This is a genomic window from Vreelandella neptunia (genome assembly GCF_034479615.1).
Lineage (GTDB): Bacteria > Pseudomonadota > Gammaproteobacteria > Pseudomonadales > Halomonadaceae > Vreelandella > Vreelandella neptunia.
The window spans coordinates 744658-800834 of record NZ_CP140255.1; the positions used below are offsets into that span (position 1 = coordinate 744658).

Genomic DNA, 56177 nt, shown 5'->3' on the forward strand with positions numbered 1-56177 from the left:
GCCAACGAGGCAAGAATAGAAGAGGAAATCGCAATCGCGATATCCGAATAGAGCTGTCCGGCTTCCTCCTGAATGAATAGCGTGGGGGCAAATACCAGGACTGATGTCAGCGTGCTCGCCATGACCGCCGTCCAGACCCGGCCCACGCCTGCCACTGCGGCATCGAAGGGCTTCAGGCCGCGTCGTCGTGCCTGGTCGATGCTTTCGAGTACGACGATGGTGTTGTCGAGCGTCATGCCAATGGCAAACGCTACCCCGGCCAATGAGATAACGTTCAGCGTTCGTCCGGCGAGTAAGAGGCCGATGAAGGCGGCGATCGTGCAGACCGGAATGGCGATCACCCCGACAAAGGTGCTGCGCGCCGAACGCAGGAAGGCAAACATTATCAGTGTTGCCAGCAGTGTCCCGAGTAAAAGGTTATTCCAGACGTTGGCGACCGAGTCTTCCACGTAGCGCGCATCTTCGTTGATCAGCGTCATTTCAAGACCCAGCGGCGCCAGAATCTCGTCGCTGATCGCCTCGACTTCCGGCAGTACGGCATACTTGGTCTGGACGACATTCGATCCCGTTTCGCGGCGCACCGCCAGGATCAGTGAAGGTAGGCCGTTATAGAATGCCCGGGTACGCATTTCATGGTGACTGAGCCGGATATCGGCCAATTCGGAGAGCCGCATCAAGGCGCCACGGCGCTCGGCAATGATCAACTCGCCCATATCGGTGGGCTCACGGAAGCGGCCGATCGTGCGTGCCATCACACTGCGTTTGCCACTGTCCAGGTCTCCCGCTGAACTGTCGACGTTACGGGTCTGCAGTGCATTGCGCACATCGGTCATGTCGAGCCCGCGTTCGGCCAAACGGTACGGATCGATTTCTATGCGCACCTGCCGTGCTTCCGCGCCCCATATTTCCACAAGCGAAACACCATTGACCCGCTCCATACGGGGGCGCACCTCATCCTCCAGGAAGTTACGCATCATCTCCAGGTCGAGGTTTTCCCCACTTTCCGCACGTGGCCCGATGCGGAAATACATAAAGGGTTCGTCAGAGGAAGAGACTGTCGTCAGGGCGGGGGCATCGACATTTTCAGGGTAGCTGGATACTTGGCTTAGGGCGTTGTTGGTTCGTATCAACGCTTCATTAATGTCGACACCGAAGGGAAACTCCAGTTCGATACTGGCTTGACCGATGTTGGCGGTGGAAACCATTCGTTGGAGATTGGGCAAGGTGCGGAGGTATTGTTCCTGCTCGATAAGGATCTCTTGCTCCACGTCACGTGGAGACGCCCCGGGCCAGCTTGTTTCCACGCTGATGGTGCGTACTTCCAGGTCGGGGATCATCTGAACGGGTACACGTAGTGCAGCAGTGATCCCCAGCAAGCACAGGATCAGAACCGCGACGGCGATGAGGGTGCTGTGGTGAATAACGCGTCCGAAATCCATATTAGCGCTCCACCACTTCGACGGGCTGACCATCGGTCAAGGCCTCGTTGCCTCGGATGACGACCTGATCGCCCTGGCGCAGGGTGTCACCTGTAATGGCAGCCTGTCCGTCCTGTTCATACAGAATGTGCACCCGGTGTCGACGGGCGATTTCTTCATCGTCTGCGTTATCGACGATGTAGACGCTGTGGCTGCCATCCGGTTGGCGCAGCAACGCATCGCGGCTGATGGTCAACGTATCTGTTGCTTGCGAGGTTAACGAAATTTCTGCTCTTGCGGAGGTGCCAGGAAGTAACCGGCTCTGCGGATCGTTTACCAGTAGACGAAGTAGAAAGGTTCTCGCCTCGGGGTCAGTCACGGGAACCCGTGCAATGATCTGCGCTGGCAATGGGGTGTCACCAAGCGTATCGGCAAATACTTGCGCTTGTGTCTGATCATCCAACTGCTCAAATCGCTCTTGGGGCACTTGTACATCCAGGCGCACACGATCAATCGCAACTAACGATAACACCGGCGTTCCCCGTTGCACCCATTCGCCAACTTCGGTGAGTTTTTCGGCGACGACGCCTGGGAAAGGGGCTGGCAAAGTGTGCCGTTCAACCAGTTCTTCCTGCTCTCGTGTGGCTGCTTGAGCGGAGGCTGCCGATGCCCGTGCTAGGTTTAGCCTAGCGACACGCGATGCGACCTCTGTTGCGGGGATGGCCTGATGTTCAGCGAGCCGCTGTGCCTCATTAACCAAGCGCTCGGCCTCACGTACCGAGGCGTTTGCCTCTTCCTCCTGAGCGCGAGCACGCATGAGCGCCTGTTGTGCAAGGGCCGGGTCGAGTTCCAGCAGTACCTGCCCGGTCTCAACATGATCACCCGCTTCAACATGCACGTGAGCCACGAGCCCGTCCGCGCGAGGGGAGAGCCGGGTCTGGCGCTCAGCGGTGAGGGTGCCCGTAAGTGACAACTGCTCGCCTAACGTCGCCAGTTCCGCTGGTGCCACTGAGATAGGTACGGCAGCACGCTCATTGTCACTTATATTATTGTCAGGAGGGGCGCCACAGGCGGTCAGAAGAAAACAGGTTAACCCAGAAAGCCAGAATTTGATGGTCATGGTCATTCTCTCCGGCCATCCTCTGCTAGGAGAAAAGCCATCAGTGGGTTTCGATTACTGTGAATGGAGTAGTGCAGGTGCCACTCTGTCATCACACGCCGATGCGCTCACCGCTAGCGGCAGGACGCGGCTTACGTCGGACGATGCGGTAGACGGTGGCGGGAGGGACATTTACGAGTATGCGACCGACACGCATGGCCTTCAGCCCAAGACGATCGAGCAGCGTTCGGGGTATCGGGCAACGGGGGCCGTAAGTGAACTGATAGAAAGATCCTTCGGGCCGCATTTTGGTAAAAGCACCGTCCAGAATGGCGATCATCTTGCGTGGAGACATTGACAGCATGGGTAACCCACTAACGACAGCACCCGCATGCGCCCCGTCGAAAAACTTAACTTCGTGTAGCCGTGAAGCATCAATACAAAACGTGTGGGCATGCCCGAAGCGATGCTGTAGCCGGGTAACGAATGCCGCGTCATTCTCGATTAATGCTATGTTTTTCTGGTCGATACCACGCTCAATGAGTGCGTGTGTAAAGACACCCGTCCCCGGCCCAAGCTCGATGATCAGGCCCGTATCCATAGATATTTCCGAGGTGATAAGGTTGGCCAACGCTCGACCAGAAGGCATGAGCGCACCAATACTCAGTGGGTTAAAGAGCCAAGCCTTGAAGAATAAAAATGTATCGGACAGGTTTCTAAGTTCCATAGCTTTTCTAAACTCTTCCAAAGGATCGAAGACGGCAGCATCTGCGAAGGCTATCGATTGTTAACAAGGCCCTGCCTACTATTAATACTTCGCTGCTCTCTATATGTGATTATCTCTGCTTACCGAGCCGGACTAACAAAACTTTTCGCTGGGAATGAAAAAGTAAGCCATGGTTGTACCCACAGTGTGTCAAAGATTGGTTATTTTGTAGCAAGGTGCATCAAGGTAGCTAAAGCGCGATAAATCTTGCTGAAGCTACGCAGCTATTTATCCATCGGAGGAGGTTTCTATTGCGAATGGTCGAGGTCAAACTCATCGAACGCTAAGCAGTGGTTTCAGGCGAATGCTGATTGGCGGTCGGGGGCTGAGGCTTACCGATTGGGCGTCCTCCGTCTTGCGAGTGACACGGTGCTGCTACCTGTCTCTTCCAGCAAGTATATTCGGGGGCTACTTTTCTCAGATTTTGCGGTCGAGTCGTTATTGATGGTTAATTCGTCATTTTATACTCAGCACAGAAATTAAGAAGTAGTTTAGGTCAGCAAGAATATAACTAAAAGAGTCCCTACGCCTGCCACTCCTATTATGTTGGTGAACTCTACTATTTCATCCTCTGTATCATTTGGTAGCCAAGCTGTAGTGCTTTTTGATTTTATTTTGGAAAATATTAAGGCCGTAGTGCTAGCTTCAACGCTGAAGACGGCAATGACGCTTTCAATTGATCCTGCATTAAGAAGCATCATGGGTAAAGCTAAAAAAGCGGTTAAAGTTATTGTAATGCGTAAAGCAAAGCACTGTGAATGGCTTAATGTTCTAGGGGATTCCGGGAACCAAACATTTGAGAATGACGTTTTCTCTTTCATGCATAGCGTTACAAAAAAACGCTTGGATAGTGAAAGTATAGATATAACCATTTTATTGCACCTATTCTCCATGAGCCCCGAAAAGCTCAGTCGGGGGAACGTCGATTAGTCTCCTGTTACCTCGCGGATATCATCGAGGAGGTCGTCAAAGTAGGGATTCCAGGTCAGGCGGGCGTGGTATTTTTCCGCGTCTCTCTGACCCCATGCGCCGAACCACAGGGTATCTGGGTCATCGGGTGGCAAGAGACCATCCTGGCCGTTTTCCAGCATGATGTAGCGACCCGCTTGACCGTAATAGGTATTCTCAGGCGCAAACAGCACATTCATGTGGGAAAAGTTGCTGATTCGCCGATCGGGAAGGTGGCTGGTAAGGGCGGTGACGCGGGAATCGTCATGGTGCTGTGGTGGATCGCCGTACCAGACGAATCTCGATTGTGGGTTGGGAAAGCGGTTTTGAAAGGCCGTGAGCGTCGCGTTGGGGTCAAGGACGCTATCATGCTGGCTCATCGTTATGAGTACGGGTTTATCAAAGTGTACGGTGTCGAGATTTTTTTGCACGGTGCTGACCGAGCGATAATAGAGAGAGGCACCGCGCGTAGGAAGCGACTGGTAAGTGACGATATTGTCCTCGTCATCAATGTCGAGCCAGTCCCAAAAATAGGAAATGGCCGGGGCGAGAAATAGGTAGTTGGTATTGGGGTAAAATCCGGGAGAAAATAGCAGTAGTCCGTCGACATTGTCGTCTGTGAACGCATGGGAGGTGACCAGGTTACCGCCGGTTGAGAAGCCGCCAAGCCAAAGTTCATCGACCTCGGCTGCAAGCAGTTTGGCGTGATGGGCAATTATTTTTTCCCAATCATCATTATCAGGCAGCATCAGATCGGCGGGGCGTGTGCCGTGGCCGGGCAGAAGGATTGAGCGAACCAGCCAGCCGTCATTCGCCATGGCGGTGGCGATATCGATGAAATACCACGGGCTTGCGCCCAGTCCATGCACTAACAGGATACCGCGTTTGGCCGGTTTATCAGGGCGGAGTTCGAACGGCGTATTGAGCTGTATTTCAAGGTCGCGGTCGTCACTGATGAAAGCGCGGTTATCCGCAATCCATGCACGTGTTTCGCGCACATATTGATCGAAACTCTCCTGATCATAGCGAGGCAGGTTTTCTGAGGGTTGAAAACCGGCGGAATCCGGCGGCACAGCGCAGGAAGTCAGCAGAAAGAGTGTGAAAAGTAGAACGCTAAGTCGGCTAATCATGGAGCCCTCTCTGTAGGTGCTTGCCTCTGAAAAAGCGTCACAAATTGTGCTCTCCCATATTTAGAATGACCGGGCAGGCGGGCTGTGCAGTGTTTAAACAGCAGCGTTATTTTTCGACGGTTACTGTCATTTCACTGTTTAAGGCAAACCCTGGCAGCACGGCCTCGGCCTCGATTGCGATTAACCATTCCGGTTCGGCAAGGCCGTACACAATCAACCAAGTAGCCGCCGGCGGGGCGATGGGGAAACGATGCTTCAGCGCCTCCATTACTACTTGCTGGTCGTAGCGAGCGGATTCGGCTAAGTAGATCCTCAACATCACTACCCGAAATAGATCTCCACCAAGGCTTGATAGCAATCGTTCGATATTGTCCAGCGCCGCCTCAGTCTGTTCGGGAAGTTCGGGGCCCGCCAGCTCTCCTGTGGTATCCACCCCTACCTGGCTAGACATCAGCACCCGGGTGCCTCCCTGAACTAATACCGCTTGGCTATGACCTTCGGTCAACGTATTGGGCAGATTGGGCGGGTTTAACGGTTTGCGTCTTAAAATTTGCATGACCACCTCCTTAGTAAGTTCATAGGGTTGCTTGTAAGGATGACCACTCAATCGCGCCTGATACTCTGTTGAATGAGCAATGGCCGCTGGTTGTCAGCATGTTTTCAATACATGCAGTCAACGTCGTCGCTAATTTGTGTTCTGGTTAAGAGCTTCTGTGTTCGACGAGCCTATGGTTCCACTATCGGCCAACTTTTCTTTCTCGTTTCTTACTGACACTGCGTTTGCACCAAACACACTGCAATTCGTAAGACCCACAATTTAAAGCACGCCTGCCGTGAGCGCCTTGAGTGTTGCCGCAGCACGTGTGGCACAGTTTAGTTTTCGGAAAATGCTCTCAACATGAGTACCAACGGTGCTGGGGCTGATACCCAGAGCGCGGGCGGTTTCTTTATTACTCGCACCTAGGCTGATCTGGCGCAGAACCTCAAGTTCGCGTGGCGATAGCATCGCGCTGTCAGGCACAGGGCGTGGAGGGGGGTGGCCAGATACGGCAATAATCGCTGCTTCCACAATGTCGGCGTCGAAGCCTCCGGCGTTTGCCTCATTCCGAAGCACCTGCGCAGCTTGTTGCAGGGTGTGCTCACGGCGCCAGGGGCGTGCTTCAATGAGTGTCTGCAGTGCAATAGCCGTGGCCAGCACTCGGTGCGTTGTCCCTAGGGTGTCTCCGGTCACACCACGAAAGTAGCCGCTGCCATCCAAGCGTTCATACGCATAAGACGCCAGTTCTGCTGCAAGTTTTAGGCTTGGGAGTTGGCTCGCTGCTCGCGAAGTCCAGTAGGGCATCAGTCTGATTTGCTCCCACTGATGGCTAGAGAGTTGTTCTGGTGAAGTCTTCCAAAGTTGGTTGGGTAGCGCTGCCCTCCCGATGCCATGCAGCAGTGCGGCATCTCTTAACATGTCTTTTTCCGCTGTTTGCAGGCCCAGGACGTTGGCACATTGGGTGGCCAAATTCGCAACACGACGGGAGTGGCCCGCCAGCCAAGGTAGTTTGAGTTCTACGACGTCCGCCAGCAGTGTCAATTGAGAGGATCTTTCTAATCCTCCTGTCTGAAGATCCCAGTCAGTTACCCTTGGTGGTATAGCATCCATACCATCGAGCCAGTGCGAGCCATGGGCAATGGCAAGTTCGGCCAGGTCTGCTGGATATTTTGTGCCAGCCTCAGCCCGTAGGAGTATCATCGCCTGTTCGCGCCCATGGGTGCGCGAGAGAATCTCAAGGTCGCTCGCCACATTGACCCGATAAGTTACCCGCGGTACGGCGTCTCCGCCGAGACCTTGCGGCGCCCCTCTACTATCGTACCGTTCGAATATGTGGCGTAAACCTGCAATCACCTCTTGAGGCATGCCGAGGGTTGCTGCCACTTCACCGGATATTTCGCAATGAATCACGGCCAGCGGCACGATCATGGCTTGGGTATGTGCGTCCAATGGCGGCAACGTTTGCGCCATCATGGCCGCGCGCGAGGCGATGTCGTCGCCCAGCAGATCGGCAAAGCCACTGGCATTGGCAGTGCAGCCTGACCAACGCAGCAGAGCAGCAGCGTGGGCGTGATTTTGCTCGTTGTCCCCCGCACCTTCTGCGGCTGTAAGTAGGCCCGCTAATTCGGCCGTACGGCGTGAGTGGTCAGTAGCCCGGCCCATGCTGAGGTCGCCAACGAAGGCGAGAGCTAGAACGGCATCGGTTAAGTCCATGAGGGTGTTGAATCGGTGGATGAAGTAATAGAAATGGGAGGCACTATAGCGCTGCTGGGCATTAACAGAGTATCGGTTGTTCGACCGATACCGGCCAATGGGCTAACTCGGAATACTGTTGCCCTGCAAGCACGATTTCCGATGCTTGAGAACGTAGAGAAAGGAGTCCTTTCATGAAACGCAATAGTATCGCAACTGCTCTCTTGACCCTTGGTTTGGTAGCAGGTATCGCCGGCCCAGCGTTGGCAGGTCAACCTTCTGTCGTGATCGCACACGGCGCGTTTGCCGATGGCTCTGATTGGGCCAAAGTGATTGGGTTGCTGCAAGACGAGGGGGTTCACGTGCAGGCCGTACAAAATCCTCTTGAGTCGCTTGCTGGCGACGTAGCCGTAACCACTCGCGCCATTGATAACCAGCCTGGAAACGTCGTTCTGGTTGGCCATTCCTGGGGTGGCATGGTCATCACCGAGGCGGGGGATCACCCTAAAGTTACCAATCTGGTATATGTATCGGCGTTCGCGCCTGATAGCGGGCAGTCGGTCGAGGATCTGACGCGAGATCATCCAGCCCCCCCTGGGTCTGCCAATATCTCCGGGGACAGCCATGGCTGGCTTAGCTTGTCCCCGCAAGGCGTTGCCCAGGACTTCGCCCAGGATGTGCCCGAAGCACAGGCCCGAGTTATGGCCGCTACGCAAGGGCCGATCAAGGCATCTGCTTTTGGCGAAACAGTGTCCACAGCAGCCTGGAGGAACAAGCCTTCGTGGTTCATCGTGAGTGAGGAAGACCGTATGATTTTACCTGAACTGCAACAAATGATGGCTCGCCAAATCAGTGCTGATATTACCCTTCTTCCCACCAGCCATGTACCGCAGCAATCGCGACCGGCCGATGTGGCGAGTGTTATTATGGAAGCAGTTGAGAGCGCCAAATAAGAGGCTCCTAGCGTCAAAAGTAAGAATATACGGGGCCCTATCTACCCTAGCTGGTTTTACCCAGACGCACAGCCCTGAGCTGTGCGTTCATCTTGACGGTGACGCAGCCGTTCGCCAGCACTGTTTTCTCGGCAATCGTTTTCATTAGGATTATTTACTCTATAGAGCGTCATCATCAACCCAGGAGAGGCGTTATGGGCCGAAAGCTCCCAACCGTGCGCCATGGCAATCTCTTGGCAGATGGCCAGCCCCAAGCCTGCTCCATGGTCGCGCCGATGCGCCCCACGCCAGAAGCGTGAGAACAGCAGGGCCAATTGCTCTGGTTCGACGCCTGGGCCACGGTCACGCACAGTTATTATATTTTCCTGGATCTCCATGCTGACGAGAGTCTGCTCGGGGGCGTGCTGAATAGCGTTCTCCAGCAAGTTCTTGAGCAGAGTGAAGCATGCCCCACGATCAGCCTCCCATGTCACCCCTTGATCCGCGGCAAGCACCGTTAAATGCACGTCGGCGGATTCAGCCATACGCTGCAAGTAGGTGGAAGCTTCGTGGGCGATGTCGTGCATTCGAACAACGCTAAAATGGTAGTTGTGCGCCTCGCTCGCTTCGGCCAGAAGTAGCAGTTGTTGCACCTGCCGTGTCATGTACTCGACATCGCTCAATAGCGCCTTGCGGTCATTTCGCCCTTCCTCAAGCAACTCAACCTGCCCGCGGATCAGCGCCAGTGGCGTTTTTAACTCGTGGGCCGCGTGGCCGAGAAACTCCTGCTGCAGGCGATAACCCCGCTCAAGGCGTTCCAGAGCGTGATTGAAGCTATGTACCAGCGGGGCAATTTCCACAGGCACTGCGTCCGTATCGAGCCGGGCGTCTATAGAGCGCGGCGAGATAGCCGCCGCCGATTTGGAAACATCGCGCAGCGGCTTGAGGGTTAAGCGCAAGGTAATGTAGGCGCATAAACCGAAGGCAACGAACATGACAAAGCCAAACACCAGTACGCCCGCTACCACTAGTGGAAAGGCTACGAGATAGAGAACATCAACGAATCTTGAACTGGCGACGAACTGCAGATACCACGTTCTTCCACCGTGCTCAAAGGCCTCCGTGGCTCCGTAGAAAGTTCTGTCATCATACTCAAAGGAAAAGGTGCCACGCGCCAAACGTAAAACTTCGCCGTCGGCTGGCCAGAAAGCTTCTCCGGCACTCGAGGCCACCGCCACGTTCCCGGCATCATCCAGAATCCGGTACGCCGTCTCGCGCTGTGGGCCTTCGTATAGCCAAGCGCGGTCGTCCATGCTGGCGTCGAAACCAACGGGCCAGCCACGACTGTCGAACTCGACATTGTCCACCAGCCCATCGGCCGCGTCGGCCATATCCATACGAGGCAGTAGATCGCTCTGAAGCACCACTGCTGCGGCAATTACCAGCAGTGTGATACTCAGCACCATACCCGCCAAATAGGCCAGCAGCACCTTCAGCCTCAGGCTATTGAGCGTCATCCGCTTGACGAAGCGCATATCCCATCCCTCTGACGTTGGCAATCCGCTGGTGCGAACCGATGGCAAGCAGCTTGCGGCGTAAACGGTGCAGGGCGACATCCAGGGCGTTCGGTGTCACCGCCTCGCTTAGCCCCCAGGCCGCCGCCTCTAGCGCGCTGCGGCGGACTACTTCATCGTGCTTGTAGAGAAGTAGCTGCATAATATGCAGCTCCGCCGGGGCAAGAGTAATGCTTTTGTCGCCGCTAAACAGAACGCCGCTTTCAGTATGCAGCCTCAGGTCGCCGTGAATGGGGTCGATTGAATGGAATTCCGCAGGGCGGCGCAGCAAGGCACGGACACGCGCCACCATCTCATCCATGGCAAACGGCTTGGGGAGGTAGTCGTCGGCACCGGCTTCGAGACCTTCTAGCCTGTCATGCAGCGCATCGCGAGCCGTTAACACCAGGCAGGGCACGCTAAGGCCCGCGTTGCGCAACTTCTTGAGCAATAGCAGCCCATCGCCATCCGGCAAGCCACGATCGAGTACCAGTGCCTGGTAGGGCATCTGCTGAACGGCAGCCCATGCCGAATCTATGCGGTCGACCACATCAACGCCGATACCGGCGCCCACCAGCCCTTTGCACATCAAGTGGGCTAGCCGGTCATGATCCTCGATCAGCAGTATGCGGCTCATCAGAAGGTGTAAAGATAGCCAACTAACACGGCGTTTTGGGTCGAACGATCCACCAGCGGGCTATCTTTGATTTCGTTCGCCAAGCTCGTGACCTCAACACCTAACAGCACAGAGTGATGCTGGTCAAACTGGTACACGCCGCGCACCCCCGCCTCGATATTGGTAGCCGACTCTCCCTTATAGGCGGGGCGATCGAAGCGAACCTCACTATCGCGAACACCGAAGTAGTAATCGACGTTCTTGTCGTCCTGCCAGGACGCCCCTAAGTATGGGGTTAGCATTATATGTTCGCCGAAATCCCACGTTCTCTCCAGGCCAAGATCGAAGCGCTGCCCGTCGCTGTTGCCGGAGACGTCGGTGAGCCATTCGGCGCTGACCTCGAACAGCTCGCTTTCCCACTCCACTTTTGCCCCCGCCCAGAAGCCTCCTTTGCGCTCGCTCATGCCGTTGAGAATCGGGGCATCGCTTTGCTCGTAGCCGCTCTCATCATATTGGGCGACGATACCGAAATTGAGCTGTTGAGAGTCGCTGATGACAAGACTCGGCAGTTTAAATTCGATTTCCGATCCGAAGACACTAATGTACCGGTTTTCGATCAGGAGCAAGGGAAATGGGGTGGTTTCCCTGTCGATACCGGCATAGGGATCCTGGTCGCTCATTGCACCTACGCCCAATCCCCAAGTGGTTTCGTCTGAATGTTCTTCGTCGGCGAACGCCAACGGAGAGGCAATAACAAGACCACCGATAAATGCGGCTGTCGCCAATCTTATAGTGGTGAGACGGCCGTCCAGCAATAGCGACTGATGAGAACCCATGGTTGCACTCCTAGCATGGTGTGAAAGTTAGAGTGGTATGACGGTGCCATCATCAGGAGGATTGTCTTACGCGTTTCTTACTGAAAACGGTTTTGATCAAGCGCTACGTCAGTAAGAAACGAGAAAGGAATACAGGCCGATAGTTGTTCAACAGAAATGCTTGATGTCGTTTTTCATCAACGAACTGAACAATTTGAAACAGGCCTGAATTATGTCATCTCCAACCGGAAAAATGTATCTCGGTATTACGATTGCCGTGATCGCTAGCGCCGCCGCCCTGGCATGTATGCAGGCGGTGTCGTCGGAAAGCGATGCCGTCGCCGAACCGACGGCGCAGCCCTCACTATCCGTCAACGTGACGACATTAGAACCTCAGACGCTTCCGACGACGATTGCGGCTAATGGTGATATCGCTGCTTGGCAGGAGATCATTATCGGTACCGAAATCGGTGGCCTGCGGTTGGTAGATGTGAAGGTAGACGTGGGTGATGAGGTCACGGAAGGGCAGGTGCTGGCTGTTTATAACGACACCACGGTGCGCGCAGAGCTGGCTAGGAGCCGCGCCGCCGTGGCGGAAGCCGAGGCAACGCTTGCGGAAGCGAATGCCAATGCCCAGCGTGCCCGAAGTTTGAAAACCACGGGATCGCTTTCAGAGCAGCAGATTCAGCAATACGAAACCGCCGAACTTACCGCCCGTGCGCGGCTAGGCGTTGCGCAAGCGCAGAATGAAGCCCAAGAACTACGCTTGGCTCAGACGCAGGTGGTTGCCCCGGACGACGGTTTGATTACCTCCCGCACGGCCACTGTTGGTGCTGTCACCGGCACTGATCAGGAGCTGTTCCGGTTGACGCGCCATGGTCGCCTGGAGTGGCGGGCAGAGGTCGCCGCGTCTGATCTGAATGAGCTGCGACTGGGCCAAGCTGCCAGGGTCACCGTGCCCGGTGGATATGAGCTCGAAGGGCGCTTGCGCACCATTGCGCCGCTAGTGGACACCGCTACACGCAATGGTCTGGTTTATGTCGACCTACCGTTAAGCGATATCGCTCGGTCGGGAATGTTTGCCCGGGGGGAATTTGAGCTGGGCAGCCGACAAGTGATGACGCTACCCCGCGCCGCGGTGCAGCTTCGCGATGGCTTTGGCTACGTCCATCGCGTCAGCGATGAAGGCCAGATAACGGAGCAGAAAGTTTCCCTGGGCCAGCACACGGAGGATCGAATCGAAATTCGCGCCGGGCTTGAACCCGATGCCCGAGTGGTCGCCTCGGGCGGTGCTTTTCTTGGCAACGGTGATCAGGTGCGGGTGGTTGAGACCGACGCCGAGGAGGGGGTATGACGCTCAATACCTCATCCTGGGCGATTCGCAATCCTATTCCGGTTGTTCTGCTCTTCATCCTATTGACCTTCTGGGGGCTCATCTCCTTCCGAGGCTTGTTTATTCAGGACTTGCCGGATGTACAGCTGCCCCTCGTGGAGGTATCCGCCTCATTGCCGGGGGCGGCTCCCGCCTTAATGGAGAACGAGGTTGCCCGCAAGATCGAGGACTCCATCGCTACCGTCTCCGGCGTCAAAAACATCTCTACAACGCTGACGGATGGCAATGCCGACATTGCTATTGAATTCAGGCTGGAAAAGTCCTTGCAAGAGGCTCTTGAGGATGTGCGCGACGCTGTTGCTCGCATCCGCTCGGATCTACCCGCCGACCTGCGTGATCCAGTGATTCGGAAGGGTGAGTTTTTCAGTGAGCCGATTGTACGCTACGCGGTGAGCTCCTCCGATCTAGACGATGAGGCACTCTCCTGGTTCGTCGATGACAAAATGACCAAGGCCGTCTTGTCGGTGCCAGGCGTTGGCTCGGTTCGGCGTATCGGCGGGGTCGATCGCGAAGTCCGCGTGGCATTGGATCCGGACCGCCTGCTGGCGATGAACACGACAGCGTTGGATATCTCGCGCCAGCTGCGCCAGGCGCAGTTGGAGGCGCCCGGTGGGCGCGTGGACGTCGGCGGAGCCGAACAGGCCGTGCGCATCATCGCCAACGCTGCATCCGCAGCTGAGCTGGCGACGATGGAGCTGGCACTCAGCGATGGCCGCCGTATTCGCCTTGATGAGGTGGCGACGGTTACCGATACCGTGGCCGAGCGGCGCTCGATGGCATTGCTTGATGGCGCGCCCGTCGTCGGCGTCGAGATGACCCGTGCCGAGGGGTACGGCGAGGTGGATGTGGCCGAGGGCGTGCAGTCTGCGCTCGCGGAATTACAGGCGCAATATCCTCATATAGAGATCGAAGAAGCCTTTAATTTCGTCGGGCCGGTGCTGGAGAACTACCAGGGCTCCATGCATATGTTATTCGAGGGCATGGCGCTGGCGGTGCTGGTGGTGTTCTGCTTCCTGCGCAATTGGCGGGCCACGCTGATTGCGGCGGTCACACTGCCACTGTCGATCATACCCACCTTCGCCTTCATGCTTCTGATGGGCTTCTCGCTCAATGTGGTGACGTTGCTGGCGCTCTCGCTGGTGATCGGGGTGCTGGTGGATGATGCCATTGTAGAGATTGAGAATATCGAACGGCACCTGCTAATGGACAAGCCCCCGCGCCAGGCCGCCATGGACGCGGCGGCAGAAATCGGCCTGGCCGTTGTCGCTACCACCTTTACATTGATTGCCGTTTTTCTGCCCACAGCTTTTATGAGCGGCACCGTCGGGCAATTCTTCGTTCAGTTCGGTTGGACGGCCTCGGTAGCGGTGCTGTTTTCGCTGCTGGTGGCGCGCCTTCTCACGCCCATGCTGGCTGCGTATCTGCTGCGCAAACCACAACATCCCTCGCGCGATCCAACGTGGATTAACGTCTATCTTGTCGTCGCCCGTTGGTGCCTGCGCCACCGTAAGACCACGCTCCTCGCGGCGGCGGCCTGCTTTGCAGGAGGTATCTGGCTGGCCTCTACCCTGCCGGGAACCTTCATACCCCCCGATGATAATTCCCAGACGCAGGCGACGCTCACCTTGCCGCCCGGTAGCACCTTGTCTGAAGCGGAGGCGCTTGCCGAGCAGGCACGCTCACGATTGGTGACGCAACGGCATGTAGTCAGCGTTTTTGCGGCCATCGGTGAGAACTCCGGCAGCAGTGACTCTGATGTGACCTCTGTGGAACTGACCGTTGGTTTGGCGGATCGCGCAACCCGCGCGGGCGTTACGCAGCAAGACATAGAACAGCAGTTACGTATTGCACTCGCCACGCTTCCCGGCGTGCGAACTCGCGTAGGTGATGAGGGGGATGGCTATGAGCTGGTGCTTGCCGGTGAGGATAGCCGGGTGCTTGAACTGCATGCTCGCCAAGTCGAGCGGGAGATGCGCGCCATTCCGGGCATCGGCGCGGTGAGTTCGACGGCCAGCCTGGTCAGGCCTGAGCTCATTGTACGCCCTGATTTTGCCCGCGCCGCCGACCTTGGGGTCTCGGCTCAGGCCATCGCCGATACGCTGCGCATCGCGACCGTGGGCGATAACGCCGAGGATCTTCCTAAGTTGAATTTCAGCTCGCGTCAGGTGCCGGTGATGGTTCGGCTGGCGGATGCCGCGCGGGAGGATATGGCGACCCTTAAACGGCTGCCTGTGCCGGGTGTTAATGGGAGGAGGGTGCCACTCGAGAGTGTTGCCTCCTTCGAGTGGAGCAGCGGCCCTTCGGAAATCACCCGGCATGACCGTCTGCGCAACGTCAATTTCGAGGTGAGCCTACAAGGGCAGCCTTTGGGGGAAATTGAACAGGCCGTGCAGGCACTGCCCAGTTTACGTCAGTTGCCACGCGGCGTGTTTCAGACACCAGAAGGCGATGCAGAGGAAATGGAGGAGCTTGCCTCAAGCTTCGGGATTGCCATGCTGACCGGCGTGCTGTGTATCTATATGTTGCTGGTGCTGCTGCTCAAGGATTTCATGCAGCCGGTCACTATTCTGGTGGCGCTGGTGCTCTCCGTACCTGGGGCTTTCCTGGCGCTGTTCCTCACGCAGACGCCCGTGTCGCTGCCCGCCATGATCGGATTGATCATGCTGATGGGCATCGCCACCAAGAACTCAATCCTGCTGGTGGACTACATCATCATCGCCCGTCGGGTGCATGGGTTGGAACGTGTGGACGCCATTGTTGATGCCTGCAAAAAACGTGTCCGGCCCATCGTGATGACCACCATTGCCATGGGAGCGGGCATGATGCCGATCGCCCTAGGATGGGCTGGCGATCCCAGCTTCCGGGCTCCCATGGCCTTTGTCGTCATTGGTGGGCTGCTCACTTCAACGCTTCTGAGCTTGCTGGTTATCCCGGTGGTGTACAGCTACGTGGATGACATCGGCAATATCCTGGGGCGGTTCAAGCTGCCCCCAAACCACGCAACGCAAACATCGGAGTAGAAATTGTCATGAAACAGATCGAAAAAACCCTAGAGAGCCTGACAATGGGACGCCGTAGTTTTCTAACTGGCGCGGCGGCACTTGGTGTTGGTGCCGGGTTGTCCGCGCCTGCCATTATCTCCAGTGCTGCCGCGACAGAGAAATCGGTCATCGCGTTGCGAGACCAGGATCTGCCCTTTATCGCCACGGAAGAGACCTATACCACCGAGGAACTGATCGCGCTGAACGCGATTAACGATCAACACGTAGAGTACCTCAGGGAAACGGGTCTTGCCGAACTCGGCCCTGGCCGCATCGGCGCAATGGATAAGGCTGGGATCAATGTTCAAATCCTCTCCGCGCATACGCCGGGCGTGCAGAATGTCCCCGGTCAGGAGGGCATCGATTTTGCCTATCGTCTCAACAAGATGATTGCCGATGGCCCGATGGCCACCCATCCTGGGCGGTACCAGGCCTATGCAACCTTGCCTCTGCAGAACCCGGAAGCATCAGCGGACGAACTGGAACGCGCCGTTCGGGAAGATGGCTTTGTGGGGGCCATGACCAATGGGTTCATTGGCAACAAATTCCTCGACCACCCGGATTTCGAGCCCATTCTGGCGCGCGCCGAGGCGCTTGATGTGCCGATATACCTGCATCCAGGCTTCCCCCCGGAAGACGTGTTCAATATTTATTACAACACCGTGCGGCCAGGGTATGACCAATTGTTCCAGAACTACATTTTCAGCGGTTCAGGATATGGATGGCACCAGGAGGTGCTGACTCAATGTCTTCGCCTGATCATCACTGGGGTGTTCGATAAATTTCCTAAACTGCAGATGATTATCGGTCATATGGGAGAGGGCCTTCCGTTCTACTACGAGCGTATCGTGGGAGATATGAGCGAGTCGACGGAAGACTCGCTGAACAAGCCTATCGGGCAATATTTCAGTGACAATTTCTGGTACACAACCAGCGCATTCTTCCAGGATGAACTGCTTCATCTTTTGCTGAGGTACATCAGTGTGGATCGGGTGATGTTTGGAACGGATTACCCGTTTGCAGACATGAAGCAAGGAACCGACTGGTTTCGGGCGGTGGATCTGCCCCGTGAAGCCAAGGAAAAGATTGCGTTCCGAAATGCAGAAAAGCTGTTCGGAATAAAGGTCTGACGCATCCGCCCGGGATCGAATGATGCCGATTGGTTTTGGTGTCAGCGGGGGCATAACCGGAGATCACTGTGGCTGTATCAGCGCCAACTGCTGGAAAAGCAAGGGGGTTCCATGAAGAAAGCCGCTACGCTGGACGTTGCCAGAGACCGCTAGGCCTTGGCGCTGGCTTTTGCCAGCGGGATGCCACCGCGTGAGCGAGTCCCAGACCCAGCAGGCGCGCCTTGTCCACCTTGCCAGTCGAGATGCGCGTGTCCCAGGCCCGAGCACCGTGCGCTTTCACCTTGATCCCGATTTCCCGATAGACGCCGTGGGCGGTGCCGATGGCCCAGGCGCAGCGAGGCGGCAAGGCCGTCAATCCACCGCGGGCGGAGTCATAGTAGGGTTCCGCCCGCTCGATCAGTTGTCGGGCCAGGCCTGCCAGGGCCTCACGATGCCTTGGCGCGGTCATCTCCTGGCGTGGAATGCCGGCTTCCTCCAGCCACTGTGCCGGCAGATAGCAGCGACCGATGTGTGCATCCTCGATAATGTCCCGGGCGATATTGGTTAGTTGAAAGGCCAGCCCCAGGTCGCAGGCGCGATCCAGGGTCGCCTCATCCCTCGCGCCCATGATCCAGGCCATCATGATGCCCACCACGCCGGCCACGTGATAGCAGTAGTCCAGGGTGTCGTCGAGGGTGACATAGCGCCGCTGTGCCACGTCCATGGCGAAGCCGTTCAGGTGAGCCTGGGGATAGCGCTCGGGAATCCCGTGGCCGAGCGCCACCTCCTGAAATGCGGCGAAGGCCGGGCTTTGCATGGGCTCCCCGGCATAGGCGCGACGCGTCAGGTGTCGAAGCTCGTTCAGGCGTGTCTCGCTGCTTTCGCCCGTGGTTTCCTGTGCACGAAAGCCCAGCTGCTGGTCGTCGATCACATCGTCGCAGTGGCGGCACCAGGCATAAAGCATCAGGGCGCTGCGACGAGTGGCCGGATCGAACAGCTTGGCGGCGGTGGCAAAACTCTTGGAGCCCACGGCGATCGTCTGCGCGGCATGCTGTCCTAGCTTATCGGTCATCGAGTCGCTCCAGCATCAGGCCCGCAGTGGCCTTGGCGGAACCGATCACTCCGGGCACCCCGGCGCCGGGATGGGTGCCGGCCCCCACGAGATAGAGGTTGTCGATCTTGGCATCCCGGTTGTGAGGCCGGAACCAGGCACTCTGGGTGAGAATCGGCTCCAGGGAGAAGGCGGAACCCAGGTGGGCGTTGAGCTCCTCGCGAAAATCCAGGGGAGTGAAGTGCCGACAGGTCACCAGGTGCTCCCGAAGCCCGGGAATATAGTGGCGCTCCAGATAGTCGAGAATGCGGTCGCGGTATATCGGACCCTGGGTTTCCCAGTCGATGTTAGCCTTGCCCAGGTGCGGCACCGGTGCCAGGACATAGTGAGCGCTACAGCCTTCCGGTGCCATGCTCGGGTCGGTGACGCAGGGGGAGTGCAGATAGAGGGAAAAATCCTCCGCCAGGGTGTCCGCGTTGAAGATCTCGTCGATCAATTCCTTGTAGCGGGGGCCGAAGCACACCGTATGGTGCTCCAGGCCTTGCGGTGGCCTGTCCAGGCCGAAATAGATCACGAACAGTGACATGCTGAAGCGCTTGCGACCCAGGGCTCTGGCTTGGCGGGTGCCGCGAGAATGCCCGCTCAACAGCCTGCTGTAGGTATGCATCACGTCCGCGTTGGAGGCCAGTGCATCCGTCGGGAAATGCCGGCCATCCGTCAGGGTGACGCCCTTCACCCGATTCCCTGCGGTTTCGATGCGTGCCACTTCCGCGTTCAGTTCGAGGGTTCCACCGAGATCCTCGAACAGTTGGATCAGGCCCTGCACCAGGGCGCCGGTGCCGCCCCGGGGAAACCATACGCCCCACTCCCGCTCGAGGGCATGGATCAGGGTGTAAATGGAGGAAGTGGCGAAAGGGTTGCCCCCCACCAGCAGGGAATGAAAGGAGAAGACCTGGCGCAGGTGAGGATCCTCGATGAATTTCGAGACCATGGAGTAGACGCTGCGCCAAGCCTGAAGCTTCGCCAGCTGCGGCCCGGCGGCGAGCATGTCGCGAAAGGCCAGAAAGGGCACGGCGCCGAGCTTGCGATAGCCCTCTTCGAACACCGCCTGCGAATAGCTCAGGAAGTGCCGATAGCCCTCCACGTCCCGGGGATTGCGCTCGGCGATCTGTCGCTCCAGGGCGGCCTGATCGTTGACATAATCGAAGGCAGGAGCATCTTCCCAGCATAGCCGGTAGAAGGGCGTGACCGGCAGCAGTTCGACATAATCTGCCATGTGTTTGTCTGCCAGACGAAAGAGCTCTTCCAGGGCGGAAGGGTCGGTAATCACCGTCGGACCGGCATCGAAGGTGAACCCCTGGTCTTCATAGACATAGGCACGGCCACCGGGCTTGTCGCGCTTTTCCAGCAGGGTGGTCTGGTAGCCGCCGGACTGCAGGCGAATCGCCAGGGCCAGGCCGCCGAAGCCAGCGCCGATCACCAGGGCACGTTGAGGCTGGGTCATGAGCGTATTCCGAAGAAGGTGGATGAAATCTTTTGAGGGGAATTCGCCCGCACTGCCTTGAGCGCTTCGCCAAGCGGCACCGGCGGCTTGCCCATCAGGATGCGCACCTTGTCGGCACGGTTCAGGCGTCCGGCGTAGAAGCGTTCGATCAGCGGTTCCGATAGACCGTAGAAGCGTTGCATGACCTGCCAGCGCTGCTCCGGGCGGCCCGCCAGGAACAGCATGCGATTGAGCAGGCGAAAGTAGCCCTGATGTCGCCATTCCCGGGCGGCGAAGGCATGGATGGCCTGGAACAGCGACGCCCCATCGAGCTTGCCAAGCTCGGCGATGCGCTCCGCCAGACCCATGGCCTGGGGGAGGGAGTACCCAGTGGTGGGATGGAACAGACCGGCGCGCAGGCCGCTTCGCGGCTGGCCTTGGGCGTTCTGCCAGAAGGCATCGAACTCACCCGCCAGGATGATCGGCAGCACGCCGCTCTCCTCCCGCAGGGTTTCGACGACCCGCCAGTCGCGATCCCGCGCGTAGGCGTCGATATGCTCTCGCAGTCGGGCCGCGTCTGCCTCCGGGTGGTCCACGTAGTGGGTATCCTCGATCAGCAGGGTATCGTGGCTGAAGGGCAGCAGGTAGACGAAGCGGTAGCCGTCCTGCTGGGGCACGCTGGCGTCCATGAGGATCGGTTCTTCCAGGCCGTGGGGCTTGTCCAGGCGGACTTCCCGGCCGAGAAATGCCTGATAGCCCAGGGTCAGGTGAGCACTGTCGGTGGGGCCCCGACCGTCGATTACTGCGTTCGCGTGCAGCACCCGGCCATCCTCGAGCTCCACGCTATCCGTGGAAAGGCGGGCCACGCGCGTGTCGACCCACAGGCTGTCGCCCAGGGCCTCTTCCAGAACGCGGGCGAAATCCCGGGAGAAAATGCTGGCATAGCCTCCGTTCAACAGGCGCTCGCGGTGCGGGAAAATCACCCGGTGCCGCGGCCAGCGGCAGCCCACCATGGGCGCCAGCCAGGCATGCTGGGCTTCGGAAAGATCGCCATCGTGAAACGACCAGGTGTGATGACCTCCGGGGCGACTTTCGCTTTCCAACATCAGCAGGCGCAACCCTGGCTGCGCCTGTATCAAACGCAGGGCGATCAGGCCGTTGGCCAGACCGCCCCCCACCAGTACCAGGTCATATCTTGGCGCGTTCATGAGTCAGACCTCGTCGCCAGTGACCGGCGCGGCAGGGCAGGAGCGATGACGGCGATATACCTAGCCATGGGGCGCTTCCAGAGGGACGCCGCGATCATCAAGCAGAACCGCCGCACGTAGGGCATGCAGATCGGCGCTGCCGGTACAGAAACAGGCGATACGCAGCTGCTGGATGACCACCTCGAAATGCTCGATCACCGCCTGACTAGATTCGGTGGCACTCTCGAGCACAGCCGCGGCCTGGCCCACCAGATCCGCGCCCAAGCGTATGGCCTTAGCGGCGTCCACCCCATCGCGAATGCCGCCGGAAGCAATCAGCGGCGTCTCCGGCAGGGTTTGGCGCACCGCTCGAATGGCCTGGGCGGTGGGGGTGCCCCAGCCGGCGAAGGCCATGGCGACCCGGCGCTGGGTCTCATTTATCGCGCGTTCCGCCTCCACCGCCGCCCAACTGGTGCCGCCCGCGCCGGCCACGTCGATCATCGCCACGCCTTCTTCCACCAGCGCCCGGGCCACCTCGGGGGAGATACCCGCGCCGACTTCCTTGACCACCACCGGCACCTCGAGCGACGTGACCAGCGTGCCGATGGCCTGAAGCACGCCACGCCAGTCACGGTCGCCGCCCTGTTGCACCGCCTCCTGGAGGGGGTTGAGATGGACGATCAATGCATCCGCCTCGATCATCTCCACCGCCCGGCGCGCCCAGTCGATTCCCTGGGGCTCCCGTAGCTGACCTGCGCCGATATTGCCAAGCAGGGGAATATCCGGGGCGATGCGTCGTAACTGCTTAGTCAGGCCATGATCGCTGCCAGACTGCAGGGCGACTCGCTGGGAGCCGATGGCCAGGGCGATACCCAGGTGTTGGGCGGCTTCTGCCAGGTGATGATTGATCGTTTTGGCCCGCTCGGCACCGCCGGTCATGGAGCTGATCAACATCGGTGCGTTCACTGTTTTATGGAAAAATCGTGTGCTTAGATCGATATCGTCCAAGTGCAACTGTGGCAAGGCGCAATGGACGAAGCGATAGTCGGCGAATCCCGTAAGGGTCGACGTGTTAGCCCGACGAGCGTCCAGCACGATGTCGAGATGATCATTCTTGCGTTTCACCATACTGTCATCGGTCATGTCGCGCTCCCGCTGGCGGTGCAGCCCGTTGCTGCTGTAGGCGTTTTTTGAGTTTTCTGACATCTGGCGCGTAAAGGAAGCCGAAGGACACAGCACCCTCTCGAGTACGTACGGCATGATGTATGCGGTGAGCTTGAACCAGACGCTTCAAGTAGCCGCTCTTCGGCTGCCAGCGAATCGGCCAGCGTTGGTGAACCATACCGTCGTGAAACAGAGAGTAAGCGACGCCGTACAGCGTAATGCCTGATGCGATGGCCATGAGAGGCTTCCAGTAAAGATCCCCCACAGCAAACATGCCGACCACCACCAGCGAAAACACAACAACATACAGGTCGTTTTTCTCGAACACGCCCTCAGTGGGTTCGTGATGGGATTTGTGCCAGCGCCAGCCCAAGCCGTGCATAATGTACTTATGGGCGTACCAGGCGAACACTTCCATGCCCAGGAAAGCCGCTATCACCAGCATGAACGTCCAGAACCAGTCCATCATGTTTTACAACCTCTCTTAGGCCGGCGTCTTGAATAAGGGGAGGGCAGCTAAAAGCAGGCACACCAGTGCCACGGCGGTCAAAATGCCGCCGGGCTGGGCTAGCTGAGACCAGCTATCGCCGCGAATCAACGCCCCATAAAAACCTTCAATAGCCCAGGCATTCGGCGTGAACAGGCTCACCGTCTGCAACCAGTCAGGCATCATAAAACGTGGCACCATTGAGCCGCCGACGCTGGAAATAATGAGCACAAAAAACGAAGAAAAGGTGGTCGCCTGTTGCGTTGTTCGACACAGCGACAGGAGTAAAAGTGCCAGCCCGGCACTAGCGGCGGCGCAGGCAAGTGCCATGACAATGACTTTCGCCAAAGCGCTCTCTATCTGTAGTCCAAAACCGAACCTGGCAACCAGGAATATAGCGCTAGCCTGCAAAAATCCCAGACTTAACAAAAATAGAAACCGTCCCAGCAGTAACCGTGAATGCGCCGCTTTGCTCAGTAGAAGGCGTTCGGAGATACCGTTTTGGCGCTCTTCCAAACTGACCATGCCCGCGTTCACGGCGGACAATAACAAGAACAAAATAGTGGTGGCACCCGCATAGTAAGCAATACCGCTAAGCCCAGATATAGACGCTGGCGCCTGACCATAAACGGGTTGAAACTCTATAAGCGTGTCTTCGGCGGCTGCGCTGTCCGATTCTCGGGCCATTGCTTCTAAAGCGGCGTCCAAGCGCGCCTGTTGCTCGGGCGAGAAGCCATCAACCAAAGCTTCTGTGCTTTGCGCAAGACGTTGGGTCAGAACCTGTGGTTGTTGGGAGGCCAGGCTTTGTCGCAGCCAGCCTTGTAAAGAGAGGGCGGCAATTTCACGGGTGGGCTCGCTGACGATGGTAAACAGCGGACGGTTGTTATCGTTTGGTTGCCCGTGGATGATCACCGCTGTGTCGAAATTGCCTTGTCGCACCTCTTCCAGTAGCTGAGCACGGCTCGAATTGGGCAGAGCCGTTATCTCCACGTCTTGGGATTGTGTTAGGTGCTGCGCGAAGTTTTGCAACACCGGATCTTCTGTTTCCACCACGAGCCCTACCCGCAAATGCAGGTCGCCTTCCGTGGCGCCGGAGAAGATGCTGGCGAAGATGGCGAATACCAAACTGGGCAAAGCGAAGGCCAAAAGTAACGCTCCGCGGTCACGCCACAAGCCCAGGGCCATCACTCGGAAAATTGCCCTCATAACACCGGCTCCGCCGCAGAATCAGTTCGGGCACCGGTAAAGTGCTGCATCACGTTTTTTAATCCGGGCCGGCGCACCGAGACCTCGGCAATGGCATCACGTGCTTCGCCCAGGTCGCGGTAAAGGTGATCGACCAACCTATCCAGCGGTAGGTCACTTTGTAGCCACCATTCAGTGCTCTCATCACTACTTTCATCACTGCGAGGGCGAAAACCAATCTCCTGCAGCCGCTCACAGAGTGCCGAGGAGAGCATGTGAATCGTACGCACAACGCATAGCTGACGGTTGCCGAAGGTTTCTTGTATTAACGTCTGGGGCTCGGCCAAGGCTTTCAGTTGGCCTTGATGAAGAAGGGCTACGCGGTGGGATAGCACTTCAGCTTCATCTAACTCATGAGTCACGACTACCACGGCCGCACCTTGCTCGGCGCGGCGGCGAATAAGGTCGTGGATTGACATGCGCACACTCAGATCGACCCCGGCCGTGGGTTCGTCCAGCACGAGTAGAGAAGGGTGCGAGACCAGGGTGGCTGCCAGGTGTAAGCGCCGTTGCATACCACCGGACAAGTGGTCGACCCGCACATGGGCTTTGTCTGTTAACTCGATTTCTTCCAGCGCTTGGCTGACCCGTGCGGGCACCTGGTGGCGGCTGACACCTGTGCAGCCTGCGAAAAACTCCAGGTTCTCCCGCCCCGTCAAGTGCCGGTATAAACCCAGGCACTGAGGGGTGAAACCGATGGAATGTTGATAGGCCTTACCCGGAGAAAGCGCTTTTCCTGCAATGAATATTTGCCCTGAGGTGGGGCGCAGCTTGCCGGTAATGGCGCGCAACAATGTCGATTTTCCGGCACCGTTAGGCCCGAGGATGCTGAGTATTTCGCCTGGACGTACCTGTAATGAAACGTCGTCTAAGGCGCTGTGGCTGCCGTAGACGACCCGTAGTTGATCAATGGTGAGTGCAGCAGTCGTCGTCATTTGCAAGGTCTAAACCCCAAGCCTTTGCGCCGCACCGTTGAAGGTAACGAACTGTTGTTCCACGAGCGCTGCGAGTAAGGAGCCATCGTATCCTGCTCTAATCAATTGCTCTCTTGCCATGGCTTGTGCATTGCTCAAAGCGCCGCGAACTTCTTCCGGTGTGTAAAGAGAAAGCAAAGTGGTTTTCGCCGCATCTTGCTGCACGTCCTTACCGGTCTCCTGCACAAAGGTACTGTGATCCAACATATCATCGTAAAGCTGAAACAGCAGACCAAAGGCACGGGCAAAGCGCGTCAATGCGTCTATCACTTCTGCATCCAGCCCCCTAAGTCGTGCACCGGTGACGACAGCAAACTCAATCAGGCAACCTGTTTTCTGGTGGTAGAGTTGCTCAATGGCGCTCTTGGTGCCCACGGGGTGATTTTGTAAATCAGCGATCTGCCCGCCAACTAATCCCATAGAACCAATAACATGACTGAGATGGGCGCTCACGGCGACTTGGGTGGAAGCATCCACGTTGGGGCAATTGGCGATAACCCCGTAAGCGAGGTTGAGGAAGTTTGTTGAGGCAAGAATGGCGGTGCTTTCGGAAAAGCGTATGTGCGTGCAGGGGCGATCGCGGCGCATAGTCGCATCGTCCATGCAGGGCAGGTCGTCGAGAATCAGCGAAGCGGTATGCACCAGTTCCGATACGCAGGCCATACGGAGGGTGCGGCTGTCAGTGGCCACGTTCGCAGCCAGAAGCGTAAGCAGCGGGCGTAATCGCTTGCCTGAACCCAACAAGGCGTAATGCATGGCTTGATGCAAATGCGTGGGCGATGTTTCCTGAGCTGGCATAAGCTCCAGCAAGGTTGCGTTTACCATGCTCTTTAGATGGACAACATCCATCGGTGGAGTCATTGGAGCCTGTCTCTTTCTACCTTGGGACGCGACAGACGCGGACTCTGCGGCGGACGCTTGCGGCTTGCGTGTAAAGGTCACCCTGTACCCCCGATTGCCTACCTATGCGGCCGTAATAAAGTCAGAGCTGACTTCATTGAACCGCAATTTTAAGAATTGTATTGACCTGGCTTTTTGGATCACCACGAAAGACGGGCGACTACACGCTTCTCATCAGCGAGTAGCGAAAACGACCAGCCATTGCGCTCACACAGCCGTTGCACGATACCCAGACCAAGACCATACCCTTGAGACGACGGTGCCTCAGTCGGCGTGTGCCGATTATCAGCGTCACTGCTCACCTGATTGGTGACTAAGAGCTCATGCTCTTTAACACGAATCGTGATCGGCCCATGCGCGTGGAGCGTATGTTCGAACGCATTTCGCACCAGATTATTGACCGCAATAGAAAAAGCCTGTGGATGTCCGTTGACCCTGGGTTTTGCGAGTTCGTCGATATCAACATCGATGAGTTTGCGGGTCAGCAGGTAGCGCTGCTGATCTATAGCTTTGCTCACCAGTGGCATCACTAAAAACTGCTCGTCATACAACCCGTCGTCGGTTTCGCGAGCGAGGCACAAGAACATTTCAATCGTGGTTTTCATATCGAGCGTAGCGCGCCTCACTCGATCTACCACCTTCACATCGGCCGCTGACAAATCACTTTGTTCAAGTAGCTCAAGTGCGCCTGTTATGACCGTGATCGGCGTCCGTAACTCATGACTGGCTGAACTGGTAAAGAATCGCTCCCTTTCAACAAATGCGCTGATACGCTCAAGCGTCTTTTCGATAGTCCTGGCGAGCACACCAACCTCATCATCGCCGAACCGGCTGGACTCTATGCGTTTATGATCTTCGGCTGATAGCTGTTCTGGGTCGATGTCTGCGACCACTTTGGCGAGTTTCGCCACGGGGGCGACCGCTTTGCGCATAACAACAACGCCCAGCCCAAAACCAAGCGCACCGAGCGTACCCACAGCGCCGGTGATAACGAGCAGCCACCACCAATCCTCCGTCGACGCAGCCTCAATCCCAGCAACATCGAAAACCACAAAGCCGTGTCGCTGTTGATTGTCGGTAGGTATTACCGCGACATGCAGTTCTATCTTCTCGAATTCGTACAAGCCCTCATCGGGATTGGTTTGTGCCCATTCCCTCAGTGATTCAGGCAAGCTATCAATCTCATCGTACCCGCGAAGGTTCATAGGCATAGAGGGATAGCTCTCTGCGGCACGCTGCAGCTGATGCTGCAGCACACGGTCTTCGGTCATTTTGATCGCACCAAAGAAGGCAAATCCCCAGGCCACGCTGATTACAGCAACGCACAATGCAAAAGCAATGGCGACACGCTTGCGCAAACTGTGCCGGTACATTACTGAGTATCCTCTGCAATTCGGTACCCGATGCGATGCACGGTATGAATTAATGGGCTATCAAACGGCCTATCGATAGCCTGCCGCAGCTTGTACAAGTGCGAGCGAAGCGCATCGCCATCAGGGCGCTCGTCAGCCCACAACAACGTTTCGAGATCATCGCGAGCCACAACAGACGGCGCCTCTTCCATCAATCGTTGCAGTAGTCTCATGCTGGCAGGGGTTAGATCGATGCGCTGCCCCGCACGATGCACTTGCAGCGTGGACTTATTCATAGTCAGATCACCAACCGTTAACAGATTGTCGGTTTTTCCGTGACTACGTTTGTACAGCGCCTGCAGTCGCGCATGTAGCTCTTGCAATGCGAATGGCTTGACCAAATAGTCATCGGCTCCCGCCTCGAACCCCTTAAGTTTATCGTCAAGGGTGTCTCTCGCCGTTAGCATGAGCACGGGCGTTTCTACTTTGGCATCCGCTCGCAGCTTTTTGCAGAAACTTAGGCCATCCATCCCCGGAAGCATCAGATCCAGAACTATAACGTCATACGGATTCGTCAATGCCAGGTACATCGCGCTTATACCGTCGAAGGCAAAATCCACAACATAGCTATGCTTTTCGAGATACTCAGCGATGTTTTCGCAAATGTCGCGGTTGTCTTCGACAATCAACACTCTAATCGGCGCCGCTCCAAGCACGTTTCCCATCAGCTGATCTCCCTTTTCAGGCATAACCCAGTTGCAGACCCATTAGTGGCTTGGCATCGCTGTCTTGATGAAACTCAGGGAGGTTAGCAAAGCCGATGTGACCAAAACGTCGCTGAAATGTGAAAGCGACAACCTACTGATACTAGCAAATGCGAATAGGACGGTATCGGCTTCTTCTGCAGCTTGTCTGACCTTGTAATCGGGCTCCAGCTCTCGCATGGGACGAGGCTGTCCGGTAATGCGTCTTTCGGAAGTCTTAGCGGGGGATCGGAACGATCAAGAAGTATTGCGTAAGTTTTCAGTAAGTGAGCGGCTGCAACAGTCAACACGCTTTCCACCCAACGTTGACTGAAGGGCCTCTGGTCTTTGGAGACTTCGCGCATGATTTATCGACTCCTGCACCGGTGGCGCTGGCTTGGCGCCTGGACCCTGGTCAACCTGCTGCTTACCTGGATGATCTCGCTGCGCTATGTCGGCTATATCCAGCCCGAGGGGGCCGAGCAGTGGGGCTACCTGCTGATGGTTTTCCTCGGCCATCTCTCGCTGCTGGTATGGCTGGGAGCTTTGCCGATGTTCCTGCTGGCCACGCTGTTGCGCGGCATCGGACTATGGCTGATGACCACCCTATGGGCGAGTGGCCTGCAGCTGTTGCTGCTGCTTGATACCTTCGTCTACGCTCAGTATCGCTTCCACCTGAGCGGCTTCATCCTCGACCTGCTGCTCAACGCCGGGGGAGACGTGTTCAGCTTCTCATGGGTCGCCTGGGTACTGGCCGTCGGTGGCGTGCTGGGTATGTTGACAGTGCAGGGTGGTCTCGGTCTGCTGTTCAAACGACGTCCTCCTTCACGGCCTGTGGGCGCAATGCTGGTAGTGAGCTTGTTGGCCCTGCTGGGGGTTCACGGTTGGCATGCCTGGGCGGATGCCCACTACGACCGCGACATCACCGGCATGACTCGTCATGTGCCGGTCTTTTATCCGGCCACTGCCAAGCGCTTCTTCGTCAAGCAAGGGTGGGTCGACCCCCAGGCGGTACGCGATCGGGTAGATCTCGAGGCGACGGAGGGAACGGCACAGGATCTGGTCTACCCCTCCGCGCCGCTGAGCTGCTCGCCGTCGGCGTCTTCCGACAACCTGCTGCTGGTGCTGCTGGATGCTCTGCGTCACGACATGCTTACACCTGAAGTGATGCCGAATCTTTACCGGTACGCCAATCAACCCGGTTGGTTCAGGGCGCGTGAGCATATCAGTGGCGGCAACTCCACCAAGGCCGGCGTCTTCAGCCTATTCTATGGCCTGCCAGTCACCTACTGGGATGCATTTACTGCCAGCCAGACGCCTCCGGTGCTGATGGAGCGATTAGAGGCTGCCGATTACCGCTTTCAGGTTCTCTCTTCGGCGACGTTGGTGAGCCCTGCCTTTGACCGTAACGTTTTTGCCGGTCTCAAGGATGTCTCGCTGGAGCCAGCAAAGGGCGAGCCCTGGGAGCGCGACCAGCAGATCACCGATGCTTGGCTAGCCTGGATGGACAAAGAAGATGCAAAGTCAGGTGAGCGGCCGTTCTTTGGTTTCCTGTTCTATGACGCCGTGCATGGCTACAGCCATCCGCCAGACTTTCCGCGGTTCACGCCCTATTGGGAGCATATCAACCACATGAGCCTGGGGCCTGACTTTGATCCCGAGCCTTACTGGAACCGCTATCGCACGGCAGCGCGCTATGTGGATCAGCAATTGGGACGTGTACTCGATGACCTGGAGCGCCGTGGGCGGCTTGAGGATACTGCGATAGTGATTACTGCCGACCACGGAGAGTCCTTCAACGAACATGGCAAGAACTACTGGGGACATGGCAGCAACTACACGCCGGAGCAGGTTCAGGTTCCGCTGGTGATGCATTTGCCGGGACGATCCGGTGGGGCGCTGGAGCGGCGAACGCACCACGCCGATATCGCACCGACGCTGCTCGAGGAACTGCTCGACTGTGAATCGGCTCCTCAACATTACACCCTGGGGCAAAGCCTGTTGGACGCCGAACCCCATCGCGACTGGATGCTTTCGGGCAGCTACATGGGTTATGGCATCCTGATGCCCGACTACCAGGTGGCCGTGCATCCCACAGGGGCCTTCGAGGTCTATGACTACCGCATGAACGAACTCGACGATATCAAGCTCCAGCCCCGGGTGTCGAACGAGGTACTCAGGGCGCTGTCGAGGTTCTATCGCTAAGACACCAAGGATGGTGCATTGCCGGCTTTCATGATCTTATCCCGCGAGCTTGGTATTGATTCCTTGAAAGAGGGTTGTTGGCCGTATTTGCGCTTAATAGCAAACTAGCGCTTGTAGGAAAGCATCTACTAGAAGCGCTCAAGAGATGGCGCAATGAATACGATGAACAGCGCCAGAAGGCCAAGTATCCCGAAGGCATAGTGCAGCGTGACAAAGTGGGCGGTAAAGCCAATCAACGGCGGCCCGAGAAGCATGCCGCCATAGCCCAAGGTCGCCACACTGGCGATAGCAACGCCGGGGGGTGTGTCGGGATCGTTCGCTGCCCGCGAAAAGGCCAAGGGCATGATGAGTGCGTAGCCGATACCGAGGAAGAAAAAGCCAAGCAGCGCTGCCATGAAATTGGCGGGAAGCACGGCAAGCAGTACGCCAAGGGCGGCCGAACACCCGGCGAAGCGTGCAGCGGTCGCCGGGCCTAACCGGGAAATTACGCCGCCCCCGATCAAACGCATGATGACCATTGCCAGCGAGAATACCGCGTAGCCTATGGCTCCCTGGGCTGTGGTCGCCGAGGTGACGGTGACCAGAAACAGAGCACTCCAATCGGCAATGGCGCCTTCGCCCAGAGAGGCGCAAAGGGCGATGATGCCGACCCAAAGTAGCACCCCATGGGGTAACGGAAAGCGCTTCGCACCCGCCGCGCGCGGCCTCGTTTCAGACTGCCAGCCGATGCTCCCCAGCAAAATCGTGCTTACGTACATTGTGATGCCGATGAGCGAAAAGTGCGTAAGCAGCGACAGATCCAGGCTGACTGCCATATAGCCCGCAGCGGCGCCGACTCCCGCCCCCAAACTCCACATGGCGTGAAACGATGACATGACCGGCTTTGCGATGAAACGCTCCGCCTCGCCGGCCCAACTGTTCATGGTGACATCCATGGCACCATGGCCGGCACCGAAGAGAAACAGTGCAGCAGCCGTCAACCAGAGATTGAAAGCGCAAGCGATCATCACTAAGGCAAGGGTATAGGCGACCGCAATGGCGAGTGTCGCGCGCGCGGCGCCAAAAGTATCCGACGCCCTGCCAGCCAGCGGAAACGAAATCAGAGCGCCGGAAGCAAGCACGAGCAGCAGTAGGCCGAGCCAGCCGCCATCCAGGTTGTGGTGCTCCGCCACCGTGGGAATGCGCGAAGCCCAGGTACCGAACAGGCCACCGTTGAGAAAGAACATGGCGGCGACAGCGAGCCAGACGCGTCGAGGACTAGGCATGCACAACCTCCATGGCTGAGCTACCAAACTCCTTCACTTCTACCGCCTCTGCATCAGTGATCAGGCAATCAATATCTTCGATAGCGACTGCTCTATGCCGTGCGCGTCGTCCAATTTTCTCACGAGAGGCCAGCACCAGGGTGCTCTTCGCCGCCCGGGACATGGCGTGTTTGAGGTACGCTTCCTGCAGGTCGTCAGCGCTGAGTCCAAATTCGGCATCCAGACCGCAGGCGCCGAGTATGGCGATATCCGCATAGAGGTTGGCAGCGGCAAGTAGCGCAGTATCACCGACATTGACCCCGCCGCGCACGCCCAACTGCCCCCCCAGCATAAAGACCTCGACGCCATTTTTTTGGCAGGCCACCGCGACCCAAGGGGAGGGCGTCATTACCAGCAGCCCCGATTTTGGCTGTAGTCTCTCGGCGAGCGCGAGTACCGTGGCGCCGCCATCAAGCAGTAGGGTATCGGCGTGGTTAATGAAGTTCGAAGCCCGGGCGGCAATGGCATCAATGGCCTGTGACGGGGCCTCAACCCGATACTGCAAGGGAGGTGAAGCTGGCGCAGTTGCAACCGCGCCGCCTCGAACCCGTTGTGCTTTGCCTTGCTGTTCAAGTGCAATGATGTCTCGGCGAATGGTGTCCAGCGACACTTCGAACTCAACCGCAAGGTCTTGCGCGATCAGTTGTTCGCCGTTGGCAAGCCTGGCCAATAACTGCTGCTGCCGGGTTTCGGGAACGTTAAGCATTATATCTCCTATACGTTATTTTGCATTTTTATGCAGGTTTGTGCATTTTTTAGCATGTTTTGTGCATGAGATGCTAGAGGCTCGAATAGCATTATTTGCTGCGAGTAGGACAGGCAGCCGCCCGCAATCGATAACGGCAGGAGAAGGGGGAGATGGTCAGGCAGCAAGCCAGACACTTTTAGTTGCGGCGATATTGAGAAAGTGGAATAGCAAAAGTATCTTGGCGGCTACCAGGTTGCAGGGTTGAGACGTTCGCAAATCCCTTCATCTACAACCTTTTTGGCATAGTGTTACTATATAACAGTAATCTATTTCTCAAATACTCCGAACGTCCTGGGTGGGCAGTAACAGCAAGATCCCGAGACAGACGATGGCGGTCACCTGGAACACACCTGTCATTTTCCAAAGGTCTGCTCCCACCCCGGCGAGGGAAGGCGATACCAGTTGACCTGCGGAAATAAGAAAGAAGGTTAGCCCAAAACCTAGAGAGGGGGCTTCAGGAAAGCAATAGACACTCCAAATGCCGTATAGCGCGGTGATTAATATGAACGTGGCGCCAAACACCACTGCCGATATGGTGAGCATCAGCATGCCTTCACTCGCAACGGTAAGTGAGGCTATTGAGGTAGCAATGGCCAGCGTTGCCCATTTCAATATCCTAGCCAACCCAAAACGAGTTACCAGGTCGCCGGCCAATCCACCCGCCACACCGGCAATGCCGACAATCATCCAAAAGATCACGCTGCTTGTTTCAGAAAGGCGATTGTTTCCTGCGATCAATTCAACAGAAAACGTCCAGTAAACGGAGGTTACCAGCCCAAATAACAGCGCGCCCAGTAGTAAGCGACGCACCAATTTATCCTTCAATTTGCGTCTCAGCAGCATCAGCATGGGCTCCTGGCAAGCAGGCAACCTATCTGAGTGTTCTTCAAGGGAGGATGTATGGTGAGCAGTGCCGCGCGTAGAGCCCGGCATTATCAACAGGTTCCATAGCGTGGCTGTCAGCGCGATAAACGCAAAACACAGCCAAGCCAGTTGCCAGCGAGAGCCGGCAATGAGTGCCAGGGGGCCAGATACCATTACCCCAAAACTGGTGCCTGAATTAATGATGGCGTAGTAGCGACTCCGTTTGTCAGCGCGGCACAGTTGCTTGATGGCATCGGAAAGCGGTGGATAGGCCAGCCCTGGACTACAGCCGGCAAGTGTCACCCCCAGTGCTAACCACAGCGGGTTGCCTGCCAGTGCGACTAACAGCATACCCAGCGTCGCCGTCATCCCCCCCAATATAATCGGCAGGCGGGGACTAAAACGGCGCACCAGTATTGGGCTGACCAGCGTTGCCAGTAGATACCCCAAATAGGAGGCACTACCGATCGCGCCCACTTTTGCTTGGTCTAAATTAAAATCGTCTCTTATGGCAGGCACAAACAGGCCATAGGTATAGCGTGACAGTCCGTAAGTAGAAGCCACAATCAAGAGACCAGTGCCGATAACATTAAAGGGGGAGTTTCGCTCGAGTAAGCTGGGCAGGTACCTGCTCATGGCGCACGATACTGAGCAAGCATTTTGATGGAAGCCTTCAATGCAGCCTCAATAGGCCAATCCTGCATAAAATTCTGCGCTTGTATAATGGCGCCATCAAAAAGCGAATAGATAACCGTCACTAACTCTTCGAATTCACTAGGCTTCATCACGGCCCGATATTCATTCAGCACATAATTGGCGATAAGTTGTCGTACGCGATTCTTGTGATCACGCACGACGGCTCTAATCGGGCTTTCCTCATTGCTGAACTCACCGGCCATATTGATAAACCCACAACCACGATAACCTTCTTCGCGGATCTGGTCGTACCACATGCTATACATAGCGGCGATACGCCTATCGGCCGATGCATGCTGGGCAATTTGCTCCTTAAGCTGGCGTATCCAAACTTCTTCGCGTTGCTTTAGCCAGGCGATAGCGAGGGTCTCTTTGCTCGGGAAATGGCTATAAAAGCTGGCCTTAGCGACGCCGGACTCACTAATAATCTGATTGATGCCCGTCGAGCAATAGCCCTGACGGAAAAACAATCGGCTAGCGGCCTCAATAATACGCTCGCGTGGCCGGGAGGCCGGCAATGGATTCATCATCATTGTAAAAATCTCTGAACAGACAGGTCTGTCTATTAATATGGGCAGCCATCCTCAATGCGTCAAGCGCTAAAGGGATCCGATAGTTAGGCGTATGCGTTGATAGCCTGTCTTATCAATGGCTTGGTTATACGCTCTCACGGATGGAAGGAGTATTCCCAAGATCTACCCGCGGCATAAATACATGACCAGATCTTTACTTCAAATCACATAAGCTCTAACAGTGCTCCGGCGGACGGCGATAGGCGCTTGGGGAGATACCGACTTTGTGGCGGAATACCTGCGAGAAGTGGCTAGGGTTCGAATAACCAACCTCCATCCCGATATCGATGATGCTACGGTCGGTGTGCAACAGCAGTTGACGCGCGCGGCCCATGCGCAGACGGATGAAGTATTGTGACGGCGACAGCCCCATCGCCTGCTTAAACAGCCGACTGAAATGGTATTCGCTCAACTGCGCCGCATCAGCCAAGTCCGCCAGGGAGAAGGCTTCGGCCAAGCGCTGGTTCATACGGTCGATGACACGGCGCAGTTTGTAGGCCTGCAGCGCGTTGTTACGCCTACCCGTGATCTTTGGGGCGCGATAAGTGCGGACAAGATGAACAGCCAGTGCCTGGGCAAGACTGCTGACGAAAAGTGAGCTGGGCTCGCGCCTATCGACCAGCTCCCGGCGCATTTGTTCGAGCAACATCCGCACCAGATCATCTTGTCCGGCGGAGATGTCTAGAAAGCTGATCGGGGTGGCCTGGCTGCCCAGTAAGTGACGGTATGCTTTATCGACCAGCGAATGAGCGAGATACAGATGCATCACTTCGAAAGTGTTGCCTTCTCTGGCCTGCCAGCGCATCTCATACGGTGATGCAGTGCTGGTGAGGTAGAAATCCCCCGCCTGTACCTGCGCCATTTCCCAATCACCGTCCAAAGAGCGTTCCTCGACGATGGCGGAACCGGACAGCACCATCACCAAGAGCGGCTCGGCTACGGCTGGAACCAGCAGCGGTTCCGTGATGCTGTGATGCGTGAATAGTTGCAGTACCACTTCCTGTAACTCAGCTCGCTGCGGCAGTGCCAGATGCTCGCTCGGCATACATTCCAACATGGCCTCTGCTGGGATTCGCAGTGGATCCCCAGGAGAAACGATAGGCTCGGGCTTAGTCACGAAGATCTATCCATCAGCGATCCACTTGAGTGTGAGCGTCAATCGACAGCTTAGCGCAAAACTGCGATAGCCGGCGCAAGTCTCCTAAAGCCGCTTCCACCTGCCTGCGCGATAGTCACTCCGTCATCAACGAAAGCTCCCCTTTGGGGGCTGGCCGGCGAATACCTCGCTTGGCCCCGATTTGGAGAAAAACCATGACTGACAGCATAAACGTTGTCCCGCAGGAAGTTGAAGGCAAGGTCGCGCTGGTAACGGGCGCTGCCAGCGGTATCGGCAAAGCCATTGCTCTGCTGCTGAATGCACGTGGCGCTAAGGTCATCGCTGAGGATATCAACCCCTTTGTCGGAGAACTGGCCCGGCCGGGGCTGGTGCCTCTAGTGGCCGACATCACCCAAGACGGTGCCGCTGAGTCGGCAGTGGCTCTGGCGGTGGAGCAGTTCGGCCGACTCGATATTCTGGTGAACAACGCTGGTATCATCATTAACAAGCTGGTGCAGGACATGACGCGGGAAGACTGGGAGCGTATTCAGGCCGTGAACGCGACGGCGGCGTTTCTGCATTGCCGCGAAGCCGTGAAAGCGATGAAGCCGAACAAGTCCGGCGCGATCGTCAATATCGCCTCTTATGCCTCTTACTTTGCCTTCCCGGCCATTGCGGCATACACCGCATCGAAGGGCGCTCTAGCCCAGTTGACCCGCACGCTGGCGCTTGAAGTCATCGAGCACGGTATCCGTGTGAACGCCGTCGGGGTGGGCGATGTCGTTACCAATATCCTCAACGATGTCATGGAAGACGGCCCTGGCTTTCTGGCCCAACACGGTAAGGGCGCACCCATTGGTCGTGCGGCACAACCGGAAGAGATCGCTGAAGTGGTCGCCTTCCTAGCGTCAGAGCGCGCGAGCTTCATGGTCGGCTCTTTCGTCATGGCCGACGGCGGCATGACCGTCATGGCAGGCTGAGGGAGGCGCCCCACCTCGTAGCCACTTGAGCCAACACATCATGGCTCAGTGGCGAGCAACCCACCCTGGATCAGCGAGGCAAACGTTTTTGCCGCGTCTGCCTCGCTGCAGTGGCCGCGCACCCTCGCCGCCGTGAGTGCATCTCCCGCGCCAATCAGGCCAACGCAGCGTCGTTCGAGTTCGGCATCGGTCAGTTCGCAGTATGGCTAACACCACGGCGAACAGTTGGGCGTAGCCCTGCTGCGATTTCCTTCGATACGTCGTTAATAAAAGGCAGACGCCCGTTTCAGAGCTTGCCGTCCGCGATCAATTCGCGGGTGCGTTTGAGCGTCGATAGCAAGGCGGCCTTGTAGCCCTTGTCGCTGTCGAACTGGGCCTGTTCGGCCTGCTCCTCAGTGCCGCCCGGCTCTTTGCCGCGCAGGCCGAGGTAGCAGTAAAAGCGAAGCTGGAGCGCCCCCGCCTCGTCCTCGAACAGTTCGTTGATGATGGCGCCTTCTCGGGGCCCCGTGGCCTGGAAGAAGGTGACCTTGCTTTCCGGCTTCAGGGTAATGATCTCGCGCAGATTGGTGCCGGCGATGGTGGCTTCTCGCACGAAGTGCGTCGCGCTTTCCTCTACGACGTCGCAGCGGGTGCATAGGCCTTCGGGCAAGAATAGGCGGGCGTCGCGGGCCTTGAGCACCAGGCCTTGCCAGGCCAGCGTGCGGGTCAGAGTGGTTTCCCCTGCCGGGTTCACCGGGACAGTAGCGGTCGAGTAGATCATGGTGAGTTTCCTTATATTGATTGGGAGTGCGCTGCCGTCAGACTGAGGCCGCGACCTGGGTGGCGAATTCGCGATAAGAGTGAAGGGGGCGACCCAGAAGGGCAGTCAGCCGGTCAACGTCACCGGTATCGGGGAGCATCCCCTCGGTGATGAAACGCTCACTCATCAGGCGCATGTCGTAAGCCATCCAACTCGGCATGTGCTGCAATAGGTTCTGTTCGAACGCGGCGGTATCCTCACCCGGATAGGCGATGGGGCGACCAAGTACATCAGTCCAAATAGCGGCAATGTCCTGACCGGTTAGTGTGTCGGGGCCAACGAGATTGATTCGCTTGATCGGTAGCGGTACGGCTGACTGTTCGCGGCGCAGGAGCTCGAGGGCGGCGACCTCGCCGATGTCACGCGTGTCGACCATCGCAAGGCCCTTACTGCCGATCGGCATTGGGTAAATGCCGTACCCGGTGATTACCTCCTTGATGGTCAGATCGTTCTCGATGAAGTAAGCGGGTCGCAGGATGGTGGCGTTAAAGCCCATCTGCTCTATCATGCGCTCCACACCATACTTGCCGGCAAAGTGCGGCACATTGACGTACAGATCGCTGTGGATGACCGAGAGGTAGACAATTCGCTCAATGCCGGCCTCACGGGCGAGATTAAGCGCGATCAGCGCCTGGGTGTACTCGTCGGGCACCACCGCGTTGAGCAAAAAGAGCGTCGAGATGCCGGAGAAGGCATTGCGTAGCGAGTCCACGTCGAGCAGATCACCCTGGACGACGCCAACACTCGCCGGAAAGTTGGCTTTCGAGGTATCGCGGACGAGCACGTGGACATCGGCATCGCGCTTGATGAGTTGTTCGACAACGTGGCGACCGACAGTGCCGGTTGCGCCGGTAACGAGAATGGTCATGATGATTTCCTTGGGTTGCGGGTTGTTGACTGATACTGGTTTGGGCGTGAAGACGTCACGCGGCGTTGAAATGGTCGACGATGTTGTTCAAGCAGACCTTCATGTATCCCTTCCACTGGGTGCCTACGAAAAGCCTGAGCGGAATCGCCGCCAGACCGTTTCTTGCGTGAAACGTATAGGCCCACTTAGCTTGCGTTCCGCCTTCCAAGGCCACGAACCACCACTGGCCGCATGCATGCGACATCAGGTGCTTCAACGAAAAGCTCGGGTCGCTGACGCGGTAGGCGAAAAAGTCTGGGCGGTCGTAATGCGTGAGGCCTTCGCGCACGGTACTGCCATCGAGAAGGTGTACGGTGCGTGTCGAGCCGGGCCGGTTCCAGGGGCCAGAAATGTCCGAAGTCGACGCCACACCTGGCACGAGCCCATAACCCGTGAGGATCTTAGGCAGTACGTCCTGTGCAGCAACGAAGTCGAAAACGTCTTTGATTTCGCCAGGAATAAAGCACTCTAGCGTGACGGCGATTCCCGGCCGTGCGGCGCGATGGGCAGCAGGGTCACCACTATTCCCATCCGAATGGTTATCGCGCGACTCGTCGGCCAGGGAAGTCAGGATTAGTGTCTTAGTGCTTTTCATAAGAACTCCTTTGGTTCGGGTTGCGTATGACCGAACAATAGGTGGTTTCATATTCAAAACAAAGACGCTAAGTTAGAGACAGTTCGTATCAAATTTGAGACATCATGGATCTAAACGCTCTGAATGATTTCCAACTGGTGGCCGTCCACGGCGGTTTTGGACGTGCAAGCCGGGCCAGCGGCAGATCCAAGGCAACCCTGTCGCGCCGGGTGGCTGAGCTGGAAGAAAGCCTAGGCGTTCGACTCTTCGAACGAAGTGACCGCAGCCTCGAGCTGACCGAGGCTGGCCAACTGCTGCTCGCACGAATTGAGGGGCCAATGCGTGAGGTGGCTGAAGCAGTAGCGGCGGCGCGAGATGGCCTTGATACCCCGAGAGGAAGGCTGCGCGTAGCGGCACCGTTGTTGTTTTCGCAGGTGGCGCTCGGGCGACTGGCTGCCGCCTTCCAGGCGATCCATCCCGACGTGCAGATAGAAGCGGTGGCCGAAGACCGGCTTGCCGATCTCGTCGAAGAGCATTTCGATGTCGCCATCCGCATCAATCCGCACAAGGACAGCATGCTGGTGGGCAGGTGTTTTGCCCGAGACAGACTTGTCTTGGTGGCAGCTCCCTCGGTTCAGCTACCAAAGCAGAGCGGGGATGAGCCGCTCCACATTCCGGCGATCGTCATGCCGACGTATCGAGAAGGTGAGGTCTGGTTCGTCCAGGATGGCCAACTAACCGTCGAACCACGGCCTGTCTTACGGCTGTCCTCGCTCCTGACGGTTCGAGATGCCGCTGTGGCGGGTGCAGGAGCGGCCATGCTGCCGCAATCCATCATCGGAGGCCTGTTGGAAAGAGGCGAGCTGGTGTCGTGGGGCGCCGCCGGCAATGAAGTTGAGCTTTGGGTTCTGCATACGTCCCGACGTTTGCAGAGCCCCAAAGTCCGGGCCTTTGTGGAGTTCATCTGCCACTATTACCCCAATGGATCATTTGTCGTTCAGGAATAGTCTCTGGGCGCGGTGGGCCAATCACTGCATGAGTCGCTGGGACGCGGGCATCAATGCCTTTCGCCAGCGCCTCCGTCTGTCATGATGACCACTCTCGCTATGAGGGCCGGCATGACAACGATTGCGCTCGGCTAGGGCATTGATCCATGCTTTCGCGCGCCGATGGCCTTTGCCGTGATCGGCGGGCTGATGAATTCGAGGCTGCTGAGCCTGCTTGTCATTTCGATGGGGGGTAAAGGGAGCGCAGTAAACCATTAGGCGCTTGGGGCGATGCTGACTTTGTGTCGGAATACCTGCGAGAAGTGGCTAGGATTCGAATAACCAACCTCCATTCCGATATCAATGGTGCTACGGTCGGTGTGCAACAGCAGATGACGCGCGCGATCCATGCGCAGACGGATGAAGTATTGCGATGGCGACAGCCCCGTCGCCTTCTTAAACAGCCGACTGAAATGGTATTCGCTCAACTGTGCCGTATCAACCAAGTCCGACAGGGAGAAGGCTTCGGCCAGGCGCTGGTTCATAGAGTCGATGACGCGACGTAGTTTGTAAGCTTGCAGCGCGTTGTTAAGTCTGCACGTGACCTTTGGATCGCGGTAAGTCCGGATAAGATGAACGGCCAATGCCTGGGCAAGACTGCTGACGAAAAATGAACTGGGCTCGCACCGTGCGACTAGTTCCCGCCACATCTGCTCGAGCAGCATCCGCACCAAGTCATCTTGTTCGCCGGAAATGTCGAGAAAACTGATCGGGCCGATCTGGCTGCCCAGCAGATGGCGGGATGCGTGGTCGATCAGCGAATGGGTGAGATACAGATGCATCACTTCGAAAGTGTCGCCTTCTCTGGCCTGCCAGCGCATCTCATACGGTAATGCAGTGCTGGTCAGAAAGAAGTCCCCCGCCTGCACCTGCGCCAACGAAGGGCGCGTCCATTGGCCGCGCGGCACAACCGGAAGAGATTGCCGAAGTGGCCGCCTTCCTGGCGTCGGAGCGCGCGAGCTTCATGGTCGGCTCTGTCGTCATGGCCGACGGAGGCATGACCGTCACTGCAGGCTGAGTGAGGGTATGCCGTAATTGGCGAGCTGATGACTTCCTCCGAAGCACCTGCTCGTCATCCCTGTGGTATAAAGCTACGGTTATAAGGATGCACATCGCATCAACACCTAACCGGTCAGTGAGACACACTGCAAACCTGTGCGGTTGCGGCAGCCATGTGGGTGGCGGCGTTTTCCAACGGCGAAGCCGGCATGCATAATAAGAGCCCGCGTTGCGGGTTCTTATACGTCTGATTTAAGTGTATTTCGCTATCCTACGCACTGTTACGCCAGCGCTATGGCGTCAGCGCCAACCGGGAAGCGCAGCTGGTCTGATGTGTCGTTGGCTGCTTGCCAGATACCTTCGGCCACGTCAGCTGGCTTGGTCACCTCTGATACTTTGTCGAAGCCGGAGAAAACGCGGTGAGCGAATGATTCGTAAGCCGCAGGGATCAATCCTTGCATACGCTGCTGGCCGTTGGCTGCAAAGCTGGTCGAAGGGCCGTACCCGGGAACCACCAGCTTGGCTCGCACGCCGAAGGCGTTGAGTTCGTGTTCCAGGGAGGCAGTGAACCCTTCGATGGCCGTCTTGCATAGCCATCCGCGCTTTCTCGGCGCGGCCCATCGGGCTTCGATATTCCGGCATTATTGACGAGAGCGTCAAGATGAGAGCATTCCACATGAACCGCATCAGCGAGTCTATGCACGTCGCCAAGAGAGGCGAAGTCCGCCTCGAAGAACCGGGCGTTTCCTCCAGCCTGTTCGACGGCATGGACAACGGCCGCTCCGCGTCCCGTATCACGTCCGTGCACCAGGATATGCATGCCGGGTCGTGCAAGCTCTTCGACGACCCGACGGCCAAGTCCATCGGTTGAGCCCGTCACGAGGATTGTTTTGTGTGCGCTCATGGTGTTTCCTTCTGTGCTTCAGATTATTGTCAGAAACATCTTCTCGGATAGGGGGTGGTATTTGCATAGGAACTTCTTTAATTATGGGCGCGGTGTTATACGCCGCATTTGAAGCGGACGCCGCCCAAGCCCTGTCAACCTGGCCGACCAACACCTAGCTATCCATTGGTGAAGCTATCCGCCGCTGCTTTCATTGGGCAGTGAGCACGATCTTGCACTGGATTTGGCCTTGCCTTCAGTTCTCCCGCTGCTCGCTATCCACAACGGCCGCCCGCTCAGTGAGAGGACGCCGCCGCAGGGATGACTGGGCGATCGCCGGCGGGACATAGGCCGCTCCTTCCAGCGGCGCCACATCAACGCCCGGCGGGACGATCTCGTCGATCCGGTCGAGGATTTCATTGCTTAACTGCACCTCCGCGCCAGCGAGCAGATCGTCGAGTTGCTTAGGCGTGCGGGGGCCGATGAGGGCGGATGTAATCGCCGGATGCGTCACGACGAAGGCCAGTGCCATGTGGGTCAACGACAGGCCCGCATTTTCGGCCAGCGGGATGAGCCGCTCGACAGCGTCGAGGCTGGCTTCGTCGGACATTGCCTTGGGGAAATATTTCGCGCGCAGAGAGTCCGGTTGCTCTCCGCCCTTGCGGTATTTGCCTGTGAGCATACCCTTAGCCAGCGGGCTCCACGCCATCGCTCCCATGCCATAACGCTGACAGGTGGGCAGCACCTCCCGCTCGATCGAACGGTTGAGAATAGAGTAGGGCGGTTGTTCTGTGCGGAAACGCGCCAGCCCGCGTCGCTCGGCGACCCATTGCGCCTCCACGATGGCGGAAGCAGGAACGGTTGAGGCACCGATGGCGCGCACCTTGCCCTCGCGCATCAGGTCGGTGAGAACCGACAGCGTTTCCTCGATATCGGTATCCGGCGCCAGCCGATGAATCTGATAAAGGTCGATGTGGTCGGTCTGCAAGCGGCGCAGCGAGTCTTCGACCGCGCGGGTCAGCCAACGCCGCGACCCACCCCGGCGGTTGGGGTCGTCCCCCATCGGGAGAGACGCCTTGGTGGCAAGCACGACATCGTCTCGCCGCCCCTTCAGTGCCTTGCCGACGATTTCCTCGGACTCGCCCTGGTGATAAGCATCGGCGGTGTCGATAAAATTGATGCCGAAATCGATTGCCTTGTGGATCATGCCGACGCATTCATCGTGATCAGCATTGGCGATTCTCCCAAACATCATCGTGCCCAGGCAGTAGGGGCTGACCTGGATGCCGGTACGGCCAAGTTGACGATATTGCATGGTGTTCTCCTCGTATGATGGCAACGGTGCAGGTGAATCATGTTCACAACAGTCGCGGGAGAGATCCCCGCTGCAGAGCGCCTCTAGCATCTGACATGAGTCGAGTATGGCAAGCCGAAACAGGATGAACTACAATAAATAGTCCGTATTTAGTTTGCAGGTGTCCTGTTTTGCTCGATCCGCTTGCCCAGGTAGTCACGCTCCTCCAACCCGCTACCCCGTTTTCGAAACGGGGTAGCGGCGCCGGTCGTTGGAGAGTTCTCCGCACAGAGGTCGGGCGCCCTTTCTATTGCGCCATTCTTGAGGGAGCATGCCGTCTCAAAGCCGACGGGTACGACGAGATCGTCCTCGAAGAGGGGGATTTCGTGCTCCTCCCCTCCGCGTATAACTTTTCAATGTCGAGCTACTCGCCCACGACCCCCGAAGACATCGTTCATACCTCCATCGTGTTACCCGATGGCGAACACAGGGTCGGCAACCCAAACGACTCTCCCGATGTCCGCTTTCTGGTGGGTTACTGTGTCTTTCGCTCCCCGGATGCGGCTCTGCTCTCGTCGCTGCTCCCCAAGCTTGTACACGTTCGGGGAGTGGATCGGCTGGCCACTCTTATGCAACTCGTCGGCGATGAAGCGCGTGCGCAACGGCCGGCGCGGGATGTGGTTCTGGAACGTCTGCTGGAAGTCCTGCTCATCGAGGCCCTTCGCTCTGACGGAAAGACGAACACCTCGCCCGGGCTACTGCGTGGCCTGACCGACGAGCGGATTGCGATCGCAATCCGCCGGATACATGAGAGTCCCGAGCAGCCCTGGACGGTTGCACAGCTTGCAAACGAAGCGACACTCTCCCGCTCCGCGTTTTACGAGCGGTTTGGTCGCGCGGTGGGCATGGCGCCAATGGAGTACCTGCTCGCCTGGCGGATGGCCTTGGCCAAGGATTTGCTGCGCAGAGAAAAAGCCAGTATCGCTGACGTCGCCGAACGGGTTGGCTACAGCTCCGCCAGCACCTTTAGTGTCGCCTTCGGCCGTCATGTCGGGCTTCCGCCTGCCCGTTATGCTCGGGGGGCTTCGTTTGACAGGGTGTTACAGGCCGAAGCCGATAGCTCACCGGAGACCGGATCCATCGCTTGAGCCTAAACTCTCAAGCAATCGCGGGCGGTCGAACTTAAGGGGGATCGCACCTTGCGTTGATAGACTTCTACGATCTCGGCGAGCACGGACACGGCAAGCGATGAAGCGTCGCGCATGGAAGGTATCAATCCGACGGGCCCGCGGATGCGGTGAGTCTCTCTCTCGGTAAAACCAATTGACTGAAGCCTCTCGCAGCGCCGCGCATGGGTAGCTTTGCTGCCAATGGCGCCGATATAGAAGGCGGCGCCTTTAAGCGCCTGGGCGAGGAGGGCTTCTTCCCAGTCCACGTCATGGAAGGCGAGCAGAAACGCCGTCCATGCATCATCGTCCAGCTTGGGAAGCGCCGAAGGAACTGTCAGTGTCGTAACGCGTTCGATTCCTAACCGTTGGGCATCCAGGGCGTCGGCAGCGTCGCGTAGTTGCAGCTCGGTGTGGGTGCCGCTTGCCGTCGCCAGCCTGGCAAGCGCCAGACTGTCTGCGCCGCGCCCGGCGATGCGCAGTCGGAGTTTCGGCGCATACCGGAAGTGAAGGGCGCTGGCCATCAGTGGGTGCTCGAATCCGAGATCGCCGGAGGCCGTGAGACTGAGTATTGCTGTCTGGCGCGAGGCGAGCTGATCATGGCAGGCACGCAGAACACTGGTCTGGGCGTTGGGCAGTACGCAAACGTCAATGGCCCCACCGCAGGGTAGCGGCAAATCGATGAACGGTGAGCCCTTGCCGTACCTCAGGCGCTTGATCCGCCCCGTGCTAAGCGCTTGCCGCGCATGATGGGCCACATCCGCGTCGATGCACCCGCCTGAAATGTAGCCGCAACGATCACCAGAGGCAGACACGGCCATCAGGGCGCCCGGCATGCGCACGGCACCACCTTCCGTCGCGGTTACGATAACGAGAGCGGTCTTGCTTTCTCTGCGCCAGTCGAGCCACTGTCCAAGGACATCCTGTGCGTGTTCCAGATACATGTTAGGCCTCGTCAATCTGTGGTCGGCTGCGTTAACCCTGAACATGATCGGCCAACGGCAGGTGGCGGATTCGTTGCTGCGTAGCGGCAAATAGCGCGTTGGCCAGCGCCGGGGCGAGCGGGGGAATGCCCGGCTCACCCACGCCGCCTAGCGGCGAGCCGATATCGACGATGCTCACCGCTACCTCTGGCGCTTCCCCGATGCGCAGTAAGGGATAGTCGTGAAAGTTCGACTGCTCGGCGTGGCCGTCACGGATCGTCACCTTCTGCCCCATGGCGGCTCCGAGTGCATCGATGACGGCGCCCTGCAGTTGCGCTTCCACCTGGCCCGGATTAATCGCGCGTCCGCAGTCGATAGCGGCATGGACACGTTCCACCTGAATACCTTCATCGTCAGCCCGAGCCTCGACTACCTGGGCAACATAGGAGCCGTAGCTTTCTACCACGGCCAAGCCGCGCGAGATTCCCTCTGCCGCAGGCTCTTGCCAATGCGACATCTCGGCGACCCGGTCGAGGACGGCCAGCATCCTCGCCTGATCGGTGCAGTGGCTTCTGCGAAACTCCAGCGGATCGCGGCCCGCTGCCGCCGCGCATTCGTCCATAAAGCTTTCAAAGAAGAAGCCGTTGAAGGAGTGAGCGATCGAACGCCAGGGGCAAAGCGGGATCGGCAGGTCGACCACGGCGTGATCCACGACAAAGTTGGGGATGGCGTAGCGCATGTCCGACAGGCCGCCGAGCGAGAAGGGGTCGAAGTTGGCGAGATTGCCCGTCGACTGCGCCCGCTGCTCCGGATCGATGCCGTATTCGCGGCCCATTTGCGGCCCGGCGACGCGAATGCGCATGCCGGTGATCTGGCCGGCCTCGTTCAGAACCGCCCGGAAGCGACACATCATCGTCTGGCGATACTGGCCCTGCTGAACGTCATCCTCGCGCGCCCATAGCACTTTGACCGGCCGACCATCGACGGCACGGCTGGCAAGCGCTGCCTGAAGGGCTATCTCGCCGTGGGTCTTGCGCCCGAAGCCGCCGCCCAAATAGGTGGTATTGATAAAAAACCGGTCAGCCGGTATCTGCATCGCATTCTCGAGCGTCATACGTACGACGTCCTGGCCCTGCGTGCCGATCCATAGTTCTGTTCGCTCCTCGGTGGACTCGGCCGTGCAGTTGATCGGTTCCATGCTGGCATGAGTCAGAAGCGGCACCGAGTATTCGGCCTCGACGACCTGGCCGTCGTCCGACAGGGTTGCCTCGGCCTCGCCAAGCAGCGTGGTGACGGGGACATCGGTTCGATCCAGTCCCTCGCGCAGCATTGCATTTATCTCATCGGTGGAAAGCGTGTCCGCCGGTGTTCGTGTGAAGGTGATCTCCAGGGCGTTGGCGGCTTGCTTGGCCTGCCACCAAGAGTCGGCAACCACTACTACGCCGCGCGGCACGCGAACCACGGCGACAACGCCCGGTATCCCGGAGACGCTGCTCTCATCGAATGTCTCGACGTCGGCGGAAAAGACCGGGGCGAGTCGGACGGCGCCATACAGCATGCCTTCGCGCTCGACGTCTATCCCATATACGGCTTTGCCTGTCACCTTTGCTGGGGTATCGAGTCGCGCTACCTTGCGCCCGGTCAGCGTGCGTTCGCTATCGGGCCGCAGGGTCGGTTCCTCGGGCATCGGCAGCGCCATGGCGTCTTCCACCAGGTCACCGAAGGGAATCCTTCGGCCGCTGTCGGCGTGAACAATGAAGCCGTTCTCGGCGTGCAAGGCCGCCGCTGCTACGTCCAGCCGCTCCGCCGCCGCCTGGGTCAGCATTTCCCGTGCCTGGGCGGCCGCGCGGCGCAGCGGGTCGTGCCAGAAACGGATGCCGAACGAGCCCACAGAGCGCATCTGGCCGATGAACGGAATCCGGTAGTCGTCGGAGAGCTGATTCGGCATGCCGACAGTAATGCGCGACCAATCGGCGCCCAGCTCCTCGGCGAGAATCTGGGCCTGGCCCGTGTGGGTGCCCTGGCCCATTTCGCTCGTGGGTAGCAGGAAGGTCACCTGGCCGCTCGTGTCGATGCGGATATAAGCGTGCGAAAGGAGTGGATCCTCTTCCTCTCGTGCCCAGGCTGTGGGTAGACGAAGGGGAATGATGAGCGCGGCGCCCGCCACTAAGGTGCCGCCTAGAAAGGCGCGACGGCTAAAGGATACATGATGTGTTTTCATTGTTGACCTGTCCTTTCCATGAGGGTGACACGGTGCCGGTTAGCTTTCGGCAACACGGTGTATGGCCGCCCGGATGCGCACATAGGTGCCGCAGCGGCAAAGGTTGCCGCTCATTGCGTCATCGATCTGCGCATCGGTAGGGCGCGGATTGCGCGCCAGAAGCGCAGCGGCGCTCATGATCTGACCCGACTGGCAGTAGCCGCATTGCGGGACGTCCAGCTCCACCCAGGCTTGCTGGACAGGGTGCGTGCCGTCTTCGGACAACCCTTCGATCGTGGTGATGGATCTACCTTCGGCGCCAGATAACGGGAAGACACAGGCACGCACCGGCTCACCATCCACATGCAGCATGCACGCACCGCATTGCGCGATGCCGCAACCGAACTTGGTGCCGGTGAGTTTCAGTTGCTCCCGGATCACCCAGAGAAGCGGGGTACCCGGCTCGGCGGTAACGTCTACCGCGCGTCCGTTGATCGTAAATGCTGTCATGGGTGTTTCTCCTTGGCCTCATTTCGGGTCGTAACATGGCAGGGTTGTTGGCTCTTCTCGATTGCCGTAGAGGCAGCAGTTGGCTTCGGCCAAGGCTGCGTTATCTTTTTTAACAACTTGATGGAGGCAAGGCTTGCCAGCACCTACGCAAACCTTGCCTTTTCCTGCAGGGGGCAACGAAGGCCTTCGACATCATGCTAAGTTCAACCTGAATACGGGAGGGGGAAACAGATAGGTTCGCTCTATTTGGTCGATTCTGAAGTCATACGAGAGTTTCAGCTTTACGGCGGAGGTTAGGGCAATGCACGAGGCCACACATGTAGTCGTCGTTGACGATAATAATGATATACGGGATTTGGTGCGGGAGTATCTTGAGCAGCAGGGTTACAAAATCAGCGTTGCTGAAGGTGGGGCGGCTCTGCGACGAATCCTAGAGCGGCAGAGTGTGGATCTCATCATTCTCGATGTCATGATGCCTGGTGAGGACGGTATTACGCTATGCCGAGAGATTCGGGCGTCTGGAGATATTCCTATCATATTTCTGACTGCGATGGCCGAAGATACAGATCGTATCGTCGGTCTCGAACTCGGCGCGGACGATTACCTGGTTAAGCCATTCAATCCGCGTGAGCTTCTTGCTCGAATTAGAGCCGTGCTGCGTCGTGCGACAAGTTCCGCTCCGGCGCGGATAACTCTTGACCGTAGGATAGTTCGTATCGGCTTTTGGAAACTCGATTTAGGCCGCCAGGAAGTCTTTGGTGACGATGGCGTGGGTATCCCTCTCAGTACAGCAGAGTTTCGCCTTCTTAAGGTCTTCATTGAGCGACCTGGGTTAATACTCAGCCGAGAGCAGCTTCTTGATCTGACGGTTGGGAGGACAGCCGACATCTTTGACCGCAGCATTGATAACCAAGTGAGCCGCCTACGGAAGAAGATTGAGGAGAACCCCAAGAATCCGTCGATCATCAAAACCCACTGGGGGGGCGGCTACAGCCTATGTACTGAGGTTATTTTCGAATGATCCGTCTTTGGCGAAAGAGCCTGGCTATACAATTCATCGGGCTGACGCTCGTTGCATTGATCCTCTCACAGGCAATTACCTTCCTTATATCCTCGGATGAGTACACCAAGAAGTTCGACGCTGGGGCGAAAGCGGAATTTATCAGCCGAGCGTCATCAGTGACCCGCTTGGTGGAATCGCTATCGCCGCCATTGAGAGAGCAGGCTCTGCGCGCAAGTGAAGGCAGTTATTTAAGATACTGGTTGACCGACAGCGATCCTGCGGATCCTAATGCCTGGAGATTAGCGGCCCTTTCCCAGCTTTCCCGGCCTTTGGATAGCGCCGTCGATCCAAACGGAACATTAGGATGGGCTGGGTCTCCCCATCCGAAATTACCGAACGTCGACGAAGTGGCCACTGCAAACGCCGATGACCCGTGGTGGACGCCAACACCCTATTTGTGGATGCTGTCACAGCCAACCAAGGTGCTCCAGTTTTCAGGCAGTCTTGGGTATGGGTACAAGACGCAACTCGACGACGGTCGCTGGTTGAACGCTGCCTTTTACCAGCACGATAAGGGAAGCTTGTGGACATCAGAACCACTGATGTCGATTGGGTTTACCGCCCTCATGCTTGCGTTGATCGGCGCCTTCATCGCGAGCCGCATCGCGCGACCACTGCGAAACCTGGCAACATCCGCTGAAGCGCTGGGTCGAGGACAAAACCTGCCGCCATTGTTGGAAGATGGGCCAGAAGAGATCAGGCGAACAGCTCAATCCTTCAATAAGATGCAAAGCCGTCTACATCGTTTCGTAGAGGATCGGACGAAGATGCTGGCAGCGATTGGCCATGATTTACGGACGCCGCTAACCTCGCTTCGGCTGAGAGCCGAATTCGTCAACGATGAAGACATCCAGCGTAAGATGATAGCGACAATTGACGAGCTACAGTCGATGACGGAAGCCGCCATTTCGTTCGCACGTGGAGAGTCGATTCAAGAGGAAACACGTACCATTGATCTGGAAGCGCTTGTGGGGAGTATTTGTGACGATCAGGCTGATCTGGGACATCCAGTCACTCATGTCGAGAGCGTTAAGATGAAGTACCGTTGCCGACCAGATAGCCTTCGCCGCGCGTTAAGAAATCTGGTCGAGAACGCGGTGCGTTATGGGGGAGAGGCAAAAGTGTCTCTTCGGGAGACTCCTTCTTCGGTTGATATCGTCGTTGAAGACCGTGGGCCAGGGATTCCGGACGACATGAAAGAGAAGGTTTTCGCACCCTTTGTCCGGCTTGAAACGTCGCGAAACAGACAGACCGGGGGCATCGGTCTCGGCCTCTCGATAGTGCGCGCAGTTGCACGGCAGCACGGGGGAGATATCTCTTTTTTCAACGGCGAAGCCGGTATGCAAGCGATCATCTCGCTTCCGAGAGAAGGCAGTGTAGACGCAGCGCCGGTGCGAAAAGAGCGTATCTGGCGACTCACAAAAACGTCACGAGCCGTGCAAAATGCTCACTTACCGGAATAGCTCGGCTCTGTCCTGGCCACTCCAATAACCCCTGCCCGATGTTGCAAGGCAACCTCATCACATTGTTTATTATGATTTAGCGTTAGTGGCACAGTTTGCTACAAAATAACCAAAACTACGGCATATTATGGACACAACCATCACCTACCATCCTCGTTGTCGCCGTAGAGCTTAGTTAGCCCGGCACCGTAATCTCTAGCATAGAGCGAGGACAACATGCCGACACTACCAATGCACCGCTTGAGCAAATTGGCTCCGTACTTTCTCAGCGTTCTGCGGATCTTTGCCGCTGGGTCTTTCCTGACACATGGGACGATGAAGCTTTTCAGCTGGCCCGCCCCTTTCGAGTATCCCCTTAACCCCATGCTTTATACCGCTGGCATCCTGGAGGTAGTGGGCGGTTTATTGCTATTAATGGGTCTGTTCTCGCGACCAACGGCTTTCTTACTTTCTGGTTTAATGGCATTTGCCTACTTTATCGCGCACAGCTCGAACAGTTTTTTTCCTGTTCTCAACCACGGTGAAGCGGCCATGCTTTATTGCTTCATCTTTCTCTATATTAGTGCCGCAGGCCCAGGCGTTTGGAGCTTTGATGCTTCGCGAGCGCAAAGTCGGGTGGGGTGAGACCGCTGTTTGAAACCATTCCCTCATGCCATCCCTTCATAATAAGTTCCAACTGAAATGCGGGAGGAAACCTATGAACTCGCTCAAACAGGCTGTCCGGGCTTATACCAGCCGCTACGCCGACAACCGTGGTATGGCGATAACCCCGGTGCCGGGTTTGCGAATGATGTGCCTCAAGGCGCCATCCGGCGACCTGCATTCGGTTTACAGGCCGCTGATATGCCTGGTTCTGCAGGGGGCGAAGCGCTTGATAGTGGGGAATGAGGAACGGGTTTTTTCTAGCGGGCAGTCCGTCCTCGTTAGTGCTGACATGCCGGTCACCGGACGGGTCGTGCAAGCAAGCCAGAGCGAGCCCTATCTGGCGATCGCTGTCGAACTGGAGGTGGCGCTGTTGCGGGAGCTCACCGCCCATATCGATACCCCCCGCCCGCAGCGCACTTCAGAGATGCCTACGCTATTCGCCGTCGACACCGAAGCCGCACTGCTCGATTGCGCATCACGGCTGATGCACCTGTTGGATCGCCCAGAAGCGGCGCCGCTCTTGAGCCCAGGAATCATGCGGGAGCTGCACTACTGGCTCCTATCAGGGCCTCACAGCGATGCTTTGCGGGCGCTGGCAGACCCGGACAGCCATGCGAGCCGTCTTGCCGCCGCCATTACGGTACTCAGAGCTGAGTATCAGTCGCGTGTGCCCGTTGAGCGACTTGCGGCAGAAGCGGGAATGAGTAGCACCTCGTTTCATAAGCACTTTAAGCACATGACGTCGCTCACGCCGGGGCAGTACCAGAAGCGACTTCGCTTGATTGAAGCGCGCCGCTTGATGCTCAATGAAGGATTCTCAGCGAGCAGCGCTGCTTTTGAAGTGGGCTACGAGAGCGTGCCCCAATTTACCCGCGAATATGGGCGGCTGTTTCAGAAACCACCGAAACAGGACGCTCTGCTAGCTCGGAGATCTATCGAACAAAGGGTATCGCCGTTAACGGTTAGCACAGCGTGACCTTTGCATCCCATTGAATGCGTAAGCGTGTTGACCGCTATGCCTTTTGCTAAACTTTGGCGCGTCGCAAACAGAAAAATTGAATTCACTCTAACTAGCTATGGACGGTCATGATGGACACTTCAAGAACGATCTCTCTTGCTTCCCTGCGTGTCATGTTGTGCGCCATTCTCCTGGTGGCGCTGGCGCTCGGTGTTGGATATCAGGCCCGTGCCGCCGAGCCTTCCAATGACGTCAGACAGACGGTGGATCAGCTGCTTCGGTTGGTTGATGAGCGGCTTGCTATTGCGCCCGATGTTGCAAAGGCTAAATGGAACTCTGGTGCTCCTATTGATGCTCCCGCACGAGAAGCGCAAATTCTAGAGAGGGTCGTGGCTGAAGCCACGCGGGCGGGTATCAATGAGGCCTTTGCCCAGACGTTTTTCAAACATCAGTTTGAGGCAAGCAAGGTTATCCAGCACCGGCTCCATGAACAATGGAGGCAAACAGAGCAGCCTCCTTTTGAATCCCCACCAGACCTTGCCGAAGATATTCGCCCCCAACTTGACCAATTGACACCACAACTGATGGCTTCACTTCGCGACTTCGAGCGTGTTGCTGAAAGCGAAGGAGTTAAACAATATCTTGAAAATAATGCCGAAACCTTGGTGAGTGACGGTGTAGGAGGTGTCGCCCGGGAAGAGGCATTACGCCCACTTTACGAAGCCACCGACACTGCAGGCGTGCAATAGGCTCAGCGTTGGCAAGAAAGGGGCGTGTATCTACTTTTGATTCGGCTTGGTTGGATCCTACGGAGAAACGCCTATCGACGTGTTTCATCCCTGTCCGCGGATAGAGCTACCTCCTTATACGCTTCGAGCGACTCAAGCCGCTCTTTTAGCGCATGGCTAATGGAGTCATAGGCCGTGCTGCCTAACGTAAGACGAAGTGGTGGGTTCGGCATATCCGTTATGTTAATGATGGCATCAACGGTATTGCCTGCATCGCCTTTAATGGCCAAGTCACCTGACGCCAGGGCCCTACGCAGCTCGCCTGCTGGGGTATCTTCATAGATCGGCGTCGTGGGTGTGCGATCCAGCCCTTCAGCAAAGTGGGTCGCAGTGGGCCCCGGCTCGGCGATAATGAAATCAATACCAAAAGGCGAGACTTCCTTCGCGACGGATTCGACGAACCCCTCGATGCCCCACTTCGTGGCGTGATAAAGGCTGAAGCTTGGATAGGCGATCTGGCCGCCCTCCGACGATACCTGAACGATGCGGCCGCCCCCTTGTTCGCGTAAATGTGGTAGTACGGCGCGAAGGAACTGGATGGAGCCTGTGAGGTTAGTCGCGATTTGCCGCTCAATCTGTTCATCACTGGCCTCTTCGGCAGCGCCAAAGAGACCATACCCTGCATTGCTGACGACCACATCGACTCGCCCAAACGTCGTGAACGCTTGCGAAACGGCATCTCTCATCGTTGGTGTATCCGTCACGTCGAAGGTAAGTATCTGCAAGCGATCACCATGCAAGGAGAGCAAGTCGTCCAGAGACCCCTTGCGGCGTAGCGTTGCTATAACGCGATCGCCGCGTTCCAGTAGCCGTTCAGTAAGTAGTCGGCCGAGGCCGGTGGATGTGCCTGTGATAAGCCAAGTTTTAGCCATGAGATTTCTCCTAAGTCATTCATCAAGTGTTGCAAGACAAAGGTTAGGGCAGTAACACTAGTAAGAGAATACTCATCAATTGGCACGAGGAGGTGAAAGTAATTCACCAATGAGCAAGCCAACGTTGACCGACCTCAAGGCGTTTCAGGCCGTGGCAGAACACCGTAGCTTTCGTCGAGCAGCCGACTTGATGGGAGTCAGCCGCTCTTCCCTCAGCCACACCGTGCGTACGCTGGAACAACGGCTGGGTACCCGGCTGCTGCACCGAACCACACGTAGCGTCTCACTGACCGAGAGCGGCGAGCAGTTGCTCTTGCGGCTGAGCCCGCTATTGAGTGACTTGGAAGCGATCCTGGAGGATGCTTCCAGCGTCGAAGGAAAGGTCACGGGACGGTTGCGTATCAATGGCAGCGAAGGGGCCGTGCGGCTGTTGCTGCAAACCGTAGTACCGCGTTTTCTCGCCCTTCATGATAGCGTTGAGCTTGATCTCGTGGCAGAGGGGCGACTTGTCGATATTGTCGGGCAGGGGTTTGATGCGGGCGTAAGACTCAGAGAGGCGGTTCCTCAGGATATGGTCGCCATCCCCTTGGGGCATGAACTGCGTTTTCTTGCCGTTGCCTCCCCTGACTACCTGCACGGCCGAACGGCACCAAAGACGCCGGATGATCTGGCCTCTCACCAATGCATACGGCAAAGGCTGCCGAGCGGTAAACTCTACCGCTGGGAGTTTCAGCAGCATGGCCAGGATGTGGCGGTAGATGTGCCAGGAGCGCTGACCTTGGACAGTAGCCAACTGATGGTGGAAGCGGCCGCCGATGGTTTAGGCATCGCCTACGTGCCAGAGTCATATGCACTCGCCTATTTAAGGGATGGAAGGCTGGGCACCGTGCTCGAGGAGTGGTGCCCCCGCATCCCTGGGCTGTGTCTTTACTACCCCAATAACCGTCATGTACCGCCCAGCCTGCGGGCTTTTATCGATCTGCTGCGAGAGTTGCGAGCTTAGTCTCTATTAGCGCAACCCACTTTGAATAAGCGCAGCGAACGTCTGGGCCGCTTCAGCTTCGCTGCATTTGCCGCGAACCATGGCTGACGAAAGGGCCTCGCCTGCGCCGATCAGTCCAATGCAGCGTTGTTTTAACGTTTCTAGCGGTAAAGCACTGTGTGGCTTGAGTACAGCGGCGAATAGCTGAACATACCCGTCGAGCAGTTCCTGGTACACGGCTTCCTTTTCCTCACTACCTGCCAATGCGGCTCCCACTGCGTGCCATTCACCGCTGGTGTCGGCATAGCAATGGATGTAGGTGCTTGCCAGCACGTCAGCTGTTTCTGCAAAGCCTCTCTCACCGGTAGTCAACGCGGCGCGGAGCGCGTTTGCCTGCTCTGCGTCGATTGATCTGTAGAGTTCAATCAAAAGCGTTGACCGTGTACCGAAATGCTCGTAAGCGACAGGCTTGGAGATGCCGGCTCGCTTGGCCAAATGCCCCAACGTCAAGCTATCAGCACCTTCTTCACGAACAATCGTGATCGCCGTGTCGAGCAACTGGTGCCGACGCTCTGCCTTGGAAAGTCTACGTGTTTTTGTTTCGCCTGATTTGCCTTGCATAACGAGGTTCTCTGTATTGATTTTTGTTGAAGCCTACCATTAGTAGGTGTAACCTACTAATGGTAGGTTAATGCTGAGGAGTGTAATCATGCTGCAGGATTCTATTTTGCTTATAGGCGGTTATGGCATTGTCGGTCGGTGGACGTCGCACTTTCTGCGCTCTGCTTACCCAGATGTACCGTTACTGATTGGCGGACGCAACCTTGCCAAGGCCCAGGAGTGGGCGGCCGAATTAGGCAATGCGCAGGGCTTGGAAGTTGATTTTTCCACTTCTGATCTTGGGCTGGGGGATCACAACATCAGTGCTGTTGCTACGCTTTTTATGGATGACCGGGTCTCCGCACTTCGTTTTGCTCAATCACGCTGTGTGCCGCATATTAGCATTTCACCGGGTATCTTTGAGTTAGGCCCCGAAGTCGCCGCCTATATGCACAACCCAAGTGCTGCTCCTGTGGTTCTCGGTACCGAGTGGCTGGTGGGGGCTACCACCGTGCCTACACTCGAATTTTCCAAGACGTTCAGCCGTGTCCATAAACTTGTTATTGGTGCACTGCTGGATGAGCAAGATGATTTTGGACCGGCCGCAGAAGTAGATCTTGAGCGGCAAACGAAAGCGATGCCCGTCGCGCTTGCCCGCCGTGACGGCGCCTATTACTGGCGCAGAGATGCTGATGCCATGGCCCGTTTCCGTGCCGTGGATGGCACAGAAATGGAAGCGTCTGCGCTATCGCCGAATGATGTTGTCGGCTTGGCGACTGTACTCGATACACCCAATGTGCAATTCAACCTCGCAATTGGAGAGAGCTCCAGCCGCCGTCGCGGCGAGCCGATATCGACCGAGATTATTATCGAACTTGAGGGTGAGGATCATTACGGTCAAGCGTTGCGTACTCGCCATGCCATCGTTCATCCGCAAGGGCAGATGCCTCTGACAGGGCTCGGTGTGGCCCTGGTTCTTGAGAGGCTCACCGGATTGGATGGTAACCCGGCGACGCCACCTGGCCTCTACTTTCCCTACCAGCTGCTAGAAGCTTCTTCCTATTTTGACCGCTTGAAGCAAGCCGGTGGAAGCGTCATGACGCTGGAGGGCTAGCATCGTGGCCCAGAGGGTTTGTCGGGTAGTCGTCAACGACGACGAGTTCTCGGTCATTTTCCAGTGTTGCCAGGGCAACTTGATAGCTGTCTTCGATATGACGGTTGCCCATCATCTTTATGGCGGTGTAGCTGATGCCGACTGCCACGGCGCAGCCTGGTGCCGCTCCTATGTCGTTATGGCCGCTTCAGCGTGTAGTGTCAGGAGCGGTAACGCTGCCTCGTTATTGTCTATGTATGGCCAATAACCCCGCTATCAGGCGACTTACCTCTTGTGCTGACTAGATGGTT

55 protein-coding genes and 1 pseudogene (2 of these 56 only partly in view) are annotated in these 56177 nt (G+C 57.3%); 17 read left to right on the forward strand and 39 right to left on the reverse strand.

Features of this window, described 5'->3' with window-relative positions; translation table 11 throughout:
* From SR894_RS03515 to SR894_RS03545, 7 genes are all read right to left on the reverse strand, one after another.
* A protein-coding gene (locus SR894_RS03515) for an efflux RND transporter permease subunit (protein ID WP_133733021.1) crosses the window boundary here: on the reverse strand, nt 1–1439 show its start. The gene continues 1711 nt to the left of window position 1, outside the view; the window shows 1439 of its 3150 coding nt (coding positions 1–1439); the start codon lies at nt 1437–1439; its stop codon lies off the left edge, out of view.
* Nucleotide 1440: 1 nt separating this feature from the next.
* Complete coding sequence (locus tag SR894_RS03520; protein ID WP_244286588.1) at nt 1441–2538, reverse strand: efflux RND transporter periplasmic adaptor subunit; 1098 nt, start codon at nt 2536–2538, stop codon at nt 1441–1443.
* Nucleotides 2539–2629: 91 nt separating this feature from the next.
* Complete coding sequence (locus SR894_RS03525; RefSeq protein ID WP_244286589.1) at nt 2630–3166, reverse strand: class I SAM-dependent methyltransferase; 537 nt, start codon at nt 3164–3166, stop codon at nt 2630–2632.
* A gap of 608 nt (nt 3167–3774) precedes the next feature.
* Nucleotides 3775–4155: a hypothetical protein gene (locus SR894_RS03530; protein WP_133733023.1), complete on the reverse strand. Its 381-nt coding sequence runs from the start codon at nt 4153–4155 to the stop codon at nt 3775–3777.
* 54 nt (nt 4156–4209) lie between these two features.
* Nucleotides 4210–5361: an alpha/beta hydrolase gene (locus tag SR894_RS03535; protein ID WP_133733024.1), complete on the reverse strand. Its 1152-nt coding sequence runs from the start codon at nt 5359–5361 to the stop codon at nt 4210–4212.
* A gap of 106 nt (nt 5362–5467) precedes the next feature.
* Nucleotides 5468–5917: a Rid family hydrolase gene (locus SR894_RS03540; RefSeq protein WP_133733025.1), complete on the reverse strand. Its 450-nt coding sequence runs from the start codon at nt 5915–5917 to the stop codon at nt 5468–5470.
* Nucleotides 5918–6178: 261 nt separating this feature from the next.
* Nucleotides 6179–7612 carry an HD domain-containing phosphohydrolase gene (locus tag SR894_RS03545; protein ID WP_133733026.1) on the reverse strand — a complete coding sequence of 478 codons (1434 nt, stop codon included), beginning with the start codon at nt 7610–7612 and terminating at the stop codon, nt 6179–6181.
* Between the two features lie 173 nt (nt 7613–7785).
* Between SR894_RS03545 and SR894_RS03550 the strand changes: the two genes are divergently transcribed.
* Nucleotides 7786–8544 (forward strand): alpha/beta fold hydrolase, encoded by a 759-nt coding sequence (locus tag SR894_RS03550; protein ID WP_133733027.1) that lies wholly within the window; start codon nt 7786–7788, stop codon nt 8542–8544.
* A gap of 56 nt (nt 8545–8600) precedes the next feature.
* Here SR894_RS03550 and SR894_RS03555 read toward each other — a convergent pair whose 3' ends face one another.
* The 3 genes from SR894_RS03555 to SR894_RS03565 are packed head-to-tail and all read right to left on the reverse strand — an operon-like array spanning nt 8601 to nt 11528.
* Nucleotides 8601–10058, reverse strand: a complete 1458-nt coding sequence (locus SR894_RS03555) for an ATP-binding protein (protein ID WP_133733028.1) — start codon at nt 10056–10058, stop codon at nt 8601–8603.
* Entirely contained in the window at nt 10027–10713 is a 687-nt protein-coding gene (locus SR894_RS03560; RefSeq protein WP_133733029.1) for a response regulator transcription factor, read from the reverse strand. The genes SR894_RS03555 and SR894_RS03560 overlap by 32 nt, the downstream gene beginning before the upstream one ends.
* Complete coding sequence (locus SR894_RS03565) at nt 10713–11528, reverse strand: MipA/OmpV family protein (protein ID WP_133733030.1); 816 nt, start codon at nt 11526–11528, stop codon at nt 10713–10715. Before SR894_RS03565 ends, SR894_RS03560 begins: the two co-directional genes overlap by 1 nt.
* A 211-nt stretch (nt 11529–11739) precedes the next feature.
* Here SR894_RS03565 and SR894_RS03570 point away from each other — a divergent pair, with 211 nt between their 5' ends.
* The 3 genes from SR894_RS03570 to SR894_RS03580 are packed head-to-tail and all read left to right on the forward strand — an operon-like array spanning nt 11740 to nt 17071.
* Nucleotides 11740–12861, forward strand: a complete 1122-nt coding sequence (locus SR894_RS03570; RefSeq protein WP_244286590.1) for an efflux RND transporter periplasmic adaptor subunit — start codon at nt 11740–11742, stop codon at nt 12859–12861.
* A complete protein-coding gene (locus tag SR894_RS03575) occupies nt 12858–15920 on the forward strand; it encodes an efflux RND transporter permease subunit (RefSeq protein ID WP_133733031.1) in 3063 nt (1020 codons plus the stop codon). Before SR894_RS03570 ends, SR894_RS03575 begins: the two co-directional genes overlap by 4 nt.
* 8 nt (nt 15921–15928) lie before the next feature.
* Nucleotides 15929–17071, forward strand: coding sequence for an amidohydrolase family protein (locus tag SR894_RS03580; protein ID WP_088700738.1), 1143 nt, complete (start codon nt 15929–15931; stop codon nt 17069–17071).
* A gap of 124 nt (nt 17072–17195) precedes the next feature.
* Here SR894_RS03580 and crtB read toward each other — a convergent pair whose 3' ends face one another.
* From crtB to SR894_RS03630, 10 genes are all read right to left on the reverse strand, one after another.
* Nucleotides 17196–18122, reverse strand: coding sequence for a 15-cis-phytoene synthase CrtB (gene crtB / locus SR894_RS03585; RefSeq protein ID WP_223287861.1), 927 nt, complete (start codon nt 18120–18122; stop codon nt 17196–17198).
* Nucleotides 18112–19605: a phytoene desaturase gene (locus SR894_RS03590; protein ID WP_133733033.1), complete on the reverse strand. Its 1494-nt coding sequence runs from the start codon at nt 19603–19605 to the stop codon at nt 18112–18114. The genes crtB and SR894_RS03590 overlap by 11 nt, the downstream gene beginning before the upstream one ends.
* Nucleotides 19602–20792: a lycopene beta-cyclase CrtY gene (gene crtY, locus SR894_RS03595; protein ID WP_133733034.1), complete on the reverse strand. Its 1191-nt coding sequence runs from the start codon at nt 20790–20792 to the stop codon at nt 19602–19604. The genes SR894_RS03590 and crtY overlap by 4 nt, the downstream gene beginning before the upstream one ends.
* A 60-nt stretch (nt 20793–20852) precedes the next feature.
* Nucleotides 20853–21914: a type 2 isopentenyl-diphosphate Delta-isomerase gene (gene fni / locus SR894_RS03600; RefSeq protein WP_133733035.1), complete on the reverse strand. Its 1062-nt coding sequence runs from the start codon at nt 21912–21914 to the stop codon at nt 20853–20855.
* Nucleotides 21904–22404 (reverse strand): sterol desaturase family protein, encoded by a 501-nt coding sequence (locus tag SR894_RS03605; protein WP_244286591.1) that lies wholly within the window; start codon nt 22402–22404, stop codon nt 21904–21906. The genes fni and SR894_RS03605 overlap by 11 nt, the downstream gene beginning before the upstream one ends.
* A 15-nt stretch (nt 22405–22419) precedes the next feature.
* The gene (locus SR894_RS03610) at nt 22420–23628 is read right to left on the reverse strand and encodes an ABC transporter permease (protein WP_133733036.1); all 1209 of its coding nucleotides are present in this window, start codon (nt 23626–23628) and stop codon (nt 22420–22422) included.
* Nucleotides 23625–24602: a heme ABC exporter ATP-binding protein CcmA gene (gene ccmA, locus SR894_RS03615; RefSeq protein ID WP_133733037.1), complete on the reverse strand. Its 978-nt coding sequence runs from the start codon at nt 24600–24602 to the stop codon at nt 23625–23627. Before ccmA ends, SR894_RS03610 begins: the two co-directional genes overlap by 4 nt.
* A 9-nt stretch (nt 24603–24611) precedes the next feature.
* Entirely contained in the window at nt 24612–25502 is an 891-nt protein-coding gene (locus tag SR894_RS03620) for a polyprenyl synthetase family protein (RefSeq protein WP_133733038.1), read from the reverse strand.
* A gap of 179 nt (nt 25503–25681) precedes the next feature.
* Complete coding sequence (locus tag SR894_RS03625) at nt 25682–26914, reverse strand: sensor histidine kinase (RefSeq protein WP_133733039.1); 1233 nt, start codon at nt 26912–26914, stop codon at nt 25682–25684.
* Entirely contained in the window at nt 26914–27618 is a 705-nt protein-coding gene (locus SR894_RS03630) for a response regulator transcription factor (protein ID WP_133733040.1), read from the reverse strand. The genes SR894_RS03625 and SR894_RS03630 overlap by 1 nt, the downstream gene beginning before the upstream one ends.
* A gap of 381 nt (nt 27619–27999) precedes the next feature.
* On the opposite strand from SR894_RS03630, the gene SR894_RS03635 reads away from it, so the two are divergent.
* Nucleotides 28000–29841, forward strand: a complete 1842-nt coding sequence (locus SR894_RS03635) for a DUF3413 domain-containing protein (RefSeq protein ID WP_133733041.1) — start codon at nt 28000–28002, stop codon at nt 29839–29841.
* 128 nt (nt 29842–29969) lie between these two features.
* Here the strand turns inward: SR894_RS03635 and SR894_RS03640 are convergent, their stop codons facing one another.
* The 5 genes from SR894_RS03640 to SR894_RS03660 form a co-directional block, all read right to left on the reverse strand.
* Entirely contained in the window at nt 29970–31106 is a 1137-nt protein-coding gene (locus tag SR894_RS03640; protein WP_133733042.1) for an MFS transporter, read from the reverse strand.
* The gene (locus SR894_RS03645; protein WP_133733043.1) at nt 31099–31851 is read right to left on the reverse strand and encodes a DeoR/GlpR family DNA-binding transcription regulator; all 753 of its coding nucleotides are present in this window, start codon (nt 31849–31851) and stop codon (nt 31099–31101) included. Before SR894_RS03645 ends, SR894_RS03640 begins: the two co-directional genes overlap by 8 nt.
* A 315-nt stretch (nt 31852–32166) precedes the next feature.
* Complete coding sequence (locus tag SR894_RS03650; RefSeq protein ID WP_223287860.1) at nt 32167–33393, reverse strand: MFS transporter; 1227 nt, start codon at nt 33391–33393, stop codon at nt 32167–32169.
* Nucleotides 33390–33986 (reverse strand): TetR/AcrR family transcriptional regulator, encoded by a 597-nt coding sequence (locus SR894_RS03655; RefSeq protein ID WP_133733045.1) that lies wholly within the window; start codon nt 33984–33986, stop codon nt 33390–33392. Before SR894_RS03655 ends, SR894_RS03650 begins: the two co-directional genes overlap by 4 nt.
* Before the next feature lie 214 nt (nt 33987–34200).
* Entirely contained in the window at nt 34201–35082 is an 882-nt protein-coding gene (locus SR894_RS03660; RefSeq protein ID WP_133733046.1) for an AraC family transcriptional regulator, read from the reverse strand.
* A gap of 254 nt (nt 35083–35336) precedes the next feature.
* Between SR894_RS03660 and SR894_RS03665 the strand changes: the two genes are divergently transcribed.
* Nucleotides 35337–36101 (forward strand): SDR family NAD(P)-dependent oxidoreductase, encoded by a 765-nt coding sequence (locus SR894_RS03665; RefSeq protein WP_133733047.1) that lies wholly within the window; start codon nt 35337–35339, stop codon nt 36099–36101.
* A 286-nt stretch (nt 36102–36387) separates the two neighbouring features.
* Here SR894_RS03665 and SR894_RS03670 read toward each other — a convergent pair whose 3' ends face one another.
* The 3 genes from SR894_RS03670 to SR894_RS03680 are packed head-to-tail and all read right to left on the reverse strand — an operon-like array spanning nt 36388 to nt 38402.
* Nucleotides 36388–36861: an SRPBCC family protein gene (locus SR894_RS03670; protein WP_133733048.1), complete on the reverse strand. Its 474-nt coding sequence runs from the start codon at nt 36859–36861 to the stop codon at nt 36388–36390.
* A gap of 37 nt (nt 36862–36898) precedes the next feature.
* Entirely contained in the window at nt 36899–37768 is an 870-nt protein-coding gene (locus SR894_RS03675) for an SDR family oxidoreductase (protein WP_133733049.1), read from the reverse strand.
* Between the two features lie 55 nt (nt 37769–37823).
* Nucleotides 37824–38402: an SRPBCC family protein gene (locus tag SR894_RS03680; RefSeq protein WP_133733050.1), complete on the reverse strand. Its 579-nt coding sequence runs from the start codon at nt 38400–38402 to the stop codon at nt 37824–37826.
* A gap of 104 nt (nt 38403–38506) precedes the next feature.
* Here SR894_RS03680 and SR894_RS03685 point away from each other — a divergent pair, with 104 nt between their 5' ends.
* A complete protein-coding gene (locus SR894_RS03685; RefSeq protein ID WP_133733051.1) occupies nt 38507–39388 on the forward strand; it encodes a LysR family transcriptional regulator in 882 nt (293 codons plus the stop codon).
* Nucleotides 39389–39642: 254 nt separating this feature from the next.
* On the opposite strand, the gene SR894_RS03690 is transcribed toward SR894_RS03685, so the two are convergent.
* Nucleotides 39643–40296 (reverse strand): AraC family transcriptional regulator, encoded by a 654-nt coding sequence (locus SR894_RS03690; protein ID WP_244286594.1) that lies wholly within the window; start codon nt 40294–40296, stop codon nt 39643–39645.
* Between SR894_RS03690 and SR894_RS03695 the strand changes: the two genes are divergently transcribed.
* A complete protein-coding gene (locus tag SR894_RS03695; protein ID WP_275951290.1) occupies nt 40260–40445 on the forward strand; it encodes an SDR family oxidoreductase in 186 nt (61 codons plus the stop codon). The genes SR894_RS03690 and SR894_RS03695 overlap by 37 nt on opposite strands.
* Before the next feature lie 262 nt (nt 40446–40707).
* On the opposite strand, the gene SR894_RS03700 is transcribed toward SR894_RS03695, so the two are convergent.
* The 3 genes from SR894_RS03700 to SR894_RS03710 form a co-directional block, all read right to left on the reverse strand.
* Nucleotides 40708–40956: a hypothetical protein gene (locus SR894_RS03700; protein WP_208862724.1), complete on the reverse strand. Its 249-nt coding sequence runs from the start codon at nt 40954–40956 to the stop codon at nt 40708–40710.
* On the reverse strand, nt 40875–41330 hold the full coding sequence (locus SR894_RS22925) for an SDR family NAD(P)-dependent oxidoreductase (protein WP_133733053.1): 456 nt from the start codon (nt 41328–41330) through the stop codon (nt 40875–40877). Before SR894_RS22925 ends, SR894_RS03700 begins: the two co-directional genes overlap by 82 nt.
* Before the next feature lie 235 nt (nt 41331–41565).
* On the reverse strand, nt 41566–42624 hold the full coding sequence (locus SR894_RS03710; RefSeq protein ID WP_133733054.1) for an aldo/keto reductase: 1059 nt from the start codon (nt 42622–42624) through the stop codon (nt 41566–41568).
* Between the two features lie 170 nt (nt 42625–42794).
* On the opposite strand from SR894_RS03710, the gene SR894_RS03715 reads away from it, so the two are divergent.
* Nucleotides 42795–43751 carry an AraC family transcriptional regulator gene (locus SR894_RS03715; protein ID WP_133733055.1) on the forward strand — a complete coding sequence of 319 codons (957 nt, stop codon included), beginning with the start codon at nt 42795–42797 and terminating at the stop codon, nt 43749–43751.
* A 2-nt stretch (nt 43752–43753) separates the two neighbouring features.
* Here SR894_RS03715 and SR894_RS03720 read toward each other — a convergent pair whose 3' ends face one another.
* From SR894_RS03720 to SR894_RS03735, 4 genes and pseudogenes are all read right to left on the reverse strand, one after another.
* Nucleotides 43754–44446: an XdhC family protein gene (locus tag SR894_RS03720; RefSeq protein ID WP_246638053.1), complete on the reverse strand. Its 693-nt coding sequence runs from the start codon at nt 44444–44446 to the stop codon at nt 43754–43756.
* A gap of 33 nt (nt 44447–44479) precedes the next feature.
* Nucleotides 44480–44758: pseudogene (locus SR894_RS03725) on the reverse strand (XdhC family protein); the annotation flags it as partial.
* Nucleotides 44745–46913, reverse strand: a complete 2169-nt coding sequence (locus SR894_RS03730; RefSeq protein WP_133733057.1) for a xanthine dehydrogenase family protein molybdopterin-binding subunit — start codon at nt 46911–46913, stop codon at nt 44745–44747. The pseudogene SR894_RS03725 and the gene SR894_RS03730, both read right to left, overlap by 14 nt.
* A 39-nt stretch (nt 46914–46952) precedes the next feature.
* On the reverse strand, nt 46953–47402 hold the full coding sequence (locus SR894_RS03735; RefSeq protein WP_133733058.1) for a (2Fe-2S)-binding protein: 450 nt from the start codon (nt 47400–47402) through the stop codon (nt 46953–46955).
* 301 nt (nt 47403–47703) lie between these two features.
* On the opposite strand from SR894_RS03735, the gene SR894_RS03740 reads away from it, so the two are divergent.
* From SR894_RS03740 to aroQ, 5 genes are all read left to right on the forward strand, one after another.
* Nucleotides 47704–48423 carry a response regulator gene (locus SR894_RS03740; protein WP_133733059.1) on the forward strand — a complete coding sequence of 240 codons (720 nt, stop codon included), beginning with the start codon at nt 47704–47706 and terminating at the stop codon, nt 48421–48423.
* Nucleotides 48420–49928 (forward strand): ATP-binding protein, encoded by a 1509-nt coding sequence (locus tag SR894_RS03745; protein ID WP_133733060.1) that lies wholly within the window; start codon nt 48420–48422, stop codon nt 49926–49928. Before SR894_RS03740 ends, SR894_RS03745 begins: the two co-directional genes overlap by 4 nt.
* Before the next feature lie 216 nt (nt 49929–50144).
* Nucleotides 50145–50552: a DoxX family protein gene (locus SR894_RS03750; protein ID WP_022519649.1), complete on the forward strand. Its 408-nt coding sequence runs from the start codon at nt 50145–50147 to the stop codon at nt 50550–50552.
* A 73-nt stretch (nt 50553–50625) separates the two neighbouring features.
* A complete protein-coding gene (locus SR894_RS03755; protein ID WP_133733061.1) occupies nt 50626–51549 on the forward strand; it encodes an AraC family transcriptional regulator in 924 nt (307 codons plus the stop codon).
* A gap of 110 nt (nt 51550–51659) precedes the next feature.
* Nucleotides 51660–52280: a gamma subclass chorismate mutase AroQ gene (gene aroQ, locus SR894_RS03760; RefSeq protein ID WP_133733062.1), complete on the forward strand. Its 621-nt coding sequence runs from the start codon at nt 51660–51662 to the stop codon at nt 52278–52280.
* A gap of 71 nt (nt 52281–52351) precedes the next feature.
* On the opposite strand, the gene SR894_RS03765 is transcribed toward aroQ, so the two are convergent.
* Nucleotides 52352–53191 (reverse strand): SDR family oxidoreductase, encoded by an 840-nt coding sequence (locus SR894_RS03765; protein ID WP_133733063.1) that lies wholly within the window; start codon nt 53189–53191, stop codon nt 52352–52354.
* A gap of 109 nt (nt 53192–53300) precedes the next feature.
* On the opposite strand from SR894_RS03765, the gene SR894_RS03770 reads away from it, so the two are divergent.
* Nucleotides 53301–54194, forward strand: coding sequence for a LysR family transcriptional regulator (locus SR894_RS03770; RefSeq protein WP_133733064.1), 894 nt, complete (start codon nt 53301–53303; stop codon nt 54192–54194).
* 6 nt (nt 54195–54200) lie between these two features.
* Here the strand turns inward: SR894_RS03770 and SR894_RS03775 are convergent, their stop codons facing one another.
* Nucleotides 54201–54794 carry a TetR/AcrR family transcriptional regulator gene (locus SR894_RS03775; protein ID WP_133733065.1) on the reverse strand — a complete coding sequence of 198 codons (594 nt, stop codon included), beginning with the start codon at nt 54792–54794 and terminating at the stop codon, nt 54201–54203.
* An 88-nt stretch (nt 54795–54882) separates the two neighbouring features.
* On the opposite strand from SR894_RS03775, the gene SR894_RS03780 reads away from it, so the two are divergent.
* Together SR894_RS03780 and SR894_RS03785 are read left to right on the forward strand one after the other, a co-directional pair.
* Nucleotides 54883–55887: an NAD(P)-dependent oxidoreductase gene (locus SR894_RS03780; protein WP_133733066.1), complete on the forward strand. Its 1005-nt coding sequence runs from the start codon at nt 54883–54885 to the stop codon at nt 55885–55887.
* A 4-nt stretch (nt 55888–55891) separates the two neighbouring features.
* Nucleotides 55892–56134 (forward strand): hypothetical protein, encoded by a 243-nt coding sequence (locus SR894_RS03785; protein ID WP_133733067.1) that lies wholly within the window; start codon nt 55892–55894, stop codon nt 56132–56134.
* A 33-nt stretch (nt 56135–56167) separates the two neighbouring features.
* On the opposite strand, the gene SR894_RS03790 is transcribed toward SR894_RS03785, so the two are convergent.
* Nucleotides 56168–56177, reverse strand: the end of a protein-coding gene (locus tag SR894_RS03790) for an MFS transporter (protein ID WP_133733068.1). It continues 1139 nt past the right edge of the window; 10 of the gene's 1149 nt are visible here — the last part of the coding sequence; its start codon lies off the right edge, out of view; its stop codon occupies nt 56168–56170.

Coding starts and splice junctions, on each gene's coding strand:
- SR894_RS03605 (WP_244286591.1), bottom strand. CDS start 22,404: ATGATGGACTGGTTCTGGACGTTCATGCTGGTGATAGCGGCTTTCCTG.
- SR894_RS03530 (WP_133733023.1), bottom strand. CDS start 4,155: ATGGTTATATCTATACTTTCACTATCCAAGCGTTTTTTTGTAACGCTA.
- SR894_RS03745 (WP_133733060.1), top strand. CDS start 48,420: ATGATCCGTCTTTGGCGAAAGAGCCTGGCTATACAATTCATCGGGCTG.
- SR894_RS03545 (WP_133733026.1), bottom strand. CDS start 7,612: ATGGACTTAACCGATGCCGTTCTAGCTCTCGCCTTCGTTGGCGACCTC.
- SR894_RS03620 (WP_133733038.1), bottom strand. CDS start 25,502: ATGACTCCACCGATGGATGTTGTCCATCTAAAGAGCATGGTAAACGCA.
- SR894_RS03780 (WP_133733066.1), top strand. CDS start 54,883: ATGCTGCAGGATTCTATTTTGCTTATAGGCGGTTATGGCATTGTCGGT.
- SR894_RS03550 (WP_133733027.1), top strand. CDS start 7,786: ATGAAACGCAATAGTATCGCAACTGCTCTCTTGACCCTTGGTTTGGTA.
- SR894_RS03570 (WP_244286590.1), top strand. CDS start 11,740: ATGTCATCTCCAACCGGAAAAATGTATCTCGGTATTACGATTGCCGTG.
- ccmA (WP_133733037.1), bottom strand. CDS start 24,602: ATGACGACGACTGCTGCACTCACCATTGATCAACTACGGGTCGTCTAC.
- SR894_RS03575 (WP_133733031.1), top strand. CDS start 12,858: ATGACGCTCAATACCTCATCCTGGGCGATTCGCAATCCTATTCCGGTT.
- SR894_RS03675 (WP_133733049.1), bottom strand. CDS start 37,768: ATGACCATTCTCGTTACCGGCGCAACCGGCACTGTCGGTCGCCACGTT.
- SR894_RS03625 (WP_133733039.1), bottom strand. CDS start 26,914: ATGTACCGGCACAGTTTGCGCAAGCGTGTCGCCATTGCTTTTGCATTG.
- SR894_RS03540 (WP_133733025.1), bottom strand. CDS start 5,917: ATGCAAATTTTAAGACGCAAACCGTTAAACCCGCCCAATCTGCCCAAT.
- SR894_RS03520 (WP_244286588.1), bottom strand. CDS start 2,538: ATGACCATCAAATTCTGGCTTTCTGGGTTAACCTGTTTTCTTCTGACC.
- SR894_RS03640 (WP_133733042.1), bottom strand. CDS start 31,106: ATGCCTAGTCCTCGACGCGTCTGGCTCGCTGTCGCCGCCATGTTCTTT.
- SR894_RS03535 (WP_133733024.1), bottom strand. CDS start 5,361: ATGATTAGCCGACTTAGCGTTCTACTTTTCACACTCTTTCTGCTGACT.
- SR894_RS03650 (WP_223287860.1), bottom strand. CDS start 33,393: ATGAGCAGGTACCTGCCCAGCTTACTCGAGCGAAACTCCCCCTTTAAT.
- SR894_RS03590 (WP_133733033.1), bottom strand. CDS start 19,605: ATGACCCAGCCTCAACGTGCCCTGGTGATCGGCGCTGGCTTCGGCGGC.
- SR894_RS03770 (WP_133733064.1), top strand. CDS start 53,301: ATGAGCAAGCCAACGTTGACCGACCTCAAGGCGTTTCAGGCCGTGGCA.
- SR894_RS03710 (WP_133733054.1), bottom strand. CDS start 42,624: ATGCAATATCGTCAACTTGGCCGTACCGGCATCCAGGTCAGCCCCTAC.
- SR894_RS03695 (WP_275951290.1), top strand. CDS start 40,260: ATGCAGTGCTGGTCAGAAAGAAGTCCCCCGCCTGCACCTGCGCCAACG.
- SR894_RS03565 (WP_133733030.1), bottom strand. CDS start 11,528: ATGGGTTCTCATCAGTCGCTATTGCTGGACGGCCGTCTCACCACTATA.
- SR894_RS03735 (WP_133733058.1), bottom strand. CDS start 47,402: ATGACAGCATTTACGATCAACGGACGCGCGGTAGACGTTACCGCCGAG.
- SR894_RS03750 (WP_022519649.1), top strand. CDS start 50,145: ATGCCGACACTACCAATGCACCGCTTGAGCAAATTGGCTCCGTACTTT.
- SR894_RS03775 (WP_133733065.1), bottom strand. CDS start 54,794: ATGCAAGGCAAATCAGGCGAAACAAAAACACGTAGACTTTCCAAGGCA.
- SR894_RS03765 (WP_133733063.1), bottom strand. CDS start 53,191: ATGGCTAAAACTTGGCTTATCACAGGCACATCCACCGGCCTCGGCCGA.
- SR894_RS03635 (WP_133733041.1), top strand. CDS start 28,000: ATGATTTATCGACTCCTGCACCGGTGGCGCTGGCTTGGCGCCTGGACC.
- SR894_RS03730 (WP_133733057.1), bottom strand. CDS start 46,913: ATGAAAACACATCATGTATCCTTTAGCCGTCGCGCCTTTCTAGGCGGC.
- SR894_RS03680 (WP_133733050.1), bottom strand. CDS start 38,402: ATGAAAAGCACTAAGACACTAATCCTGACTTCCCTGGCCGACGAGTCG.
- SR894_RS03630 (WP_133733040.1), bottom strand. CDS start 27,618: ATGGGAAACGTGCTTGGAGCGGCGCCGATTAGAGTGTTGATTGTCGAA.
- SR894_RS03645 (WP_133733043.1), bottom strand. CDS start 31,851: ATGCTTAACGTTCCCGAAACCCGGCAGCAGCAGTTATTGGCCAGGCTT.
- SR894_RS03685 (WP_133733051.1), top strand. CDS start 38,507: ATGGATCTAAACGCTCTGAATGATTTCCAACTGGTGGCCGTCCACGGC.
- SR894_RS03755 (WP_133733061.1), top strand. CDS start 50,626: ATGAACTCGCTCAAACAGGCTGTCCGGGCTTATACCAGCCGCTACGCC.
- fni (WP_133733035.1), bottom strand. CDS start 21,914: ATGACCGATGACAGTATGGTGAAACGCAAGAATGATCATCTCGACATC.
- SR894_RS03560 (WP_133733029.1), bottom strand. CDS start 10,713: ATGAGCCGCATACTGCTGATCGAGGATCATGACCGGCTAGCCCACTTG.
- SR894_RS03660 (WP_133733046.1), bottom strand. CDS start 35,082: ATGTTGGAATGTATGCCGAGCGAGCATCTGGCACTGCCGCAGCGAGCT.
- SR894_RS22925 (WP_133733053.1), bottom strand. CDS start 41,330: ATGAGCGCACACAAAACAATCCTCGTGACGGGCTCAACCGATGGACTT.
- SR894_RS03655 (WP_133733045.1), bottom strand. CDS start 33,986: ATGATGATGAATCCATTGCCGGCCTCCCGGCCACGCGAGCGTATTATT.
- crtY (WP_133733034.1), bottom strand. CDS start 20,792: ATGAACGCGCCAAGATATGACCTGGTACTGGTGGGGGGCGGTCTGGCC.
- crtB (WP_223287861.1), bottom strand. CDS start 18,122: ATGACCGATAAGCTAGGACAGCATGCCGCGCAGACGATCGCCGTGGGC.
- aroQ (WP_133733062.1), top strand. CDS start 51,660: ATGATGGACACTTCAAGAACGATCTCTCTTGCTTCCCTGCGTGTCATG.
- SR894_RS03740 (WP_133733059.1), top strand. CDS start 47,704: ATGCACGAGGCCACACATGTAGTCGTCGTTGACGATAATAATGATATA.
- SR894_RS03525 (WP_244286589.1), bottom strand. CDS start 3,166: ATGCCTTCTGGTCGAGCGTTGGCCAACCTTATCACCTCGGAAATATCT.
- SR894_RS03555 (WP_133733028.1), bottom strand. CDS start 10,058: ATGCGCTTCGTCAAGCGGATGACGCTCAATAGCCTGAGGCTGAAGGTG.
- SR894_RS03665 (WP_133733047.1), top strand. CDS start 35,337: ATGACTGACAGCATAAACGTTGTCCCGCAGGAAGTTGAAGGCAAGGTC.
- SR894_RS03670 (WP_133733048.1), bottom strand. CDS start 36,861: ATGATCTACTCGACCGCTACTGTCCCGGTGAACCCGGCAGGGGAAACC.
- SR894_RS03610 (WP_133733036.1), bottom strand. CDS start 23,628: ATGAGGGCAATTTTCCGAGTGATGGCCCTGGGCTTGTGGCGTGACCGC.
- SR894_RS03580 (WP_088700738.1), top strand. CDS start 15,929: ATGAAACAGATCGAAAAAACCCTAGAGAGCCTGACAATGGGACGCCGT.